This window comes from Arminella tubonensis, from assembly GCF_003240585.1.
GTDB lineage: Bacteria > Pseudomonadota > Alphaproteobacteria > Rhizobiales > Rhizobiaceae > Rhizobium > Rhizobium tubonense.
The window spans coordinates 1-56,536 of sequence record NZ_PCDP01000019.1; the positions used below are offsets into that span (position 1 = coordinate 1).

The following is a 56,536-nucleotide window of genomic DNA, read 5'->3' on the forward strand; positions in this document are numbered from 1 at the left end:
GCCTTTAATAGATCCTCTCCCATGTGGAAACGCTCGGCCAATCCTTCGGTGACTGTCGCATATCCGAGGTATTTCATCTCCGCCATCCGAGCATAATCCTTGGGGATCGGGCCGACGACCACCGCGATGTCCTGCGCTTCAATCACGTAACTGCCAATGACCTGATTGACGCCGTCAATCGCGGCGATGACCTGGGGCCCAATCTTGGCGTCTTCCGGCAGCCGCTTCATCGCTTCGAACGCTGAGACGGCGTTGCGAAAATTGGCGCCGTCCAAACCGTCGATGACGCCCGGAGATGCTCCGGCCCGGTCGAGAAGAACCTGAAGCTTCGCGACCGCTGCCGATGGTACCTCTGCTTCGGACTTCCGTACGAGCGTTGCGACCTGCGCGGACGTCGCTGATGCGCCGATGCTACCTGTTGCGATTGGATCTACGTTATTGGGCGCAGGCTCATAAGAGGCGGGGATGGCGTCAAGCCGGGCTGCATTGATCGACGTCGCGGAGATTGGTTCTGCCCCCGAGGCAGCCGAAGCGGCGAGCGGGAAACACACCATGGTCGTTGTAAAAGCCAGAAGGCATACGGTGCGGGACATTGGTGCATTCCTTCGAGAGCGGACGAATCGCCGAGTGATCACACTTGGCGGAAATGGTTAACGGATCGATAAGACGCAACCGCGCCTCACAGGCCCGCCCGCTAAATCTCCGTGGCTGCCCCGCGACGGAACCAAACGGAGACTTGGCGATTGAGGGGCAGGCCGTATCCCATCATGCGGGCCTAAGACAGCCAGGCGTCGCGCTCCGCACAGATGCGACGCCTGGTTGCCTCTTGCCCTCTGCGAATACGCAGTTGCTGCTTCACCAGCTCGTCCTTTGGATTCGCAGTTCCAGCACGCCGGCCGATCGCCCCACGTTTCTGGAGCCGACGGCGCGTTCAAGGCGTTTGAGCTGAATGCGCGCTACCCGCAATAGAGCCCTGCGTCCGGGTGCCAGTGACTAACCCAGACGGCAGCCGCTTTATCCGGAACGATGTGCCTCCCCCCTAGTTAGACAAGGAGCCATAGGAGATGCGTTGATGACCGAAGAGAAGACCGATCCCGCTAGTGATGCCGCCCGAACCGATCCGAAGACGGCGGACGAATCTCGTGACAAGCTGAAGGAACAGGCCGAGAAGGGCCTGCGTAGCGCTAGGGACGAACCACCCAAAGATCGGGTATAGGAGGCATTCATGGCAAGAGTTCAGGATGCCTCATCGCGCCACGTTCCCGCCGAGAGCCGGTCGTCCTGGCCACAGATGGACGCTCGGGTTGCAGCAGTCTTGTGGAGCATCTGCGTGGCAATGGCAGGGCTGATCGTCATCGGGGCGGTGGTCTCAAATGTCTGAAGTCGGCTACTCAGATCCTGTACGAGCGCTGGTCAGAGCAAGCGCTACATCGTGGTTGAAGAGCAGGCTGGGCCTGGCAGATTATAGACACCTCTACCAGTCTTCCGGCTGCTAGCGACGGCAGGGAGTTCGTTCAGCTCGGTGCTCGGGATGCAAACGACCTTTGCTGAGGAATTGAACCGATGCGACGCCGAGGGAAGCAAGAGCCCTCTCCTATAGCACCCAACATAGCCGTTCAGAGACACTTTCGATGCGGTTGGAACAAAGGCGTAGCGGCGAGGTTAGCCATCATACCTTCCTCCATGATCTGCGTACGCCGACGTCGTGGTGACCGCGGTCCGAAAGACAATTTCATGAACCGATACGTTACGCAGTCCCTGTCGATTGCGACCACTGCGCTCGCGCTCCTGTCGGGCATCGCCCATGCCGACGAGGCCCCATTCCTTAAATCACTTGCAGGAAGCTGGAGCGGACAAGGCACCGTCAAGGTTCGCGTCAACGCCCCGACTATTAATGTCACCTGCCGCTTCACGTCGGATACGACAGCCGCCTCGCTGTCCCTCGGCGGCAAATGCACGAGCCTCGCCATCTTCTCCCGCGCGATCTCCGCAGACCTCGAGGCGAACGGCCCCACCTATTCCGGATCCTATGTCGGCGCCGGGACTGGCACTGCCGGCCTCAGCGGGAAGCGTGCCGGTGACACGATCAACCTAGGCATCACGTGGGCGAAAGACGTGAACGGGGATCGGAAAGCGCAGATGACAATAGAAAAAATTGGAGCGTCCGGCATGCGTCTCACCACGATCGATACGGACCCGAAGACCGGCAAGCCGGTGGTCACAAGCCGCATCGATCTCCGCCGAAGCTGATGCGAGCGGAAACGACCCAAGTGTCGTTCGTATCTAAAGCGTCAGATTTTTCAAAAGGAGCCGCATTTGGCCGAGATGGAACAAGTTCAGATCGGCGACATCGAAAAGGAGATCGGATCGCGTTGCCGATCTGGGGGACGGAGGCGAACGATCTCGTCGAACTTGCCAACAACGCGGAAAGAGCCGGGATGCAGATGGACGAGCGGACCCTGCAGCGGATGCGGGGCCTGCTCCAAACGGCTGCAGGTTGGCACGACACGCTTTTGTACTGGGAGGAGCACGATGCCGCACCCGCTTTCAGTGCCGACATTCGGGTTCTCCGGAGTTCGCTGGAGGCGATGCGCACCGAGGTTGCTGCAGCCTCAGCGTTGTTCCCACAATAGGCGTGATGCCATTGGGTCGCACCGGGCGCCACAAGAGGCCTTCAATCGCTATACAGCGATCCAATGAAATCCAAATTCGGGCTCGTGCCTCGTCAAAAGGCCAAGTTCCAACTCTGCGTCCGGTGCTGCTTGACAGGGGGCGCCGCTGTCAATCGGAGTTTCTTCCAATGGTATCGGCAACATGCGCGCCTCGTTCGCCCATCGGTCGCGGCGGGCCGACCGTCGAATCCTTTGCGGTCTGATGCTCGAGCTCCGCATTCAGCTCCGCTCCGACGATGAGGATAATGATCAATATCCAGACCCATACCATGAATGCGATGAGCGCGCCCAACGTTCCATAGGTGGCGTTGTAATTGGCAAAGTGATCGAGGTAGAAGGAAAATGCGATCGATGCGAGCAACCAGAGCAGCGTTGTCAACGCTGCTCCCCAGCTCAACCAGCGCAGCTTTGCCTGTTCGCGGCTTGGCCCATAGCGGTAGAGCAGGACGATCCCCGACAGGGTCAATCCCAGGATGGCAGGCCAACGAGCGAGGCGTATTAGGATTTCGGCCCAGCGATCAAGCCAGAGGTAGCTGAGCACCGCGGGCACGACGCCGATGGCAGCGATCAATGCGGCGGCGATGACAACAGCACCAAACGTAAAGACGAGTGAAATCAAGTTGTATCGAATGAAGCCTCTCGATTCCGCTTCTTTGTAAGCAACGTTCATCGCGTCGCAGAGAGCCTTGATGCCGTTGTTTGCGCTCCACAATGCGATAACCAGCCCGGTCACAAAGCCGATGCTGAGGGTCTGGGGCTTCTGCTCTGTCAGCGCCGTCAACTGGTTGTTGATGAGATCAAAGGACCCACGCGGGAAAAGCTGTGAAAGGAAGCCGATGTGAGTGGCGATGGTCGTTGTATCTGCGACGAAGCCATAGAGCGAGACCAGTGCGCCGAGCGCCGGGAACAATGCGAGAAGCAGATAGTAGGTTACGCCGGCAGCAATCAACGTTACGCGGTCCTCTAGGACACCCGACGTCACCCTATAGAGCACGTCCTTCAATCCCTTTGCGGGTATCTCGTTCGGCGTTTCGGCAGCGCGTCCCCGCCCCTGCTCATTCACCGCATCAACCGGCGCCCCTGTCTCAATGTGCTTGCTCACCGAATACTCCGGAGCGCGATTGGCGCAATTCCCACAAACACCTGGGAGGCGGGTAAGTTCCCTATATTGGTCAGTAAAGCGCATGTCGGCCTTTGACTCCGAGGCTTAGATCCCCTGCAGACCATTGATAGGTCCATCACCCGGGAGACGTCCGGCGGTGCTGGACGATGACATGCATCCTTCGAGCGGCTGCGGCCGGGATCGTTGCAGCTAGTTAATTTTCCGTAAAGGGCCCACTGAGAGGCTTCCCCATCGAGGGAGGATTCAATCGTACTGTTCGCCACGGCCGATCTGTTCCCGAATAGGGTCGCGGCCTAAAGGATCATCAGCCGGATCCGGATCGGCCTGGTTGGCATCCGTTAGCGATCGAACCACCTCAATTAAAGCGTCGGTGATTTCCCGTGTCGCCCAGCCGGCCTCGTTTGCCGAGGCCACGATTTCCTCCAGCACGTTGCGGACGGCGGCCCTCGCTTCCTCTGAGCGATCCTCAGCATCTTCACCTATGGGCGCCGGAAACCGGATCCTGACTGGCGCTATCCAAGCCTCCGTCAGAGTTCGAAGCTCGTCCCGACCCATCAATTCGTCGTTTGTTCCGGTCTCGCGATCGGGGTGGGAAACGGTAACTTCCATCTCCTCGGGAAGAGATAGGGCCTGCTTCGCATTCATGATGCCGACGGGAACCTGTTCTCCGACATCGTTCGTCACCGTCACTTCGACGATCTTCCTGTCCTCGGCCATGACTGTTCTCCAATGAAAGAACACAAGGGGTAAAACACCAGCATTTGCGGGCTTTTCCTTGGGTTCTGTTGTTATTTGACCGGCATTTTCGCCGATCGACTAAAGTCTCTCGTCCGCTGGACAAACATGTCCTTCGGTTCTTGAACCATGCTCCAATTCGTGACCCTGATGCCTCTCGGCTTCGGTCACAGAGTGGCGTTCGGCTCCCGGTTTCCCATTCTCCTAAATGAGCGCAGCCCAGTCCTGCCGGGCTCGCTAGCACATCATCAGGACAACCGGGATATCGTCGACGCGCCTTCCGTTGCGGTGCTGCGCGGCTCGTAAGCGCGCTGGTCACGCAGAATCTGGAAGGCGATCGTCAAAAGCTTGCGCGCGACGGCAACCCGCGCCTTGTTTGTTCCTCTAATCTTCAATTGTTCATATTGGGCACGAAGTTGCGCATCGCTGGCGATGGCGGGAGAAACCGCTTCCACGAAGGCCCAGCGCAGCCACTTGTTGCCCTGCCTGATGATCTTGCGATGATAGGTCTTGCCGCCGCTCGAATAGGTCGACGGCACAAGCCCGGCATAGGCGGCAAGCTTCTTGGCATTGCGGAAGCGGCGGACGTCGTCGATCTCCGCATCGATCAGCCGGGCGAAGAACTCGCCAATGCCGGGGATCGTCTTCAACAGCTTCACATTGGCATTGGCCTTGGTCATCGCCCGGATCGTCGTCTCCGACTGTTTGATCCGTTCATTGATGTCGCCGATGAACTCGAGGCCGCGGTCGATCTGAATGCGGTCGATTTCCGAGACGTTGACCTGTGCCAGTTGGACACGGCCCGCTTTGCCAAACAGGTCGCCGAGCTTCTTGAGCTGGGCTGTCTGCTCCGGATACCGGTCAAACACGGTAACAACCCGGTTCTTGGTCATTGTGCGCAGCCGCACGTAAAACATCCGCTCGCGCAGGGCGACGCGCAGCTCCCGTGACTTCTCGCTTGGCGCCCAGGCTTCGGGTACCAGGTCGGCGCGCAGCAGATGCGCCAAGACCGTGGCGTTGATCTTGTCGGTCTTGATCTTGGCGTCGGCGATAGCCTTCACCTTCAATGGATGGGCGAGAACGACATCATCACAAATGTCGTCGAGCCAATCGTACATCACCATCCAGTTGCGGGTCGCCGCGACAACGGCATGCGAGTTCTCACGGTACCGCTCAAGGAACCCAACAAGCGACGGGCGGTCATTCTTCACACGACCAGAGCGCAGCGTTATACCCGCCGAATCCTGCACCACCAGATGGCTGTAGGATTTGTGGTCCTCGACGCCGATATGGAAATCATAAGAGGCAGTCATGCTTCCAACTCCCTTGTTGAGATCTGCGAAACCCCAATAAGGTAAGCCGAAAGGCTGGAAGTGTGACTGTCCCTCGATCATCACCTGCATCTCAGTGATCCGTTCTCTCAGCGGGCGCGGCCTCTTTCATGCCACCTCCTTCCAAGGGGAAACTATCCGGTTCCGTTCAGTTCCGGACGGCGCCTTCGAGATCCCGCGACCGCGCTCCGGCGAAGTCGTCGAATGTTTCCGATCACCCGGTATGGGGTATGCATGCTCCTGGTAGCGAGCTGATAACCAGAGACAGCGAGAGACAGCGAGCGTCCTCGCCCTATTTGTAATCCAGGTGAGCCTCAGAGGCCGCAATCAGGAGTGCCGACCGAACCTCCTCCGGCGACTTTGCTTCATTCATGGCATCGAGAACGGTCATCTGGGCTCTGTGGCGTGCGGGACCGGTTTCATTCGGCCATTCATCCAAAAGCATCTTGCCGGCGCCCAAGACGGTGTGAACTGTCTTGTACTTGCCGGCGACAAGTATCCGAACGGGCTTGAAGGTTCGACGGTCTTTTTCCATGGATCAATCAATCATCAACGCAAATTCAGCCAGGCGGCTAACGACAACGCTGCACCAGACGACGGTCATTCCGGCCATCAGAATCCGACACATATAGCTATCTGAGTTTTCTTCACCGGTTCGCCCTCTTCCTCGGGTCGTCCTCGATATGAAACGAATGCGACTCAATGGAGCACGAAGTGATTCGTTCCGGGGTCACTCGAAAGGACTACCCCCCGCATAACGGGTAGAGCGCCCGACCAAAAGCGGTAGAAGTCCGCCCGGGTCTTGCCCTTCCCATGTTTCGGATATCCCGTAACTTGGACCGGTCCCGATTTTGGCGGGACCGAGACCGCAATCCTCCAACTCGCAGATGGAGGATTGCGGTCTGCTTCCTCCGGGGGAAAGCCGCTAGGAAATGTAATATGCAATCTCGGCCGAAAGGTTTGGTCCACCGACAGGTCCGACGGATGAGACCATGGCTCCAGCGGCTACGAGAGTACGGCGCATGCCAGGGCGGGCAGTCGACGATCGGATACCAGCACACCCCGACCACGACGACCCCATGGAATCTCGCAACATCGACCTGGTCGATGACATGCTGGAGCCAGCCTCCCTTATGTAAGCTGGGATGTCGCCGGTGATGGATTGGGTGGCCATCGTGCCAGCTCGTCTCGGACACCATGATGGGCTTACGATACCGCCGCCAAGTCGCGAGCAGGACCTTGGCGAGCGAAGTCCTCGCCGTATGCGGATCGTAGTTTACCCCGATGACGTCTTGACCGCCGAGACGATCGCATCGGTCGCCTCGAACTGACGCTCGCCAGCTCCGGCGATGGGATCATTAGTAAGAATGCCGACGTCGGGATGATGGTTGCGGGCGACGCGGCGCGGCATTCCAGCAATCGTTTGATAGAGAGACGGCTCGTTTACTGGACAAAGCCAGAGCTTCTCGTGGCCGTTCACCGAGAGCGCGGCCTCGGCGTCGCCGGCGCCTATGCTGTTCGTCCATTCCGGTGCCTAGCCTCGTAGGAAGCAGGAATGGCGTCGAGCTGCGCCAAATTGATCGAGGTCGCGGAAATGGAGTCCGCCGCAGACCCATAATTTGCGAACGCCAGGAAGCTGATCGTGCAGGACATTGGTTCGTTCCTTTGAGGGCCGCAAATCGCCGAACCACCGCCTTCGCTGAATTGGTTGACCAATCTATGAAGCACGACGTTCTCTCAATCAGGACCGTGACCCGTCAATAATAAAAGAACAACAGGAGGGCTCTTTATGGAGTGTGGGGAGACCTCGATTTGTTCGCTATCCCTAAAGGTTGATCCATTCGAAGCAACTACTTGTAATGATTGAGGCGCATGTTGAGACGCTCGGAGGTGGCGTCATGCACGACCTGTCATTCAATTGTTACGAAGACGACGCTGAAGTCATCATTGCCGCGCTGTCCGAATGGTGTCGCTCGACATCCAGCGAGCCCGATGCGCTATTAATGTCGCGGGCGATATTCTTGTTCAATCGCGGCAACGACAGCGTCGTCCGCTTAGTCGACGCTCTGAGGACCGACCTGCTGCATTAGCTCTTCAATCCATGAGATCCGGCTGCAGCGTGTGACTCCTGGCGGACCTTTTCAGGCGGTCACGCCCCTATCAAAAGGCTCCCCCACAGACGGAGGGCGGCGCCCTTCTCCTGTATACTCGCAAATCCACGGTTGTTTAACTCGACAAGGCACCCTCTACGCGTTACTCCTAGGACTTCCAGGATGTAAGAGGAACAGCCATGCTCACAACACGTAAGCACCTCCTCCCACCCCCCTCCGATCTGGTCTTCCCAGTCGCCCGGTACTACTGGAGCGGCATGGCCATCGCCGACGCTGAGGAGCTCAGGCGGCTCCGCATGCTCTGCCGCGGCTTTTACGAGCAGCTTCTCATGTTCAGGAAGCTGCAGCGCATCAGAGCGCTGACCCACGACGAGCAACGGACCAGAACCTCGGTCTTCGAACTGTTGATGATCGCATCTGGAGAGATTGTCGACCTTGAGACCGGCCCCTCGCCGGAACGGTCCTGAACGTCACGCGGTTCGCGGCCGCTCAAGAGTTATGAAAGTACCGCGAGATGGGTGACGGCGGGGACCTGTCCCTCGCACCCGTATAAGGCAGCGAAGGCATTGGTTGCAAACTTCCTCCAATCCTCAGCGCCCCTCAGCGCTCGCAGCCAACGACCGCATGTCGATGCACGCGAGGAGTTGCGTTAACCTGTCAGGCCTACAGGGTCTGTCCTGCTCTCTGACGGCGCCACCTTTCTCGAAGCGCCAGCCGACGGACTTCGTCCTGGCCGCTCGCAAGGAGAATGAAAATTCGCTCCTTCCCGTCAGGAGCTTGGACTTCGGCAACGGCGTTTCTGCCGATCAACTCCTCCATGGTTATGTCCGACACGCCTGGGATCACGGAGGTGGGCTGCGGTTCAGGATGGTAGCGGTCGAGAAATATGATCGCTGTGTTCTGCCTGTTCGTAAGCCAAAGCTGGGGAACGGCGTCGGGATGATCTTCAGGCTCGCGCTGAACTCGACTGTTCACGACTGGACGACGCATGTCTTTCCTCCAGCGTTTTGCGTTATCCTGGACGTCGGCGAGCTGCAGACCAGGAGGTCGAAAACTCGTCTGCCCATTCATCGATCATAGGAAGAAAACGGGAAAATCCCTATGCTCTTCGCGCCAGACCCGCTCAACTTTCGGAGGCGTGCGGCTAATGCACGGACAACGTTCCGTTGCAGAAGTCGTTCCACTTTTATTTGAATTTTAGGCAAGGACGAGCGGTTCGATATCCTCCACGAGACGCCGGATGGCGTGGTCAACGCTCTCAGTCGAGTCCACCGCTTTTACGATACGCTCTTGCAAGAGCCTTGGGAGGCGATATGGGAGGGGTCTGATAGGATGAGATCGCGGCGGACGGATAAGATGCTCGTCTGGCGTTTCGTTGCCCGCAGCGAGAAATCGGAAAAACCGATGCGTTCACCCTCTCGGGTGGTGAACCGCCAGCCGCAGTGAAGGTTCCAGGCTGAAGGACGGCGGATGACAAGCAGGAAATCGGCCATGCCCTGGGGGCTCGTCAACTTAGAGTTCTGATGAGGAAGCCTTCGCTATCCCTGCGCCTTCGGAGGATGCGAGCGGCAGCATGCTCGCCCCGGCTTCGCCGATGCCATGCAAGAAGACGATGAGCCGCTGATTGAGGGTGTTACGATGTTCATTCAATGTCCGCTATGAACGGCGTTCGAGAGGCTTCGATACTTGAGATACGGCCGAGCCGCGGTATTGATCGCCAGGCTGTCGTCAGGGCAGAGCGCCTGGCCATTCGTTGGAGGGTTGGATAATAAGCGACCCAAAGGTTTTGCGGAGAATTTGCGGCATTGGAGCTTTTTGCCTCGTTGGAAACATAACGTCGATGAAATACCCCTCATCATCGATCGAGGCGTGCGGGCAGATAGAGCGCTTGTCGAGCCATGTCTCTAACACTCTAAAAGTCACCTTAGCGTCTTTGATGGAAAAACGCCCCAGAGTATGCTACTGGTGGGGATGCGATGGTTTCTGATGTTATTGGTGGCTGGGTCTGCTGTGGGGAGCATGGCTGCGTCTGGGCAGTCGCTGTTCGATGCGATAGCGACTGGCGATACACAGGCCGTTGAGCGGGCGCTGGGTAGTGGTGCCAATGTCGACAGCCGAGGTCCTGATCAGGCGACGCCGCTCATCAATGCAACATTGAGCAACCAACCTTCCACAGTCGAATTGCTTCTGAGCAAGGGGGCAGACGTGACTGCGCGCAACTCTGGCGGCTTCACGCCGTTGCACGCGGCTGCCTACGTCGGCAGCGCGACGATAGCGCGACAACTGCTCGCGAAAGGCGCTCCCCTTGAAGATGCAGCCAACAAGGCTGGCGTCACGCCGCTGATGGTGGCCGGGGAGACAAATCATGCCGATGTTGCCGAGTTGCTGATCGCGCGGGGCGCCGACCCCGGCCACCCGGAAATCCATGGTTACCTTCCGATTACCCGCGCTCTTTGGAAAGGCAACAAGGATATCGTTCACCTTTACAAACAGCATGGGGTCACGTGCCCGCCGGTAAATATTCTCGGCAGCGAAGAGTGGTACCAAAAGTGCGTGAGCGACTGATTGGAGGAAGGATCATGGTCAAAACGATTTCGAGCCGCAAACTCGCAAAGTCAATGCATTTAATCACGGGAACGGCCTTCTTGGCTCTCGTGCTGGCTTATTCTGGACCGGTGCTGGCGGACGGCAGGGTCAATACGGGTTATTTCGGTGGTGTTGCCATCGATGGCTACGACCCGGTCGCCTATTTCCTGGATAATCGGGCGGTCAAAGGGTCGGAGAAAATTTCCTACGATTGGCTGGGGACACCCTGGTATTTTGCCAGCGACGAGCACCGCGAGCTGTTCAAGAAAAATCCCGTGAAATATGCGCCGCAGTATGGGGGCTACTGTGCTGCAGAGGTTGCCGGTTCAGGATCGGTCACCGTCAACATTAACCCGGAGGCTTTCGCAATCATCGACGGTAAGCTCTATTTTACATATGGTAAAGAGGCTACCCAGGCTTTTGCGATGCATGCCAGCGAAGCCGTGCCGAAGGCCGATGCGAATTGGCCGAAAAAGCAGGATGAACTGGCTAAGAATGATTATCACTGAGGTTACGGCGGTCTAGTTGACCGCGGCGAAGTGGAACACCGTGCCCGAGTTGACATAGGTATAGTCTTCGCCAGTTTCTCCATTGCGTTTGTAAACGGGACCGCAATCAGGCCGCCCAAACATGTTCTCGCTCTGCTCGCACAACAGGTCGCGATCGACATAGAGTTTTGCGGTATACATTCGGGTCATGGAGCGAAATCCGGCATTGCCATCCTGTCCGATCTGTAGGATGGCCGGTTGACCGCCCGGTTCGAGTTTGCCCTGCAACGTGTGGCCGAGAACGAGGGGCGCCAGGACCGCGCCCCTCACCCGGTCCTTTTCGTCAGCGGTGAACCCGAACGGCCACTCGGGCAAGCCAGCCTGGTGCAGCGCGTCTATGATCAGTGCCAAATCCTCAGCATTGCGAAAATGCGCATAGCCGATCCGCCATGCAGCCAAAGACCGCTCATTGAACGATTCGGATCCGGATAGCAGTTGTAACCCCCCGGCAAGTGCCGTCCGCGCATCCGGCAGGCGATTGGCGCGGGCGTAGGCCGCGGCGAGCACTATCCTAAATTCGCTAACCGCCGGTGCGTCGTCGCGAGTGCGTTCGAGCGTTTCGATGGCGTTGGAGGTGTCTCCTTTCAGGAGAAAGACGAGGCCGGCGATTTCCCGGTCGATAGCAGATAGATTGGGGTCGAGCCTCAGTGCCGTTTCGACGGCCGCACCCGCCTCGGCGTGATTACCTGCAAACAACTGGACGTAGCCTAGTGCGATCTGTGCTGCTGCGTCGCCCGGACTGAGCGCGACGGCGCGCTCCGCAGATGCGATCGCTTCCTCGTAGCGACGATCCACGACCTGCATGATGCCGAGAATGGCGTAGGGCGACGAGAGGTCCGGATCGAGCTTCAAGGCGAGGCTCGCCTTCTCATACGCCCTCTTCCGCGCAGGGGCGCTCTGAATTATGTCGTTGAAGTTAGCGCGCCAGACATTGACGGTTGTGCGCGCGTCCAAAGCAAAGGCCTCGGCGAAAGAAGGATCAAGCTCCTCTGCCTTGTCATAAAACGCCAGCGCCTGTTGCAGCGCGTTGCGTTCGCCGTTGCGTGCTGCCTGCTCGCCACGCAGAAAGTAGTCGTAGGCTTCAAGATTTGCCGTCGGCGCGCGCGACAGGCGCTTAGCTTCAGTAGCCGAAGGCTCTATGCCGAGCGCGCTGACCAGCTCTCGCCGCAAGTCGTCCTGAATGGCGAATACATCCGCTGCGCGGCGGTCGAAGCGGTCAGCCCAGACATTCTTGCCGCTCGTCATGTCGACGAGATGCGCGTTGATGCGGAGCTGTTCGCCGGCCCGCCGAACGCTGCCTTCGACCAAATAGCGCACCCCCAGCTCGCGCGCCGCGTCTGCAAGGACGACAGGCTTGCCCTTATAGGGGAAGACGGAATCGCGGGCGATGACATCTACGCCGGCAAGTTTGGCGAGGTCGGTGATCAGATCTTCAGTGATGCCGTCTGAGACATAGTCCTCCTTCGGATCGCCGCTCAGGTTGGCAAATGGCAGGATAGCGACCGAAGTCCGCTGCGGAGCTAAAGGCTTGCGCCAATCGAACTGGAACGCAACAGTTGCGACGGCAATCAGCAGCGCCGCAATTCCGATCGCCGGCAGGATCACCGTGCGAGCGCTCGGCCGATGGGACGTCCCGGTGACCTCTCCCGCCGCGCTGGAATCGAGCAGAACGCGGTAAACGCGAACCGGGTCAACAATGTTCTTGAGCCTCTTCTCGCCAAGGCTAGTGAATTCAACATCGGCCTTGTGAACGACATGATCGAAGGCTGTGCCCGAGATGCAAATGCCGCCGGGCTCAGCCAAACCCTCGAGCCGCGCGGCGACGTTGACGCCGTCACCGTAAAGATCGTCGTCCTCGACGATAACATCGCCTAGATTTACGCCAATGCGGAAGCGAATTTTCCGCGCCTCCGGGACGGCCGGATCGTGCTCGGCCATCTTTCGTTGGATCGCTACGGCGCACTGCACTGCATCGACCACGCTGGCAAACTCGACCAGCGCACCATCGCCCATGAGTTTGATGAGGCGGCCTCGAAACTCTGCGACGGCGGGGTCGAACAACTCGCGGCGGCAGATCTTTAGCCGCTCCAGTGTTCCGACCTCTTCCTTCCCCATAAGGCTGCTGTAGCCGACTACGTCAGCGGCCAGGATCGCGGTAAGCCGTCGCTCCATTTATGTGCCTCGCGCGTTCGACGCTGGCTCAGGCAGTTTGCCAAAAGGCGTATTCGACTCGTATTCCGGAAACCGGAATGTGTCCAGCCGGCACACCGTCCGGCCGTCTGACCGTTCGCAGTTCTTCAATTAGGGGACCGTCTCGGCCCATTTTCGCTTCAATTCGTCCCTTACGGCGAAATGGAAACCCTTCCGGATATCAAACAGAACTGCGACGAGGGCGTCATCTGGGGTCGTTAATTCCGACAGTAGGACGTCTCTCGTTTTGATCACTTCTGCATGCCATGCGGGGCGAAGCTCTCCAGCGGGATGTCGGTAAGAATTTATTTGTTCAAGTCCTTCGTCGCCATTTAACGTGCGCATACCTGTTTTTGATCGCGCATAGTACCTCACCTCAAACTCAGTCGAGGCGTTATCAAATTTCTTGGGAATTCTTATCCCAATGCCAGTCATTACTCCTGCCCCTTGAATTTTCTAGGCTCGTGAGAGCCGCGGCGGGTATAACAATCGTCCGTAATTCAAGATTTGCGAGATCGATCGCTTTCTGAGTAATCGTCGATTGGTTTGGCAAATGTCGTTGCCAAGTCAGCAAGCTGGCGAGGGCAGTGCACTGGGAAGTAGGCTGGGACACAAGAGTGGATATTTGGTCCCCCGGCACCCTGATCTGGCACCTTGGCAATGCCGGCCTGGGTCCAGTTATCCACCGCGACAGTTGCCTGAAGTTCATACGGGCCGCGCGATGGCGATCTCCTGACAAACATGCAGTCTCTGAACTCAGGCCTTACTCGTCAGCCTTTCTACCGAGTAACGCCGAGGCCGCTCCCTTAAAATGTTTCAAATCAGTGGCTTAAGAGATGGGTTCGGTCGAGTGCTCAAAGGTTAGGGCTATCGTCAAAGGTACTTCGAGGCCATTCCGGAGGTCCAAAAGGACATTGCGAGCGACCCGGACCAGCCGCTCGCCGATCCGCACTTGACATTAGCAAGACGGCACATAATGCTAGGATGTCAGACCAATTTTGTGATCGGCCTGTATCAAAAGAATATCGGGGAACGATGAAGGCGAACCACCTAGACAGGCCGGCGATAGCGCCGCTTCCAGCGATCGATCGTGCCCGCCAGGTCACCGAGGCGCTGGCAAGCTATGTGCAGCGGGCGAGCCTCAAGGCCGGCGACCGCTTACCTGCCGAGCGCGAGCTGATGACCGCACTGGCTGTCGGACGCTCGACGATCCGCGAGGCGATCAGCCATTTCCAGGCATTGGGCGTCATCGAAACCCGAAAGGGAAGCGGAACCTATCTGCTGAAGCCCGTTTCCTCGGCAACAATCCACATGCCCTTGTCGTTCGACCCCGTGCATCTGCGCGACGCCTTGCTGCAGACACTCGAAGTTCGCCGCGGCATCGAAGTCGAGGCGGGCATGGTCGCCGCTCGAAAGCGAACCGCCGAAGACCTTGTCATCATCGAGGCGAAGCTGGTTGAAATGGAGCGGGTTCAGATATTGAAGGGCGCCGCCGGTCCGGAAGACCTCGCATTTCACCTTGCCGTCTACGACGCCACCCACAACCCGCTGTTCAAGCAATTGCTCGAGCAGATGCGCGAGGCCTTCGAGCGCTTCTGGACCCATCCTTTCGACCGGCTGGACTTTGCCCGCCGGTCCTTTCCCTTTCACCGCACCCTTTTCAACGCCATCGTCGCCGGGCATCCCGAGGCCGCCCGTCTGGAAACGTTGAAGATTCTCGAAATTGTCGAAGAAGACATCAAGGACATGTCCCAATGAGCAACGGCTCCGATCCGTTCGATCTTGCTTCCCTCATCGTCGCGCATGACGAAGGCAACGCCTTCGAAGCAGTGGTGCCGCCGATCGTGCAGACCTCACTTTTCACTTTCACCGACTACGATGACATGATCGCCTCCTATCGCGGCGAAAAGGTTCGGCCGATCTATACGCGGGGCCTCAACCCCACCGTCCGCATGTTCGAGGAAATGCTCGCAAAGCTCGAGGGCGGCGAAGACGCGCTCGGTTTCGCAAGCGGCATGGCCGCCATATCGTCGACGGTTTTGAGTTTCGTCGAGCCGGGAGATCGCATTGTCGCGGTCAAGCATGTCTATCCTGACGCGTTCCGGCTTTTCGGCACCATCCTTCAACGCATGAGGGTCGAGGTTACCTATGTCGACGGCCGCGACGAAGAGGCCGTCGCCCGGGCTCTTCCCGGCGCCAAGCTGTTTTACATGGAAAGCCCAACCAGCTGGGTGATGGAGGCACATGACGTCGGGGCGCTTGCAGCGCTTGCCAAGGCCCATGGCGTCCTGACCGTCATCGACAACAGCTGGGCAAGCCCTATCTTCCAGCAGCCCCTGGCGCTCGGCGTCGATCTTGTCATTCATTCCGCTTCAAAATATCTCGGCGGCCATAGCGACGTCGTCGCCGGCATTGTCGTCGGGTCGAAGGCGCTGATTGGTCGGGTCCGCGCCGAAGCCTACCCATATCTTGGCGGCAAGCTGTCGCCCTTCGACGCCTGGCTGCTGATCCGTGGCCTCAGGACCCTGCCCATCCGCATGAAGGCGCACGAAGCATCGGCGATGACCATCGCCAAACGTCTCCAGGATCTCGATATCGTCGAAACCGTCTGCCATCCGGGTCTCGCCAACCGACTGCCGAACGGCTTGACCGGCACATCAGGCCTGTTCTCGTTTATCTTCCGCGAAGGCATCGATATCCGCGCCTTCGCCGATCGTCTGAAGCTCTTCAAACTCGGCGTCAGCTGGGGCGGCCATGAAAGCCTGATCGTGCCGGGCCAAGTCGTCCTTCAGCAAAAGGCCCAGCCGAATTCCGCGCATGCCTTCGGCATTCATCCGCGGTCCGTGCGTCTCCATGTCGGCCTTGAAGGAACCGAGGCGCTGTGGAGCGATCTTGAAGCTGCGATGGCTGCTTCTTCTGGTTCCAACTGAAAAATCAGGAACTTAAACCTAGCTCATAAAAGGGGGAACTACCATGAAAAGACTTTTGACTGCCGCATTGTTCGCCGCCCTGATGTCCGGCACTGCATTTGCCGACACAACGATCAAGCTGGTGGAAGTGATCACCAGCCCGGAGCGAACCGAGACCCTGAAATCGATCGTCGGCAAATTCGAAGCCGCCAATCCCGGCACGAAGGTGGAAATCACCTCCCTGCCCTGGAACGAAGCCTTCCAGAAATTCGCAACCATGGTGTCTGCGGGTGAAATTCCCGACGTCGTCGAGATGCCCGATACATGGCTTTCGCTCTATGCCAATAACGGAATGCTTGAAAGCCTCGAGCCCTATATCGCCAAGTGGCAATACACGTCAGGCCTGACCGACCGTGCCCTCGAGCTCGGCCGCTATGTCAACAACACCGCCTACATGCTGCCCTACGGGTTCTATCTCCGCGCGCTGTTCTACAACAAGAAGCTCCTCGCCGAAGCAGGCGTCACCGAGCCTCCAAAGACGATGGACGAGTTCGTTTCTGACTCGGAGAAGGTATCGAAGATCCAGGGCAAATACGGCTACTGCATGCGTGGCGGACCGGGCGGCCTCAACGGCTGGATGATCTTCGCTGCCTCGATGGCCGGCTCGAACACGTATTTCAACGACGACGGCACGTCGACGATGAACAGCCCGGGCTGGGGCAAGGGCATCTCCTGGATGGTCGACCTCTATAAGAAGGGCCTGGCGCCGAAGGATAGCGTCAACTGGGGTTTCAACGAAGTTGTCGCCGGCTTCTACAGCGGCACCTGCGCCTTCCTCGACCAGGATCCGGATGCGCTTATCGCCATCGCCGACCGCATGAAGCCGGAAGACTTCGGCGTCACACCTCTCCCGAAGGGCCCGGATGGCAAATCTTTCCCGACCATCGGTTACGCCGGTTGGTCGATGATGACGGCCAGCCAGAACAAGGACCTGTCCTGGAAGCTGATCGCGACGCTTGAGGGCCCGGAGGGCAATGTCGAGTGGAACAAGAAGATCGGCGCATTGCCGATCCATAAGGCGGCTGAAAAGGACCCGTTCTATGCGGGCGACCAGTTCAAAGGTTGGTTCGAAGAGCTTGCCGACAAGAACGTCGTCCCGACTGTCATGCCGACCTATCTCGAGGAGTTCGCCTACTTCAAGGATTCGCTTGCTATCAAGACCAGCGAGCAGGCGCTGCTTGGCGACATTTCGCCGGAGGACCTGTCCAACCAGTGGGCGGATTACCTGACAAAGGCCCAGCAGAAATTTCTCGCGACCAAAAAATAATCTGGGCCTGACAAACATGCCGGAGCGAAGAAATTCGCTTCGGCACCGGCGGCAACAACGCCAGCAAGACCTCCATTCCATGAATTGGCCGGCATGCTCCAGGGCAGATGCCGGCAAACGGGAAACACCTGCCTGATGACGATTTCCGCCGTCCCGATCGATCCGCGACCCGTCAGGAGACCCCTGAGGAAGCGGATCGCCATTGCGACCGAGGCCTATCTGTATAGCGCCCCAACCTTGATCCTGATCGTGGCCGTCATGCTTGTGCCACTCGTCCTTGGCATCTCTTATGCCTTCCGCGACATTCAGCTTCTGAAGCCGTTCTCCGGCGGTTATGTCGGCCTTGAACACTTTCGGGAGCTTGCCAAGGACAAGGCATTTTACGGAGCGCTTAAAAACACACTGTGGTGGACCGGCGCGTCTGTCTTCCTGCAATTTATCTTCGGACTGATTCTGGCTCTGCTGCTCGACAAGCCTTTTTGGGGGCGAGGCGTCGTCCAGGCATTGGTCTTCCTGCCCTGGGCGGTACCGACATTCCTGACCGGCCTCAACTGGGCGTGGCTTTTCAACCCCGTCATCGGACCCATTCCCCATTGGCTTTATGCTCTCGGTTTAATGGACCAGCCGGACAATATCCTGTCCAGTCCCTACTATGCGATGTGGGGTCCGATCATCGCCAATGTCTGGTGGGGCATCCCGTTTTTCGCGATCACCCTGCTCGCCGCATTGCAGGCCATTCCGCGCGACCTCTACGAGGCCGCAGCGATCGATGGCGCCGGCGGTTTTCAGCGCTTTCGCTCCATCACCCTGCCCTTCCTGGCCCCCACAATCGCCATCACAGTCCTGTTGCGGACGGTCTGGATTGCCAATTTTGCCGATTTGATCGTCGTCATGACCAATGGCGGTCCCGCCGACCGGACGCAGATCGTCGCAAGCTATATCTTCACCCAGGCTTTCAAGCGGCTGGACTTCGGCTACGCGTCCGCAATCGCCCTCGTGCTGCTCGTCTTGCTGATGATTTATTCAATGCTTGTCGTGTTGTTGCGCCAGACGCTGCTGAACAAGGATTGACGCAATGAGAGCCAAACCCGTCCTCCTCACAGTTGCCCATCGGCTTGCAATCCTCGCCTATGTCGTCTTCGCCCTTTTTCCGCTGTTCTGGCTGCTGAAGGTCTCGCTGACACCAAATGACCTCCTTTATACCGAAGGCGTGCGGATGTGGCCGTCGCGGATCACCTTCGATCATTTCGCTTTCGTACTGAAGCACAGCGACTTTCCGATCTTCTTCCGCAACAGCCTGATCGTTGCCGGCTCCACGTCGGTCGTGGTGACGATCCTGGCATCGCTGTCGGGCTATGCTCTTTCGCGCTTCACGTTCAAGGGGAAATACTGGATCGTCGGGCTGATGCTGCTGACGCAGATGTTTCCGCTTGTCATGCTGGTTGCGCCGATTTTCAAGATCCTGTCGCCGCTCGGCTTGACCAACAGCCTTACGGGGCTGGTCATCGTCTACACGGCCTTCAACCTGCCTTTCGCGACATTCCTGATGCAATCCTTCTTCGACGGCATTCCCAAGGACCTGGAAGAGGCCGCCATGATCGACGGCGCAACCCAGTTCATCGCCTTCCGCCAGATCATCCTGCCGTTGACCTTGCCCGGCATCGCAGCAACGCTCGGCTTCGTCTTTACCGCCGCCTGGAGCGAACTGCTCTTTGCGTTGATGCTGATTTCCAGCAATTCGGCATCGACCTTCCCGGTCGGCCTTTTGACCTTCGTATCGAAATTCTCCGTCGACTTCGGACAGATGATGGCCGCGGGCGTCCTAGCGCTGATCCCGGCCTGCATCTTCTTCCTGCTCATCCAACGCTATCTCGTTCAGGGCCTGACGGCCGGCGCGGTCAAAGGTTAGAAAAATGGCATCCATCGATATCCGCAACATCCAGAAATCCTACGGCAAGGTCCCCGTGCTGCACGGCGTCGACCTCGAGATCAAAGACGGCGAGTTCGTCGTGCTGGTCGGGCCGTCGGGATGCGGAAAATCGACGCTGCTGCGGATGATCGCCGGGCTCGAGGACGTCACCTCGGGCGAAATCCGGATCGCCGGAAATCGCGTCAACGACCTCGCCCCCAAGGATCGCGACATCGCCATGGTGTTCCAGTCCTATGCGCTCTATCCGCATATGAGCGTTGCCGACAATATGAGCTACAGCCTCCGCCTGAAGAAGACGCCGCGCGAGCGCATTGCCTCCGTCATCGCCGGCGCCGCCGCCAAACTTGGTCTCGGTCCATTGATGGAGAGGCGCCCCAAGGCATTGTCCGGCGGACAGCGCCAGCGCGTCGCCATGGGCCGCGCCATCGTGCGTGAACCAAAGGCCTTTCTCTTCGACGAGCCGCTCTCCAACCTCGATGCCCGACTTCGCGAGCAAATGCGCGCCGAGATCAAGAAGCTGCACGCGGATCTGAAGGCCACGTCCATCTATGTCACCCACGACCAGATCGAGGCAATGACGCTGGCCGACAGGATCGTTGCCATGCATGCGGGCATCGTCCAGCAGGTCGGCAGCCCGCTCGAGCTATACGACCGCCCTGCCAATCTCTTCGTGGCGGGCTTCATCGGTTCTCCAGGCATGAATTTTCTGGAGGCTACCTACGAGCTGTCGGGCGACAACGCCGGCATCAGGCTGAAAGATGGAACGCTCGTCGCGCTCGCAGAGCCGGCGCCACTGGCGAACGGGTCGGCCGTGACGCTTGGCATCAGGCCAGAGCATGTCGTGATGACCGAGGATGGAAGCGGCATGGCCGCCAATCTCGAATTGATCGAGCCGACCGGTTTTGGCATCATCCTGCATTTGAGCCTTCATGGCCTGCCGTTCAAGATATTCACGCTCGATCGGGAGGCGCTCAAAGTCGCGTCATCCGTCCTGGTTTCCTTTCCGCAGCAATACCTGCATATCTTCGACGAGAGCGGCAACCGGGCCGGTTAGGCATCGGAACGTCGATCAGCGGACGATGCGCACGCACATCGGGGTGCCGATCTCTATTGTGACTTCGGTGTCCATCAGCGCCCCGGTCTGGGCATCTCGTTCGAAAATCGAAATGCGGTCGCTGTTCTGATTGGCGCAGAAGAGGTGCCGGCCCGAGGGCGTGAGCGCCAGATTGCGCGGCGTGGCGCCGCCGCAGGGAAAGAAGCCGACTTGCGACAGCTTGCCGCTGGCGGGGTCCGTCTCAAAGACAACGATGCTGTCATGACCGCGATTGGAGCCATAGAGGAAGCGGCCATCCGGCGAGATCTGGATGTCGGCGCAATGGTTTTCCTCAAGGTTCTCCTCAGGCACGGCCGGCTGTGCGTCGATGGCCGTCAGCTTGCCCGTATGACTATCGATGGCGAAGCTTGAGATCGTCGAATTCAGCTCGTTCATGACGAAGAGGAATTCTCCGTTCGGATGGACCGCGATATGGCGAGGTCCGGCGCCCGGCGCGGTCTTCGTCAAGGCCAGCGCCTGCAGCGCGCCACCTTCGCTCAGCCGATAGGACACCAGGCTATCGGTGCCAAGGTCCGCGACGACAACGATCCCGCCGGCCAGTTCGGCGACGCTGTGGGCGTGGCTGCGCTCCTGCCGGCTTTCATTCGGGCCGGTGCCTTCATGGGCAACACTGGTGATCGGCGGCGCCAACCCGCCGTCGTCGCGGATGCTATAGACCACGACTGCCTGGTCCGGGCCGCCGCTGCCCATGCCGTAGTTGGCGACTATAAGCTTGCGGTTGTCACGCGTCACGGCGTTGTGCGCAGTTATGCTGCCGAGCGTCGGCTGCATGTTGAGATAGGTCAATGTCCCCGCCTCGCGATCGAAGCGGAACGCGCTGACGAGACCTTCCTTCCAACCATAAATCTCCGAATTGGCGTAGATATGTGTGCCGCCCGCGTCGACGGACAGGAAGGTCGGGTTTTCAATTTCCGGCGCCACGTCCAGCTTTTGGACCTCGAGCGTTTCCTCGTCGAAGCTATAGGCGGCAAGGCCATTGCCACGCGCGCCCTGGAAGTAGGGTGCTTCGCGATTGAGCGTTCCGACGAAGGCGATATATTGAGAACCCATGCTTTCCTCCAATAGATGCAGTCGAATTCCAAGAGCAATCTTAAATTGCGTAAGCGTCTTCCACGGTTGCGGTATAGACTTCGGTAAACGAAGAGGCTAGCGCCTTCTGTCAGGACTTGCAAAAGCGATCCATATGTGAAAATATTCTTCACATAAGAAGAGTTGAGCGAGGCGTGGTGCCTCCGGAAGTCCACCTTTTGCCCCGGCTTGGCAAGACGACGGGAGGTGCGTGTCGATGAGTGTGGGTCGTGATTTGCCGCTGGCCGGCCTCGTTGTTGTTGACATGAGCCAGTTCCTTTCCGGTCCCTATTGCACCCTGCGCCTGATGGACCTCGGCGCGCGGGTCATCAAGATCGAACGACCGGATGGTGGCGATCTCTCACGCGGGCTTTATCTCAGCGATGGCGAAAGCGGCGATTCGACCATCTTTCACGCCATCAACCGATCGAAGGAGAGCCTGGCGATCGATTTGAAGAGCGAACGCGACATGCGGGCGCTGAAGACCTTGATCGCCAAGGCCGACGTGCTCGTCCAGAACTTTCGCCCCGGCGTGATCGAGCGGCTGGGCCTCGACTACCAAGCCGTGCAGGCGGTCAACCCGCGCCTCGTCTATTGCTCGATCAGCGGCTATGGCGCCGAAGGCCCATGGGTCAAGCGTCCGGGCCAGGATCTCCTGGCCCAGGCGCGCTCCGGCGTCATGTGGCTGAACGGCGACGAGGGCCAGGGGCCGGTGCCGTTCGGGCTGGCGATCGGCGACATGCTTGCCGGCGCCGATGCGGCACAGGGCATCCTGGCCGCATTGGTGCGCAGAGGCATGACCGGCAAGGGCAGCCTGGTGGAAACCAGCTTGTTCGAGGCGCTGATCGATTTCCAGGTCGAAGTTCTGACGGTCCATATGAACAGCGGCCACAAGCTGCCGAAGCGCTCCTCGGTTCAGGGCGCGCACGCTTACCTCTCGGCACCCTATGGGGTCTATCAGGCGACCGATGGCTTCATCGCAATCGCAATGACGCCAATTCCCAAACTCGCGGAGCTTCTGGACATGCCAGAGCTTGCGCCCTATCGCGACGATCCGACAACATGGCTCACGGCGCGCGACGAGATCAAGGCGTTGATCGCCGGTCGCATCGCGGCCGGGACTGTCGATCGATGGCTGGCCATTCTCGAGCCTGCTGACATCTGGTGCGCTCGCGTCCTGAACTGGAATGAGCTATTGGCCAGCGAAGCGTTCCAGGTCCTCGACATGCTGCAAACGGTAAAGCGCGAAGACGGCGTCTCGATCACCACGACGCGTTCGCCCGTCCGCATCAACGGGGCACGCGCAAAATTCGATCGGGCAGCGCCGCGCGTCGGCGAACACAATGACGCGATCTGGAAAGAGTTCGGACTGGACTAGCGTGCCGGCCCGGGAGAGGGGCTGGATCAACAAGGTGGAGGAGAACCAACATGAGGAAAACAATGGGTGGCCTTGTGGCCGCGGCGGCAATGCTGTCGGTGACGACGCATGTCTATGCGCAGGATGTGACAGCCGTCGTCAAAGGCCTGCCGGACCTGCTGAAAGCGCAATATGACGGCGCGCCGCAGAAGGTGCTGCCATCGGCATGGGACAACTGGACGCCGCCGCCAAAGCCCTGGAAATGGTGCCACTCGGAATCCTACCAGGGCAATCCGTGGCGCGTCACCGTCACCAAGGAACTGAAGCGCCTCGTCGACGGCCTGATCGCCGACGGTACGGTTTCAAGCTTCGAAGTCTCCGATTCCAACAACGATGTCAGCCAGCAGATCAATCAGATCCGCGCCTTCATCGACAAGAAATGCTCGATCATCACCTCGATCCCCGGCTCGGCGACCGCGCTGGACGATGCGATCGCGGCTGCGGCCAAGGCGGGTATTCCGTTCATCACCGCCGCCGGCTCGGTCACCAGCCCGAACGCGATCAATGTCGATTCCAACTATGCCCGCTGGGGCTACGACATGATGACCGCGATCAACAAGTCGCTGCCGAGCGGCGGCAGCGTGTTGATGGTCGAAGGCATCGCCGGCCACCCGATCGTCGCGCAGGAACGCAAGGGCGGCGACAAGGCGCTGGCCGAAGACAAGGGCCTCAAGGTGTCGCGCAGCGTCAACGGCAACTGGACGGCCAACGTTACCAAGACGGTCGTGCTGCAGGCGATCGCCACCAATCCGGCGAAGATTGATGCTGTATGGTCGACGGGAAGCGAGAGCCGCGTCATCGCCGAGGCTTTTGCCCAGGCCGGCCGCCCGGCCCCGCTGATCACCGGCTCGCTCACCGGCGACGCGCTCGGCTACTGGAAGGCCAATCCGGACAAGTACCGCTTCGAGGGCCATGCTCTCCTGCCGCACTGGACGGCCCAGACCTTGTTCCGGGTCGGAGCCCGCATGCTCGACGGCCAGAAGCCGAAGCTCAACACGCTGATGATCGCGATCCCGGCCGTGCATGAAGCCGACCTCGGAAAATGGTACAAGGACTGCATGACGCCGGACGCGGTTTCCATCTTCCCGGTTCCGCCGACCGATCCGATGCCTGAAGACCTGCTGGACGCCTATTTCGCGGGCGCCAAGCCGACCATCGGCTGGGATTATTCGAAGACGCCGGACGCTTGCGCCAAGTGACCGAACCAGGATCGCAGCTCCCGTTCGGGCTGCGATCCGTTCTTTTCAAGAGTGATCAATGCTTGAAGTAGAAGATGTTTCCAAGCGATACGGAGAGACGGTTGCTCTGTCAGGCGCCACCATCTCCTTTCGCGCCGGCACGGTGCATACAATCCTTGGCGAAAACGGTTCGGGAAAAAGCACGCTGGTGAAACTGCTGTCAGGCATCGTCCAGCCGGACGGCGGCCTGATCAAGCTGGATGGCAAGCCGTTCTCCGGCCGCAGCCCGGCCGATTTTCAGGCGGCAGGCTTTGCCACGGTGTTCCAGGAGGTGCTGATTGCACCTGACCGATCGGTGACTGACAATATCCTCCTTGGGCTCGACGGCTTGATCAAGCGCCGGATCGCGCGCGACCGGCGTCGCGAGACGGCCGCCGCAGCACTCGGTCGTTTTGCCATCACCGACGTGCCGCTGGATGCGCCGGCCGGCTCTCTGCCGCTCGCAGCTCAGCAACTGATCGTGCTGGCCCGCGCCGTGGTACGCCGCCCGCGCATCCTCGTCCTCGACGAGGTCACCGCGGCGCTCGACTATGCCGACCGCGAGTCCGTCTTCACATTGATGCGGCAGCTCGCCGGCGAAGGATCGCTTCTGCTGTTCATCACACACCGCATGGACGAGGTCATGGCACTGTCCGACCGCATTTCGGTCCTGCGCGCCGGCCAGGTCGTCAGAACCGAGGACTGTGGTGGCTCGACTGCGACGGAGCTTTTGAAGGCGATGGCGCCGCAGACCGCCGCGGAGCTGCTTCATGTCTGATCCCATCTCGATCGCGACGACAGAGCTGGTCATAGGCATTGCCGCTGCGCCGATCTCGCAGGCGATCCGCCCGGGAGAAATTGTCGGCCTTGCCGGCCTCGATGGCCACGGGCAGGAGCGCTTTCTGGAAATACTCGCAGGGCTGAAGGCCCCTCTCTCGGGAAGGGTCGTGCTCGATGGGCCAACCGGCCGGACAGAGGTGACGGGCTTTCGCAAGGCGGTTGCAAACGGTGTCGCCTATCTGCCGCGCGATAGACGCGCAACCGGAATTTTCCCGACCCAATCGGTGCTCGACAATTTTGCGATCTCGACGGTTGGACGAGACACCATGCTTGGCCTCATCAGAACGCAACACCGTCGCCGGCGCTACGAGACATATCGCGACAAGCTGTCGATTTCCGCGCCGCGGCCGGACGCGGCGATTACCACGCTTTCCGGCGGCAACCAGCAAAAGGTGCTGCTGGCCCGCGCGCTGGCGCTGGAGCCGGGCGTCCTGTTGCTCAACGATCCGACGCGGGGCGTCGATGTCGCAACCCGACACGTTCTCTATGACGTCTTTCGAAATCTGGCGCGCGAGGGGATGACATTGGTGATCCTGTCAAGCGAGATCGAGGAGATCCTGCTTCTCTGCAGCCGGGTCCTTGTGTTCCGCGAGAACGAGGTGACCGCCGAAATGACGGGAGACAGCATGACCGCAGACAACGTCATCGCCGCAATGTTCGGGCGGGCGAAATGAGCCCGGTGGTTTCGTCTTCAAGGTCATCGACCATCCTGCGCAGCGCCGGCTTTGCCGTTGTGCTTCTGGTCGTGCTCCTGGTCACCAACCTGCTTTTCAATCCGGCCCGCTTTCAGCCCTCCGCCTGGGGCACGCTGATCGGGCTCGCGGCGCCGTTGGTTGGCGCAGCACTCGCCTCTGCCCCCGTCATCCTCGGTGGCCGTGGCGGTATCGATATTTCCATCGGTCCGCAAATGGGCTTTGTCAACGCCGTCGTCATCCAGGGAATTTTCCTTTCGGCCGGCATTTCGTCGCCATTGGTGATCGTTCCGGCAGCACTGCTGATCGGCGCCGGCATCGGTGCCGTCAACGGGTTCATGGCGACGATCATCCGCATCCAGCCTATCGTCGCGACGCTCGGAACATATCTTGTCCTGACCGGCGTGACGCTGACGATCCTGCCGGCTCCGATCGGTCCGGCGCCGGAGTGGCTGAAGGCGATGTCGGGGACCTATTCGATCTTGCCGCTGGCGGTGATGGCGATTGCCTGGTGGTTGATCCGGCGCCTGCCATATTACGATCAGTTGATGGCGATTGGCAGCGACGACCGCGCCGCCTACACGGCCGGTGTAGATGTCACCAAGGTCCGCTTCATCGCCTATGTTGTCACCGGTCTGTTTGCAGGTATCGCCGGGCTGATGCTGACGGCGCTGATCGGCTCGGCCGATCCGAATATCGGCCAGAACTACACGCTGATTGCCATCGCCGCGGTGGCGCTTGGCGGTGTCAGCCTGGCCGGTGGACGGGGAGGACTGATCGGAGCAGCGATCGGCGCCATCGACATCTTCCTGCTGCAGAGCGTGCTGACATCTTTCAACGTGTCCACCTATGTGCTGCAGATCGCCTACGGCGCCATCCTGGTCGCTGCAGTGGTCCTGACTGCAGTCCAGGAGCGTGCGGTAAGGAGAGCGCTATGATCCGGCTCAAGACATTCCTCACAAGCACCAACGGACGCGTCTTCGGCGCCTTTGTCATTGCCGCGGCTCTGCATCTGATCGGCTCCATCCTCATCCCTGGCTATTCGTCTCCTTTCGCCATTCGGGCGATGCTCGTTATAGCGTCGCTGCTGGCAGTTGCCTCTATCGGCCAGACGCTGGTGGTCATCCTGGGTGGCATCGATCTTTCCATCCCCTTCCTCATCGGTTTCGCCAATGTCGTTGCTGCCCAGCTCTATGGCGACGGCTGGAATTTTGGGCTTGTCTGCATTTTCGTGGCGGTGCTCGCCATGTTGATCGGGGCCTTCAACGGCTATGTGGCACGCAAGCTCGATATCCATCCGCTGATCGTGACGCTTGGCACCGGCATGGTGGTCCAGGGTAGCGTTCTGCTGTGGACCGCAGGCTTCCCTTCGGGCTCTGCGCCGCAATCGGTTTCCGACTTCGTCTCCATCGGCGGCTCTGTTGGTCCGTTGCCGGTTCCGTGGCTGGTGCCGAGCCTCGTCGTTGTCGCAGCCTTCATCATCCTCGTGCTTTCCCGCTCACCCTACGGCCGCAGGCTCTACGCACTCGGCAGCAATCCGGGTGCCGCTCCCTTGGCACTGATCGACCCGGTAGCGATGTGGGCCACCACCTTTGCCATCAGCGCGCTCTTTGCCGCCGTTGCCGGTGTGCTGCTGCTCGGCTTTACCGGCTCGGCCTATGGCGACGTCGGACAGCCATATCTGTTCCAGACCATCGCAGCCGTCGTCGTCGGCGGCGCGGCGCTGGTCGGTGGTCGCGGCAGCTTTCTCGGCACGATCGCTGGTGTACTGGTGCTGACGGAGATCAACACGCTTTTGATCGGGATGGGATTTCAACCGGCAGCCGTGCAGGCGGCGCTCGGCCTGATCATCGTTCTTCTTGTGTCGCTCTATGGACGCGAACAGCATGTCAGCACGACGATCTGACATCCATGAAAAAGCGCCCGCCTGGGCGGACGCTTCGGGTCGGTTGCCGCAGAAGATCAGGACTTGAAGAAAGCCAGCAGGTCGGCGTTGATGACGTCTGCGTGGGTCGTGGCCATGCCGTGTGGAAAGCCTTTGTAGACCTTCAGCGTGCCCTTTTTGAGCAGCTTGGACGACAACAGTGCCGCGTCGGCGATCGGCACGATCTGGTCGTCATCCCCATGCATGACGAGCACAGGCACATCGATCTTCTTGAGATCTTCGGTAAAGTCGGTCTCCGAAAATGCCTTGATGCAATCGTAGTGAGCCTTGGTCCCGCCCATCATGCCCTGGCGCCACCAATTGTCGATCACGCCCTGCGAGATTTTAGCGTCCGGGCGGTTGAAGCCGTAGAACGGTCCGGTCGGAATATCGAGGTAGAGCTGGGCGCGGTTGGCGGCAAGCGCGGCGCGGAAGCCGTCGAACACCTCGATGGGAGTACCACCCGGATTCTTGTCGGATTTGACCATGATCGGAGGCACGGCGCCGATGAGGACGGCCTTCGCCACCCGGCCGTTGCCGCCATGCTGGGCTACGTAGCGGGCGACTTCGCCGCCGCCTGTCGAATGGCCAACGTGGATGGCGCCCTTCAGTTCGAGGTGGGCCGCAAGTGCAGCCATGTCGGCGGAATAGGTGTCCATGTCGTTGCCGGTCGCCGTCTGGCTTGAACGGCCGTGTCCGCGGCGATCATGCGCGATGACACGATAGCCCTTGTCCAGGAAGAACAGCATCTGGTTGTCCCAGTCATCCGCGCTCAATGGCCAGCCATGGTGGAAGACGATCGGCTGACCTGTCCCCCAGTCCTTAAAATAGATCTGCGTGCCGTCCTTGGTGGTGATGGTGCTGCTGCTCATGATGTCCTTGCCTTTCGAATTTGATTGCGTGGAAGCTTGGGCGGGCTTGACGAAGGGCAAGGCCGCCGCCGTGACGGCGAGGCCAAGCCCGGCAGTCATTACGCCGCGGCGAGTGGCTTGATTGTTCGACTGACTCATTGCGACCTCCTGTTGATTGATATCGCGATATTAATTATCGCGGTATCAATATGCTAGAGCTGTTTTAGAATTTTGTCCATCGAAAACTCTTATCGCGATATTCTTTTTCGTGATATGAAACTGGCAGTGAACATTGTCAGGAGAAATTTGATGTCCGGCGTCGCACCCGTCCCGTTGGATAACCAACTATGCTTTTCGCTTTACGCGGCAAGCATGGCGATCAACCGCACCTACAAGCCGATGCTGGATGCGATGGGGATCACCTATCCGCAATATCTGGTGCTGAATGTCTTGGGAGAGCAGGACGGAGTGACGATCGGTGCCATTGCCGATCGGCTTGCCTTGGAGTCGAGCACGGTTACACCGCCGGTAAAGCGACTGGAACAGGCAGGCTTCGTCGAACGCCGGCGCAGCAAGGTCGATGAGCGACAGGTCCACGTTTGGCTCACCGACGTCGGGCGGACCTTGCTCGTACAGAGCAGTTGTCTCGGCGAAACACTGATGGAGCGCTCCGGCATGACGCCGGAACAATTCGACGCGCTGAACCAACAGGTCCGGGCGCTGCGCGGCGCGCTGGGCCGAGATAGTTAGAGTAACGACGAGCCGCTGGAAGAACCGCTCGTCGCAACACTAGTCATAGTTCGGTCATTCGGCCGCAATACGCTCCTTAAAGGCCGCGAAGTCCGTATAGCCCCGGTGATCGCCGCCCCAGAAGGTATCGCGGTCATAGGGCGTCAGCGGAAGATTTTCGCGCAGCCGGCGCGGCAGGTCGGGATTGGACGAAAAGTGTCGGCCAAAGGCGACCAGGTCCGCATCACCGTGGTCGACGATCTCCTCCGCACCGCGGCGATCAAAGCCGCCGGCAGCAATGATCGTGCCCTTGTAGACCTTGCGAATATTGGCGGCGGCCACCGGCGGCTTGCCCTCGATCGGCGCTTCGGCGCCGACGATCCGCGGCTCGATGATGTGCAGATAGGCCAGATCGAAGCGGCTCAACTGCTCGGCCGCATAGCCGAAAATCCGTTCCGGATTGCTGTCGGACATGGACGCCCAGGTCCCGCTCGGGCCAAGGCGAACGCCGACGCGATGCGGCCCCCAGACGGAGACGACGGCCTCCACAACTTCCAGCAGGAAGCGCGCCCGATTTTCAACGGAACCGCCATACCGGTCCGTGCGCTTGTTGGTGCCGTCTTGGAGGAACTGATCGATCAGGTAGCCATTGGCGCCGTGAATTTCGACGCCGTCGAAGCCGGCTGCCTTTGCACGCACGGCGCCGCGACGGAATTCTTCGACGATGCCAGGGATCTCATCCGTCTCAAGCGCCCTGTTCGGCGAGACCGGAACCCAGCCATCCTTGGTCATGACGACCTGTTCATACTGCACGGCGGACGGTGCCACCGGCGCAACGCCGCCGGTCATGTCGACATGGCTCTGGCGGCCGACATGCCAGATCTGCAGGAAGATACGGCCACCCTTGGCGTGAACGGCATCCGTCACCCTTTTCCAGCCGGCGACCTGTTCGTCGGAATAGATGCCGGGAGCGCCGAGATATCCCCGCCCGACGATTGAGACCGGCGTTGCCTCGGCAACCTGCAAGCCTCCTTCAGAGGCGCGCTGGCCATAGAAGTCGACCATGATATCGCCGGGGACGTCACCCAGCTGCTCGGAGCGAAGGCGCGTCATTGGCGCCTGCACGACGCGGTGTGACAAGGTGAAGGCGCCGAGATCGATTGGCTGATAAAGCTTGGTCATAATAGTCTCCATCGGTTGATGATGGAGCGTAGATATGCCCTCTCCGTTCGCGGAAAATCAGGCTACAGTTCGAAACACAACGGACATTTCTGTCGCTAATTCTGAGAGGTCGCATGGATAGCCTTGGATCCCTTGGTGTCTTCGTCCAAGCAGCGGAGACGCGCAGTTTTACGGCGGCGGCGCAGCAGCTCGGTGTTTCACCATCAGCTGTCGGCAAGGCCATAGCGCGGCTGGAAAGCCGGCTCGGGGTGCGCCTGTTTCACCGCAGCACACGGAGCATCACACTCACCGCAGAAGGCGCCATCTTTCTCAGCAGGTGCAAGCGGATCTTCGACGAGGTCGAGGCAGCGGAGACGGAGATCGCCCGAACGATGTCCGCTCCACGCGGCAGACTGCGCGTCAGCCTGCCCCAGCTCAACATGCTGCTGATGCCGGTCATCGGCGAATTCGTGCGCGCTTACCCCGAGATTGAACTCGAACTCGATTATAGCGATCGGATGGTCGATGTCATCGAAGAAGGTTTCGACGCGGTCCTGCGGACAGGCGACGCCACTGACTCGCGGCTGAAGACGCGAACGCTTGGCAATTTTTCGCACAAGATCGTCGGTTCGCCGGCCTATTTTCAAAGGGCAGGATTTCCGGCCGAACCCGTCGCGTTGACCAAGCACGCCTGTCTCCACCACCGCTTCCCGTCGACCGGAAAACTGGAGCCGTGGCCGCTCAATCAAAATGGCGTTGCCATCGACATCGAGCTGCCGAAGACCGTCCTTGCAAGCACGCTTGAACCGTTGATATCGCTCGTAGAACAAGGGCTTGGTCTTACCTGCGTTCCACTCTTCACCGTCCGCCGGCAGCTCGAAGGCGGCCAGCTGGTAGCAGTCCTTGACGAATATCTGCGCAACAGCCGCCCGTTTCGCATCATGTGGCCGGCCAATCGCCATGCGTCCCCGAAGGTCGAGGCTTTCGTCAATTTCATGGCCAAGAATCTGTTCCGCGACGGAGCCTAGTACGCACAGACGATTGCGATCGCTGGCCGTGATGTCGTCGATGCCGGATTTATTTTTCCGGCATCATCGAAGAGTGGTGCGACGTGATCAGCCACTGACCGTTTTCGAACTCATAGGTATAGGTGTAACGAGCCGGGACCTTCGAACCGTCCTTAAGGGTAAAAGTGTAGGTCCCCACGTCCACCGCCCAATTGCATCCAATCTTGATGTCGCGGCTGTCGATATGCCCCCTCGGCTTCTTCTCAAGGAAATGCTCGAAGTATTCGAGCCGTTCGGCATGCGTGAGACGCGGTTTGTTCGCCAGGGTCGCGAGAAGAACAGAGTTTTCGCTGTAATTCTTGACAACCGCCTCCGGTTTGAGCGTCGCAAGCGATGTATTCCACCGGTCGAAAAGCTTTGCTATTTCCTTTTCGCTCACGGGCGCGCACTTGGCGGTCTCAGCCGCCGCGACCGGCTGGATCTGTGCAAGACCGAGAATGAGAGTGGCTGCGATCATAATGCGCATGTTCAATTCCTCTCAGCCGATCCGCTGAATGGCATAGACGACACTCAGGCCAGACCGCATATGGTACCAAAGGCAACATCAATTTCAGGAGCATGGCTGCTTAGGCAAGGAGCAAGTATCGATATAGCACATCTTGCGACGCTGCGGGAGCTGGGTACAGACGCCTGTCGCTTTGCGACGGCGGGTCGAATCGACGCTAAGCCGGCTGTCTGGAACGGTTCAATGTCTGGCGGGGTATCTCGCCAAATGCATTGACGTACATGGCGGAAAACCGTCCCATGTGTGAAAACCCCCACCGCTTTGCGATGTCGGAAATAAGCACATCCTGCTGCGTGCTTGACTTGAGATCTCGCCTGGCGCCATCAAGGCGCAGCTGGCGCAGATAGGTCATGGGGGTCATATCCTTGAACTGCTGGAACGCCATCTGCAGCCCCCGAACACTGACGCCAGCTTCGCGGGCGATTTCCTCGATCGTTAGGGGCGACGCCACCTGGGCGACCATGTAGTCGATCGCGCGCTTGACGTGCCTCGGCACTGCAGGCGACTGGCGTCGATCCAGCAGCGAGGAATATTTGTGGGGCAAGGTCTCAAGCAGCGTCACCATAATTGCCCGGATCAGCATCTTGTTCGAGTGCGAACCAGCGGCGTCCTCCACGTTGGTGACGAGGTCGGTCCAAAGCAGCTTGCACATGGTAGCGAGTTTCCTACCGGGACCGCTGGCGGCATCGATTGTCGCAAGCAGCTCGATGTCCTGGATGACTGGCGCGTCAATCATCTCGCTCAGTTGTTGCGTCAGTGCCTTCCGGCTGAATCCCATGCCGATATGACTACGGTTGGGATGAAAACGCAGCGAGCTCGACTGGGCAAGATCGCACGCCGTGAGTGTTTCCGGTGTCGACAAATATTTTCGTCCACCCAACTCGAATTCCAACCCTCCAGCTAGCGGAAAATACATCGCGTACACATCGGGAGCCTCGGAGAAACAAACTTCCATGCCGGACTGGCAGTTCCCCGCCCAGATGTCGAACTCGCCAATGGTAAAGTGCAGATCCTCGACGGAGATTGTCTTGCTGCCCGCGAGCGGATTAACATGCGCTGATGCTATAGTTCTTGTGTAGTGCTGACGGAGTTGGTCGACATCGGCTTCGATTACCTTGAAACGGGAAACGTGCTCGCCTGCGCCCACTCTTTCAGTTCTCCTGCGTAGCCAACCGCTTTTTCGTTCGCATCGCCGCGCACCCATTGGAGAGCGGCTCCACGCATGAGCCCAAATGGCGCTCCATTCCAGCGTCGCTCGCTGCGCTTCAGCTATTTGATGCCAGTGTGTAACGTTTACATAAATTAGCGCTTGAAAATTTCCCTGTCAAACCTCTATTCACAGCTATTGCCCATCGAATGTGCATGAAAAATAAGAGCGGTTGATGGTTGGAATTCGGGATATCGCGGCTCATTTGAACGTCTCGGTCGCAAGCGTGTCGCGGGCGCTCAACAATCATCCCTATGTCAACGAGGAACTGCGACGACGTGTCGTCGAAAGCGCGAAGTTGCTTGGATATCAACCAAAGCAGTCGGGCCGCAGCCTTCGGCAGGGTGTCTCAAAAACCGTCGGTTTCATGATCGAGACCCACCCCAAGCTCACTAGCAATATCGATCTCTTCCTGATGTCGATCTTCGACGGCGTTCAAACGGTCATGCGGCGCCACGCGCTTAGTCTCGTCGTCCTTCCCTGTAGTGGTGACGAAGACCCGGTGGAGTACCTGAGAGGCGTTGTGGAGCGGCGGTTTGTGGATGCCCTCATTCTTTCAGCCACGCGCCCAAATGACAAGCGCGTCGCTCTGCTGACGAAAGAGGGGATGCCCTTCATTACCCTTGGCCGAACGGGATTTCGCGACAAGCAGCCATGGATCGATCTCGATTTTGAAAGTTTCGCAGAGCAATCGGTTGACCGGCTTTACCGGAGCGGAAATCGGAGAATTGCGATCATGGTGCCAGCCGGCCCATTGAATTTCGGGCAGATAACACTGGTTGGATACCAACGCGCCCTGGAAAAACGTGGCATTGCCTTCGATCCTGCACTTGTCGCCCATGTTGTGCTTGACGAGGCAAGCGCTGCATCCGCCTGCAACACACTATTGATGAATGCCGACCCGCCGACCGGTATCATCCTTATCAACGAAGCTTTGGCGTCCGGTGTCTATACGTGCCTGCGCCAATCCAATCTGGAGCCGGGTCGCGATGTCGAAATAGTCAGTCTCGAGGATGGTCGGTTGCGGAGCCTGCCCTCGCCCCTTACGAGGTTTCGATTTGCGACCCACGACATCGGTATCGCGCTTGGGGAGTCCCTTCTTTCCCTCGTGCCTGCCTTTGCGCACTATTACGCAGGCACAGAATTTCAGCGACTTTGGCAATTTGAGGTCGTCGAGCCGACCGATCTGAACACCTGACGCTGGATCTTCGCGCGAGTGCGCGAGGCAGCCCTACAGTTTGGACCTGACTGCCAAAGCAAAGCCGCCCATCGGCTTTGGGGGTGATCGATGGGCGGCTTATTGCTGCGGCGCGTACGGCCATCATGGCCATCGCATTGCCTCCCAATGGGTGCCGAGAGGATGGCAAGAATTCAAGGCCATGAAGGCCTTGCTCCGGTGATAGCTGTGCACAGCTTCTATTTTGCTTCGTTTTTTGTACAGACTTGCGCGATGCGCACATAGTTGCAGCCGGACGCTGTCATGGCTGCCGCGGCGAGCGACATTTCTGCCGCTCACCGACGTGGTAGTTCGGCTTGGCTCCTTCGTAGATTTTCCAGGAGACGTTTATTCGATCCGGCGAAAAAACGCACTGCTTTGCGGATTGCGGTGCAATGTGGATAGGGCCTGCGCAATGGGAATTCTGTAACCGATCCCTGTTTACTTCAGGATAAACTTTTGCCGCCTGCATTGAAGTCAATCCAAAAGTACGGGACCGGTGGTGTTGTGAATCCCGATTTACTGCTGTCGCAACTGCCCGCGTCCCTACCACCTTCATGGAAATTGCCGACATCCATTCGGTGAATGTCTCCGCCACATCGTCGGTCGCGGGTCCGGCGACATCCTATATGAATGTCTATCTGGTGCTGGATAGGTCCGCATCGATGTTGCTTGCCGCCACTGCCGCCGGCCAATCCTCATTGAGGAACACGGCAAGCTGCAAATTTGCTTGTCACACCGTGGACAGTTCGGCCTAGAAATATAATGGCAAGAGCTATGGTACCGTCTACCAGGTGGCCGAGGCGATGGGGATAACCCTGCGCGCGGACGTGACCGTTGAGGCGGTCGACGAAGTCCCGGACATGATTGACGATGCAAACATATCGAGCAGTCACATCAAACGGCGCTCTATACGATTGGTGCGAGCGCCGCTCGAGTTCTTGCCCCAACCTATTCCACGTCAACGACGCGGTCATATTCCAAGGATGATTCCGAAGGAGTCAACAGCGCCACGTCGGAAACAGGAAATGGAAAATTCGGATTCGTGGTCATCGGAACTCCGATGCACAACTTGACAGTGCCAGCGGTGCTGAAAGCTGACAGACTAGGCCTTGCAAGAGCATTTTTCGTCGTTTTGTCCTTCACCGCGTGTTCTTCTGCCCGTCAGAGGCTGACGTCAGCATTTGAGCTGCTACGGGGGATCGTGCTAGACAGGTATCAGACCAGCGCCCAAAGCAAGATCCCGTATTGTCGAGGAAACTGCCATGCCCAGGATTGACGTTGCCGCTATCCCGGAAGGAAAAGACAGCCCTTCTCCCTCTCAACTGATAGATGCGAGAATCGAGGAGCTGAGTGATTGGCGGGGCGAGACGCTCGCGCGGATCCGAAGTCTCATCAGGGAGGCCGACCCGGAAGTGGTCGAGGAGTGGAAGTGGAGAGGAGTTCCCGTGTGGTCGCACGCCGGAATCATCTGCACCGGTGAGACTTACAAAAATGCCGTGAAGATGACCTTCGCCAAGGGCGCTTCTTTGGAGGACCCTTCGGGCCTCTTCAACTCAAGCCTCGAAGGCAACACCAGGCGTGCCATCGATTTTCATGAGGGCGACAAGATCGACGAAAGGGCGTTGAAGGCGCTCATTCGCGCCGCCGTGGCATTGAACCCGTTGGCGCGTGCCGCTGGCCCCGTCCGCTCTCAGAAGAGACCAGGGACCGCTTGAGGCGCGTTGAAAGAACGGCTGCAACAGGCCAATGCCGGCTGCGTGGCCCATTGTGTGAAGACTATGGTCACAAGGCGAGGCAGGGTGCCTATAGCCTATCGCCGCCGAAATGGCGTTCGAGGAAGGGCAGATTGTCCTGACCCCAATAGATCTCGCCGTCGTAGACGAATGTCGGAAACCCAAAGACACCTCTTTTGATCGCATGGTCGCGATCGCCCGCCCATTTGGCCTTTACGTCTTCCTCGGCCTCCCGCCTGAGGAGCCCTGCGCCATCGAAGCCGGCGGCATCGGCAATCGCCTTGCGCACCTCCGGCTTGCCGATGTCTTCACCACGCACCCAGAAAGCCGCCTGCAGGGCGCGGGTGAGCGCAACCCAGTCATGGCCGTCTAAATAGGCGGCGATCACAGAGAGCGAGGCCGGGGCCGGATCGCCGAGCGCCGGGCGACTTTCAAGAAGAAGCTCCTTGCCTCGGACCTTGGCCCAGCGCTTCAGATCCCGCGTCCAATAGGCGCGGCGGGCCTCCGGGCGGTTGCGCGAGAAGATGCCGCCGTTCTCCTCGACGACGGTGGTGAGGAACGGCTTGATCTCGACGTCGTTCTTTCGGGCCAGATCGAGGAAGGCGTCGAGGCCGATGAAGGACCACGGAGAGCCGATTGAAAAGAAGTATTCAACGATTTTCGTCACTGATTGCAGTTCCTATAGGCGATGACTGAAGAATGAAATTTCCTAGCGGAGGTAACCTAACGGCAGCTCAGGCACGGCGTTTTTCGTTCGCCGACACCGTGGGAGACGTCGCTTTCCAACCGAGCTCCGGTGCGATCAGCGTAACGAAGTCATGCAGTATCTGGCAATATTCCTCGTGTTCGAATTCATAGGGAAGTTCGAGGCGCAATTCGCCGACATGTGGCAAGATCGGATCCGCCAACAGTCGTCCGAGGATTTCATCCGATGTGCCGACGAGATCGCCGGCAAAAAGCGTACGGCGCTCACCCTGCGGCGTCAACGTCCGTTCGTGGCGCCCGCCGGCATAGTCGCGGTAGCGGCGGCGCGTGGTGGCGTCGGCGCTGTCGAGGGGAACGATAACCCGGCCAAGCGCGACGCGCCTTCCGGCTCCCCCAGCTGTCCGGTAGGTTTCAAGCTGACGCGACTGGGCGAGAAAGAAATCATCGGTCTCCTCGCCGGTGGTGACATTGCCGATCAGGAGATTGAAGCCGTTGCCACCTGCGAAGCGCGCCGAGCGCAACGACCCGCCACCATACCAGATCCGATTGACCAAACCCTTGGCATGCGGCTGCAGGCGCGGCCTTTGCGGACCGAAGGGCGTCTTGATGAACGTATTTTCGTCGCCGAGATACGTGCCGCGTAGATTGTCGGCGAACCGCAGGACGCGGTCATGGGAGAAATCATAAGTCGCCCAGTCGCCGTCAAAGGCAAGCGGCCCGATCAGATCGGCATGCAGCGGACGGCCGGCGCTGAGCCCGAGGTTCAATCGCCCACGCGAAAGCACATCGACGGTCGAAAGGTCTTCGGCCAGCCGATAGGGGCTTTCGTAACCCATTGGGATCACCGCGGTTCCAAGCTGGATGCGGCTCGTCCTCTGCGTCGCCGCCGCCAGGAAAGCGGTTGCTGACGATATGCCGGGCTCCAGATGGCGCTGGCGAACCCAGGCGCTCTGAAAGCCGAGACCCTCGCCATATGCGAGAAGCTGCAGCGTCTTTTCAAGGCCGGAAAGCGGGTCCTCGTCTGGATAGTTGCCGGGCGTAAGGAAGCCGATATGGCCGATCGACGGGGCGCTGACGTTCATTTTCGTATTTCTCTCAATATTTCGGCAGGCCAGGCGGATTGGTTTCCGACTTTGGTAGCGCTTCCTCCGCCAGATGCCAGTGGGCAAGAATCCTGGCATAGGTGCCGTTGGCGATCAGGCCATTGGTGGCGAGCGTCAGGCCATTGGCCAATCCGCTTGCCTTGCGCGTCGTGATCGCAACATCGGAACGATCGGGCCACCCCGCGCTCAACGTGCCGACACTTCTAATGTTCTTGTCACGCGCGGCGATGTAGACCAACTGCGCGTGCGGCTGGACGATCACATCGGCGCGGCCCGATGCCAACGCCAGCAGACTTGCCGCATCGTCGTCGTAATATTGCAGCGTCAGCGGCTTCAGCCCGGCGGCGACATTCTCCTTGTTCCATTCGACCAGGATACGCTCCTGATTGGTCCCAGCGCCAACGATGATTGTCAGGCCGGCCGCGTCCTTCGGTTGCTTGATCGAGGTAACCCTGCTGTCAGACCTGACATAGATACCGTGCAAGCCCCGGCGATAGGTTGAGAAATCGAACTTTTCCTTACGCTGCTCCGTGACGCCGACATTGGAGATCACCGCGTCGTATTTGCCGGATGCGAGACCCAGCGGCCAGTCGATCCAGGCCACCGGTACGAGCTCCAGTTGAAGTCCGAGACTATCGGCGATGGCGGAGGCATAGTCTGGATCGGCACCAACGACCGTTGCAGCGTCGGTGGCGTAGGTTGCAAGCGGCGGGCCACCCGGACTGACGGCGACTGTGAATTTGCCTTTTGTGACGAACTTGAAATCCTTCGCAACAGCAGCGATGGCCGCATCATCCCGTTGGGCGTGGACACGGCCCGATTGCTCCGGACTCAGGTCGAAACCGACATCATCGGCGCGGGCCGCACCATAGTCCATCAGCGCTAACATCATTAATGCGAGAGTGCATGCCCAAACTGCCGGTATGCTTGCCATTGGATCATCTCCGTATCAAAGTCTTCGTCATCAAATCAGGGGTTGCGGGCCGGTCGACAATTGCCGGGACCGGCCCGCGCTGGGCCCCACACCCAGGGACAGGTCAGGACTTTGGCAGGCCAGGCGGGTTGCTCAACGACTTGTCGATGGCTTCGGCCGCAAGGCTCCAGTGCTTCAGCACCTCGGCATACTTGCCGTCTTTGATCAGGCCATTGAGTGCGATGGTGACCGGATCGGCAAGGCCGCTGCCTTTGCGCGTCGTCACCGCAATTTCCGCCGTCAGCGGCCAGCCACCGCTGACTGTGCCGACCAGCTTGGTCTTGCCGGTGATCCCGGCGCTATAGGCGAGCGTCGCATTCGGATTGAACTCGACATCGGCGCGGCCCGATTGGATTGCCAGCTGGCTGGCGGCGGCATCGTCGTAATATTGCACCTCGATCGGCTTCAGGCCCTTGGCAATATTTTCCTTGTCCCAAGCCAGAATGATTTTTTCCTGGTTGGTGCCAGCGCCGGTAATCACCTTTAGTCCGGCAACATCCTTCGGCTCCTTGATCGCCCCGATCGGGCTGTCGGACTTGACATAAAAGCCGAGCACGTCCTTGCGGTAGGTCGAAAAGTCGAACTTCTCCTTGCGCTCCTCGGTGACGGTGACGTTGCTGATCACGGCATCATATTTGCCAGAGGCAACACCGAGCGGCCAGTCGGCCCAGGCGACCGACACCAGCTCCAACTCTAGGCCGAGACTGTCGGCGATGAGTGAGGCGATGTCAGGATCGGCGCCGACAACAGTTTTCGCGTCGGAGGCATAGGTGGCGATCGGCGGGTCCCAGGCGTTGATCGCTACAGTGAATTTGCCCGGCGTTACGAATTTGAAGCTTGAGGGAATGGCCTTGACTGCCGCCTCGTTCTTTTCAGCGCGGACCCGGTTCGAAGTATCAGGGCTGAGATCGAACTTTTCCGCCGCCTGCGCGGCACCGAGCCCAAGTGCAGCGAGAACAACGACCCCTGCCACGAGTGATTTCGTCGTGTTGAAAATTTTCATGTATCCCGTCTCCATTTCATCTTATGGTTGAGTATACGCTTGGACCCGTCGTCCCCGCTGCGCATCGCGGCATTCACTAGAGAACTTTTGCGAGGAATTCCCGGGTCCTGGGATGCTCGGCTTGCCCAAAGATCCGGGCGGGCGGTCCCGCTTCGAGGACGCGCCCGCCTTCCATGAAGATCACCGTATCGGCAACCTCCCGGGCAAAGCCGATCTCGTGCGTGACGATCACCAGCGTCGTCCCAGTGCGGGCGAGTTCCTTGATGACGTCCAGCACTTCGCCGACCAATTCAGGATCGAGCGCTGAGGTCGGCTCGTCGAAAAGCAGCACCGTCGGCCGCAGCGCCAGCGCGCGGGCAATCGCGACGCGCTGCTGCTGACCGCCGGAGAGCTGACGAGGATAAGCATCGATCTTGTCGCCGAGGCCAACGCGGGCTAGGAGCTCCTTCGCCAGAAGCACCGCCTCCTCGCGCCTAACGCCGCGCACATAGACGGGAGCCTCGACCAGATTCTCAAGGACAGTCAGATGCGGGAAGAGATTGAAGCTCTGGAAAACCATGCCGATGTCAGCTCGCCGCTTGAGAACATCCCTCTCCTTCAATTCGTAAAGCGTATCGCCCTTCTGGCTATAGCCCACGAGTTCGCCGTCAACCGAGATGAAGCCGTCATCGACGGGTTCAAGATGATTGATACTGCGCAGCAGTGTCGACTTGCCGGAGCCGGAGGGGCCGAGGATGGCGGTAACACTGCCGGAAAGCAGCGTCAGGTCAATGTTGTCGAGGACCTGCAGCGAGCCGAACCGTTTGGAAATCCCATGAATTCGTACGGTTCCGCCCTTGCGGAAAACACCGGCCTCGCGCAGAGAACCGGAAGCCCGGGCCGGTGCTCCGGTGCTGGCGCTGATGGCCGCGGTCAAGAGAAGTGGACGCCGGAAGCGCCGCAGGAATGCTTGAAATGGCGCTGGCGCCGGATTGCGCACCGCGCCCTTGGAAAAGTGGCGTTCGATGTAATACTGGATCACTGACAGCACCGTCATGATCACCAGGTACCAGGCAGTCGCGACCATCAGCAGCGGAATGACTTCCAGATTGCGGCGGTAGATGACCTGGACGGTATAAAACAGCTCCGGCAACGCCAGGACGTAGACGACCGACGTGCTTTTCGCAAGGCCGATGACTTCGTTGAAGCCCGTCGGCAAGATCGACCGCATCGCCTGCGGCAGCACGATCTTGAAGACCTGACGATACCTGGGCAGACCGAGCGCGGCGGCGGCCTCCAGTTGCCCCTGATCGACGGACAAAATGCCGCCGCGCACGACTTCGGCCGAAAAAGCCGATTGATTGAGCGTCAACCCGAGAAAGGCTGCGGCAAACGGTGTCAGCAGCTGAACCGTGGGATAGTCGATGAGCACCACATTGGTGAAGGGCACGCCGACATGGATCGTCTGGTAGAGATAACCGAGATTATTGAGCACCAAGAGCAGCACGATCATCGGAATTGAGCGCAATAGCCAGATATAGCCCCAGGATAGACCCGACAGCAGCGGCGATTTTGATACGCGGGCAAGCGCCAGCGCCGTTCCAAGGATCGACCCGGACACGGTCGCAAGCACCGTCAGCAGCAGTGTCCGCCCCAGCCCTGCCAGGACGGGGGCCGCAAAAAACCATTCGGCAAAGATGTTCCAACCCCATTGCGGATTGGTGAATGTCGAATAGAGGATCGAACCGATGACCGCGACCGCAAATACCGAGCCCACCTGCCGGCTCGGATACCGGGCCGGGACGATCTTGTAGTGCGAATAGTCTGACCTCTGTTCGGCAGGCCTCTGCAAATTGGGTTGTCCGCTCGGCTCGATGCCGGCAAAATCCGTCGTAAGTGCCATGATGCTTATCCCCGCAGGTACTGTCGGCTATCTTCAGGCGTTTCCCGCCGCACGCCGCAATCGCGGTCCAGCCGCATCTTCTAGAGCGACGTCCGCGAGATGGCCGACATCCTTTTCGAAGGGCAGCGTCCTGTGGATTTCGGGATCGATCGCCTGGTCGAACAGCGCCGTGTAGCCGTAGCCGAGATAAAGGCCCACTGCCTCGGGCTGCCTGAACCCTGTTGTCAGATAGATGCGGGAATAGCCTTGCCGCGCCGCCTGGGTTTCCAGCTCGACCAGAATCCTTTTCGCCAGGCCCTGACGGCGTAAATCGTGGCGGGTCCAGATGCGCTTGAACTCGGCCGTGCGCTCATCATAGCGCCTGAAGGCGCCGCCACCGATTGTCTCGCCATCACGGATCAACAATAGGAAATTGCCGTCCGGCGGCGCAAAAGCTTCGGGCGGATAGCGATTTAGCTCCGCGGCAGCCCCTTCGGCATTGAAGAAAGTGCCGTAGCGGCTGTCATATTCGACGATTAGCTCGTCGATCAGCGGCTTGGCGCGTGGATCAATTGGGCTCGTATAGAGAAAAGTATCGGTCATGTTGGTTGCCAATCCCTTTGCCGTCTTCATTTGAGGAAGGTCTCAACAAGCCGCACCCAGTAGTGGGCGGCGGGCGCGATGATCGCGTCGTTGAAATCATAGTAGGCGCTGTGGAGCGGCGCGCTGTCGCCATTGCCGACGAAGAGGTAGCTGCCCGGCTGCGCCTGCAGCATGAAGGCGAAGTCCTCGCTCGCCGTGCGCGGCCTGAAACCCTGTTCGATCCGACTGTCGCCGAACGTTTCAAGCGCCACTAGGCGGGCAAAGGCGGTCTCGTCGCGATGATTGAGGAGGGCCGGAAAACCAAGCCGGTAGTCGACTTCGGCATGGGCGCCAAAACTTTCGGCCTGCGCTCGGGCAAGCGCCGGAATGCGCTCCTTGAGCTGTTCCCGGATGCTTTCCTTGAAGGCCCGCATGGTCAGCTTCAACTCGACATTCTCGGGGATGACGTTCGAGGCTGAGCCACCATGGATGGAGCCGACGGTGACGACCGCCATGTCCTGCGGATCGACATTGCGCGACACCACGCTTTGCAACGCCGTGATGAAGGAAGCGGACGCAAGCACCGGGTCGACCGCCTTCTGCGGTTCGGCTCCATGACCGCCCTTGCCGACAATGCGGATTTTCGCCTGATCGACGGAAGCCATGGCAGGACCCTCGACGAAGCCGAACTGGCCAAGGGATACGCCCGGCCAATTGTGCAGCCCGAACACAGCATCAACAGGAAACCGCACGAACAGCCCTTCGGAAATCATCGTGCGGGCGCCGGCGCCGATCTCCTCGGCTGGCTGGAAGATCAGGCGAAGCGTGCCATTAAAATTTCCGCTGTCTGTAAGGTAGCGAGCCGCTGCCAGCAGGATCGACGTGTGGCCGTCGTGGCCGCAGGCATGCATGACGCCAGGATTGTTGCTGGCATAGGCGAGCCCCGTTGCCTCCTCGATCGGCAAAGCGTCCATATCGGCGCGGATACCGATCCGCTTTTCACCGTCTCCGCGCCTGAGGGTGGCAACAATGCCGGTGCCGGCAATGCCCGTGGCCACTTCGTAGCCCCAGGAGGAAAGATGGGACGCGATGATCTTGCTCGTCCGACGCTCCTGGAAGGCGAGCTCGGGATATTGATGGAAGTCGCGGCGCAGTGCGATGATCTCGTCGAGATAGCTGGCAATTTTCCTCTCGACCGGGTCGCTTGCAGCGTGGCTCGGGGCGATGACGTCCATGGCAATCTCCCCGGCGCTCACGCGCCGACGACCTTTCCATGTTCAACGTCTTCCCGAGCGGCATAGCGGCTTTCGCGGTAGGGCAAGCCCAGATGGTCGCGCAGCGTCTCGCCCTTTAGCACCGGGTCGAAATAGCCGCGTTTTGCAAGGATCGGAAGAACGTATTTGGCGAAGTCGTCGAAACCTTCCGCGATCACGGGAAAGCCGAGGATGAAGCCATCGGCGGCGTCTCCGTCCACCCAGCGGACGATCTCATCGGCGATATGGTCCGCCGTGCCGATGAAACTCGTCCGCGGGGTAGCGACATCGAGAGCAATCTCGCGCAGCGTGAGCCCCTTCTCGCGTGCCGTCTTCTTGATGCGATCGGTGGTGGCGCGGAAATTGTTGCGGCCAATATCGCCCAGATCAGGAAACGGCTCGTCCAGCGGATAGACACTGAAATCGTGATGGTCGAAGAAGCGACCGAGGTAGAGCAGCGCCTCCTCGATAGTGACAAGGTTGCGGATCGCCTGATACTTCGCTTCCGCCTCTTCAGCCGTCGCCCCGACGATCGGGCCGATGCCCGGATAAATGCCGACCTCCGCGGCCGGCCGGCCGTGCGCGATCACGCTGTCCTTGAGCTGTCGATAGAACGCCCTCGCTTCCTCGATCGGGCCGCCGTTCGTGAAGACGGCATCGGCATGCTTGCCTGCAATCCGGATACCCGAGTCTGAGGCGCCTGCCTGGAAGACGACCGGCTGGCCTTGCTTGGATCGGCCGATATTCAGCGGCCCTTCGATCCGGAAGAAGCGGCCCCTGTGGTTGAGGCGGTGCAACTTCGCCTTGTCGACATAGACGCCTGTTTCGCGGTTGCGGATGAAAGCATCGTCATCCCATGAATCCCAGAGCCCCTTGATGGCATCGAGATATTCATCGGCGATCTCGTAACGCAGCTCGTGCTCGGGATGTTCGCGGCTGTAGTTGCGGCCCGAACCTTCGAGAGGCGAGGTGACGGCATTCCAGCCCGCCCTGCCCCCGCTTATCAGATCGATCGTCGCGAACTGCCGGGCAATCGTGAAAGGGTCGCTATAGGAGGTCGAGACCGTACCCACCAGGCCGATCTTCGAGGTCGAGGCGGCCAGCGCCGAAAGGATGGAAATCGGTTCGAAGCGATTGAGGAAATGCGGGATCGACTGCTCGTTGATGTAAAGACCGTCGGCGACGAAAGCAAAAGCGATACCCGCCGCTTCGGCCTTGCGGGCGGTGTTGACGAAGAACTCGAAATTGACGCTTGCATCCGGCGGCCCGCTCGGATGCTTCCATGCGTTCATGTGGCCACCAGGCCCCTGCAGCATGATGCCGAACGTGATGCGTTTCTTTGCCATGGGATCAGTCCTTTCGAAGAATATCATGCGGCCAGCAAATGCCGTTCCTTGGCGAGCAATTCGATGGAGGAGAAGCGTTCGGCAGCAGTCAACGCCGGCGTATCGAGAATGAATTCCTTGACGCCGTAGCGCTGATGCAATTGGTCGAGTTCCTTACGGATCTGCGGCGCCGTGCCGTGCAACACGCTCGGGATCTTCTCCTCGACGCGATAATCGCTGATGCCGGATTGGCGAGCGAATTCGGCCGCCTGCTCCTCGGTGCCGACATTGACGCTCTGGCCGTTGGATAGAAAAACCTTGAAGATGCGGAGATCGCCCACGCGTTGGCGCGCCTGCTCCTCGCTCTCGGCGGCAAAGGCCGCCAGTGCCAGGATCGGGCTCTTGCCGCCGCTCGCCACCTCGTAGGCCTCGAAGGTCTTCTTCAGGTTTTCCGGATCCCCGTTCAAATGGCCAGCAAAAACCAGCTCCCAACCCTTTTCCGCGGCAAGCTTCGCGCTCTCGACGGAAGCACCCAGCAGGAAGCGTTCGGCGGCGACCGAGGGAAGCGGCGTAGCGACGATGCCCTCCGAACCGAAATCGGCCGCGAGATAGCTATTGATGTCAGACAGTTGGTCGGCAAAGCTCGGCTTGCGTGCCGGATCGACCGCAGCCTGCAGCGCATTCGTCGACAGCGGGAAGCCGCCTGGCGCCTTGCCGACCCCGAGATCCACGCGGCCGGGTGCAAGCGATGCCAGAAGATTGAAGGTCTCAGCCACCTTGTACGCGCTATAGTGCTGCAACATGACCCCACCGGAGCCGATACGGATGCGTGATGTCTTGGCGAGCAGATAGGCGATCAGCGTCTCGGGCGCCGAGCTTGCGAGAGTGGCCGTGTTGTGGTGCTCGGCCACCCAAAACCTGTGATAGCCGAGCTGCTCGGCCTTCATGGCTAGCCGCACCGTCGACTGCAGGGCGTCGCTGGCATCTTTTCCAGGCTCGGTGGGGCTCTTGTCGAGAAGACTAAGGAGGTAGGTCATTTCATCGAAACCATCTGTAATTGCTATAGTCTATAAAATCAGTAGATATTATCAATTATAAGAAAAGACGTTCTATTTCCGGCCGCAGCCGGAGAATAAAGTCGCTGTCAACCGCGATGGAAGGATCGACAGCCGGCGCATCCGATGTCGTGCGGGATCCATGAGCGCGCAGCGACGTCAGCGGCGCGACAGTTTATCGCGTCGCGCGTGGACGACATCGACGGCCCTGAACCGTTGGGCAAAAACAGCTTGGTTCGCCATCTCAATATATGAGGAATGTCGGATGCTCGATCTGCCGGACATAAAAAAGTGCTCCGCCAGCTAACGATCTTTGAACTTTACACTAGGTAGTGAATGTAACATGTCCTACCACCTGCGAGAGCTCTACATGCGCCACCGTGTCAGCATCAACGATCTGGGCATCATCGTCGCGTCCCTACTGGTATTGATATTCGTGGCATACGAAGTCGACATATTCGCGAACGAAGCCTCCGTCACGTTTCGACAAGAGACAATTGAACTTGATGAGGTTTTGTTGCTCGGCGGCTGCCTCGCGGTTGGCCTGCTCGGGTTTTCGGTGCGTCGCTATATCGAGCAGAAGCGGGAGATGAACCGCCGCGTCGAAGCTGAACGTTATGCCCGACAATTGGCGTTCCAGGATCCATTGACCGGTCTTGCCAATCGCAGGCAGTTTGACGACGCACTGAGAGTTGCGATCGCGTCGCCGCCGGCTGCCGGGGCAGCGCATGCTCTGTTGATGCTCGATCTGAACGGGTTCAAAAAAATCAATGATAGCTTTGGCCACGGCACAGGCGACGAGCTTCTTGTCATAGTGGCGCAACGGCTCTCCGCGGCCATGAGGCCGGGCGATCTCATCGCCAGACTGGGTGGCGACGAGTTTGCGGTCCTGGCGCTGCACGTGTCTGGACCAGAGGCAGCAAGCAACATCGCTCACCGGATTGTCCAGGCTTTATCTGAACCGGTGACCATTGCACAAAGCCAACACCATATCGGGACAGGAATTGGAATAGCACTCCTTCCGAGCGATGCTCAAACCGCTCAGGAGGGGATTCGAAAAGCCGATGTCGCACTTTATCGCGCCAAGACCGAACACCGCTCTGCAACTCGGTTTTTCGAGGAGCAGATGGATGTGGTCTTGCGGGAGCGCGCGGAGATGGAGCTGCATCTCAGGGCCGCGATAGCGTCAGATCTGATCTATCCACGCTTTCGACCATCGTTCGATCTGTTGGGTGGAAGCGTTGCGGCCTTCGAAGCGATACCCTCCTGGCTGCTGCCTGGCGCCGCGGAAGTTCCGGTTGAGCGGCTAGTCGCAATTGCCGAGGAAAGTGGCCTGATCCATGCGATCGGCGAAACTGTCCTGCGCAAGGCTTGCCTGGCCGCCAGATCCTGGCCGACGCATACCAAGCTGTCGATCGATATCTATCCCGGGCAGCTGAGCGATCCGTCTTTCGGTGCGACGACGCTTAGAGTATTGCATGAGACAGGGTTCGATCCTGCCCGACTTGAGGTAGAAATCGCCGAAAGCATGCTCGTTCGCGAACTTGATGCTGCGAAGGTGGCGCTTGCGCCGCTGCGACAGGCTGGAGTGACCATCACGCTTGACCACTTCGGGACCGGCTATTCAAGCCTTTACCACATGAACGAGTTCAAGATCGACAAGGTGAAGATCGACCGTCGCTTTGCCGAACACCTGGATGGGCAGGGCGCCGATCGGATGGTCCGAGCTTTGGCAGGATTTGGCCATGGCCTCGGCCTGCTCGTCAGCGCAGAGGGCTCATCGGATCTGATGGGCCAGGTCTCGCTCCTAAGCTCCGGCGTCCAGCAAAACCAACCCGTGTCTGAGCCGATCTCCTCCGAAGATGCGCTGGCGATGAGTTTTGCGGATTTGCATGTGTCTCCGCGTTCAGGATCGTGACGGAAATATCCCACTGTCATCGCCGGAGGACGGTTTTTGCGCAGGATAAAATCATCTCCACTCGGCTTCCTACCGAAAGATATCCTGGATGAACATGGAGGTTTCCGGCACCAGCGTCACGATCATGAGCGTCACCCAAAGTGCCAGCATGAACGGCCATATCGACCGCACGACCTTGCTCACGGGCACTTCGCCGATGGCACAGCCGAGATAGAAGGCAGCGCCGACCGGTGGGGTGTTCAACCCGATGGTGGAATTGAGCAGGACGATGATCCCGAACTGCACGGGATCCATGCCGTAGTGGGTAACGATGGGCAGGAAAATGGGCGTGCAAACCAGGATGTGTGCCGCCATGTCGAGAAAAATGCCGAATATAAAGAGCGCCAGGTTTACAAGTATGAAGATCACCCAGGGCTGGGTGCTGACGTGGCTGAGCGCTTCGCCTGCCATGTCGGCAACACCATATATGCTCATCAGATAGCCGAACATCGTCGATATCCCGATCAGCAACAGCACGACGCCGGTGGTTTTCGTCGCCTTCGCCACGGCTTTTAGAAAACTTTCAAATGTCAGGCTTCGATAGACCAGAACAGTCAGAAATAGCGCATACAGCACGGCAACCGCACCGGCTTCCGCTGCCGTGAAGACGCCCGACAGGATGCCGCCCACGATGATGACGATGATGAAGAGACCGGGAACCGCAGCAGCAAGGCTTCGCCACACTTCGTTCCATCCCGGAAACACGCCTTTGCTGTAGCCCCGCGACCGAGCGACGAAATAGGCGGTCAAAAGATTGGCGACGGTGAGTATCAATGCGGGAATTGCCCCGGCCATGATCAGGGCATTCATTGATACAAGGCCGCCAGCGGCCAAGGAATAGATGATCATGTTGTGGCTTGTCGGCATCAGGGCGCCGACAAGCGAGGAATAGGTCGTGACGTTGACCGCGTAATCCGCATCGATCCCTTCCCTTTTCATCAGGGGGATGAGCGCTGAACCCATCGCAGAGACATCCGCCACCGGCGACCCTGAGACACCACCGAACATCGTGCAGGCCACGACATTGGTCATGCCGAGACCCCCGCGGACATGACCGACCATCGCCTTCGAACAACGGATAAGACGGTCGGCAATGCCGCCATACATCATCAATTCGCCCGTAAAGATGAAAAACGGGATGGTCAGGAAGGAGAAGGTACCCATGCCCGAGGCCATGCGCTGGAAGACAACGGCCAGGGGCAATCCCTCGTAGAGAACCGTCGCGATCGACGAAAGACCAATGGCGAAAACCACCGGCATGCCGAGCGCCAGCCCGACCACGAATGTGCCGCAGAGTATAATCAATGCCATGAGGGTATTACCTTGATTTTCAAAATGGCAGCGACGATCCGTTCGATCGCGAAGAGCGCGATCAAGACCCCACCCACCGCCAGCGGCACATAGCTCCAGGCCTGCGAAATTGGCAGGCCCGCGTTGATATACGGCGCCATCTCGACAGCCAGTTCGGCGCCACTCCACGCCATCGACAGCCCGAAGACCACCATCCCGAGATAAACGATGATTTCGGCTGCCAAGCGAAACGGCTCTGGCGCTAGATTCAGCAATGAATCCATGCCGATATGACGACCATCCCGCACACCGACAGCAGCCGCGAGACACGTGACGTAAAGAATGACGACGAGAGCGAATATCTCCGTCCACGCCGGTGAATCGTTCAGCACATAGCGCCCGAAGATCTGATAGAGCACGGCGGCAACGATCAGGAGTGTTCCAGCGACTGCAGTTTTGAGGCATATCCGCGAGAGCCAAGCATGAAACGCGAAGTAGGCCCCAAGCTTCCCCCTGGTGTTGGTCGTGGTCCTGGCATTGTCGAGATTTGCCGGCGGCGCGTCAAATGGCGTGGCCATGACCTGTCTCTTTCGATGGAAGGGTTAAGCGAAACTCGCGCATTCCCGGCGACCGTCTCAGCCGCCGGAACTGGTGATCGAACGCAGTACGAGGCACCCGAGCGGCACCAGCCGAAACGGCTATTTCATCGCCTTGATCTGGGTGATCATGTCTTTCAGCGCCGGATCGCTGACGAACTGGTCGTAGATCGGCTTCATCGCTGTTTCGAAAGGCGCCTTGTCGATCGTGATGGCTTCCACACCTGCCTGCTTCACTTTTTCCTGCGACGTGGTTTCCATCGCATCCCAAAGCTGACGCATATAGGTGACCGACTGCTTGGCCAGTTTGCGCACCAGCACCTGCTCCTCAGGCGTGAAACCGTCATAGACGGTCTTCGACATCAGAAGCACGTCGGGCGACATAGAGTGCTCGGTCAGGGTGTAGAATTTGGCCAGCTCATAGTGATGAAAATTATAGTAGCTCGGCCAGTTGTTCTCCGCGCCGTCGATCAGCCCGGTCTTGAGACCGGTGTAAACCTCACCGGTCGGCATTGGGGTGGCATTTGCGCCGAGCGCCTTCATCATGGCCACCCAGACGTCCGACTGCTGGACGCGGATTTTCATGCCCTTCAGGTCTTCCATCTTCCGCACCGGTTTTGTGGTGTAGAAAGAACGGGAGCCGGAATCGTAGAAGGCAAGTCCAACAAGGCCATGCGCGTCGCAATCAGCCAGGATCTTGTCGCCGATCGGCCCATCGAGCACTTCGCGCATCTGCGCTTTGTCATGAAACATAAAGGGCAGCACCGGAACCATCATCGCCGGGCAGATGGTGTTCAACGTCCCGGCATTGACCCGAATAAAATCGAGCGCACCCAGTTTGACTTGCTCGATGGTGTCTTTTTCGCTGCCGAGCTGCGAATTTGGAAAGACCTTGATCGTATATTTGCCTTCGGTCGCCTTGCTGAGCTCGTCGCTCATATATTGCACGGCCTTGACGGTTGGATAGTCCGGTGGCTGGACGTCTGCCGAGCGGAACTGCCGAGCCTCAGCCGCGGTAAGCGAACCCAGTGCCATAAACGCGGAAAATGCAGCCACGATGATCTTGTTGTGATGTTCCATTGTCTCTCTCTCCCAAATTACAAAATAGTTCTGTCGGACCGAAACCTCCTCGTTCCGGTAAGATGTCAGCCAGGCGCCCGCACCTTCGAAAACCCATAGAGCCCCTCCGGATTGTCAACCAGCGCCCGCTTTCGCGCGCTTGCATCCGGAAACCAGCCCAGCACGGTGTCCGTCAATGCGGCGTCGTCGGGGTATTGCGACTGTTCCTTGGCAAGGTTGTGGGGCCAGTTGGTTCCCCAGACGATCCGTTCAGGCGCATGGGCCGATATGGATCGCGCTACCGCTGCAACGTCTTCATAGAATGGCGCGCCACTCTTCGACGATTCATAGCAGCCCGCGAACTTGAACCAGCATTTCCCTTTGTCAATAAGACGTTTCAAAGCGCCGATCTGAGGGCTCTCGGGATCATTTCCTGAAAAGAACTTGCCGTGGTGATCGAGCACCCAGCGCGATTTCAGCCGCGAAAGCCGCAGTTCATGGGTGAGGATATCGCCACCATCAAACTGCACGGCCAGCATCCAGCCCCGCTCACTTGCCTGGGCGTCGACGACTTCAAGCTGGTCGAGGCCGACCGCACCGCCGGGAAGATCCATGATGCGTGCGCCCACCACACCGGCCTTGGAAAGCCGGTCGAGTTCCACCTCAGAAGTCTTCCCGCTGATTACCCCTACGCCACGGGCGAGGTCACCCATTTCGGCCAGGCAGGCGAGAAGATTTCCATTGTCGCCTTGGTGGGAATTGCCCTGAGTGATGACTACGCGCCCGATGCCCAGCCACTTCATCATAAGGCGATATTGATCGGGCGTGGGCAGGCTGCCAGACGGAAGGTCCGGTCCGGGGGGCAGCGACGGAAATCCATGCAGATACATGTGTGTCTGAGCATCGATCGCGCCTTCTGGAAGAGCGGTGCGCGGTGGATCTCCAGAAAGAGTGCGCACCAGATTGGCTTCAATTCCTAGCGGCGTCATTAAGCCTCCCCACTCTCCTCCATCAAGGTTGTCGTATATCTACTGCCGCCTTCTGTCAATGTCATCATACATGTTTTCGCTGCTCTCGCAGCAGCGCGCGGTAGCGTTCCTGGCTTCCCTTCAAGTGCCTCCGCATTGCCGCGCGGGCTCCCTCTTCGTCGCCGGTGGATATCGCCTGAACAATCTGCCGATGCTCGTCATCGATAAGCATGATGTAGGCTGACTGATCTGCGTCCAGCTCACCACCGCCCATGGCTGCGCGCGGGATGAGGCTCGGCCCCAGTGCGGAGAGGAATTCTCTGAAACGAACATTGTTCGTCGCCTCGGCTATGGAAAGATGCAGGGCGAAGTCGGCCCCACTCGTCGGCGTCCCCGCGTCAAGACATTCCCGAACCGCATGATGTTTTTCGAAGATCGCTTCCTCCTGGGCGGGAGACCTGCGCAGGGCCGCAAGGCCGGCTGCCTCGACCTCTACGGCGGTTCTTAGCTCCAGAAGCTCGATCACTGAAGATACCTGCGCAGGATCGAGTTTCCCGAAAGACGGTATCGACGGCGATGCCGGTGGACTGAGAACGAAGACCCCCGCCCCTTGGCGAGCCTCCACCAGGCGATCTGCCCTGAGAGCCGAGATCGCCTCCCGCACAACCGTGCGGCTGACGCCATGGATTTCCGCCAAGCGCAACTCGCTTGGGATTTTGCTTCCAGGCGGAAACTGGCCGGCTGCGATTGCCTCGCGCAAGCTCGCGCTAAGGCGGCCCACCAGCGTTTGAGATTTCGTCTCCCATTGCGGCTTTTGCTGTACAGCCAATTCGGTGTCTCCTTCGCGCGGCACGGATGCATCGAGGCGCTACGGAAGTCGTACATCAAGTTGCCGGGCGAGGCCACGCCTTCATGTGACACAGTGAAAAAAATCCAAACTTGTATGATGCCTTGCCGGCTCAGTGCTGGGATGCGCAGCGCGTTTCAATTGATCGCGAGGATGACCGGGCATGTAGAACAGTGCGTTGATCGCAGAGACGGTCATACCCTCGGGCCCGGATGCGATCTGAGTGACCTCATCGCGCCTCCACTTCCCCTTCCTCGAGCACGCGGAGATAGAATCCAGGCCGACCGTGTGACCAGCAGGGCGGCCATTTCCGGCTCGTTCATGGGTATCCCCAGCCGGTAGCAGGTGACGCGCGGCTGCGTCACCTCGAACAGAGCGCCGCCGATCCGGTAGCGGTCTCCGATGCAGACATCTGTGTCCAACGACCCATCGACGGGAATTCTCTCCGAAATGCCCGTAAACGAAGTCGTTTCCGTTCAATTGGTTCTGCCAATATCGATAGGAAGCAATCTGATAGACAAATACGGCACGACATTCACCGCCGTGGCCAGCCAAGTCGGCTTGTCCGTCACCGTCTATGTTCAATCGCCGCCCAGGCGCGGGCCATCAACCGGCGTTTTCCAAATGGCGGTGTTGACGGCCTTGCCTTGCCACATTGCGTCGCGCGGCAGGCCGACATTGACCGAAAGCAGGCGTATCACGACATCTCTCCCCGATGGTGTCACCGAGACTGCAGAGTTCGAGACTTCTACGGCAGAGCCTGATGCAGGTGAATTTACGTCAAGAAACAACGTGTGAAGTCTTGCGATAGATACGTCCGATTGTTGACCACGTGTTTGCGCACAATGTTCATTTTAGGATTGTCACAGTCATTTCCGTCCAGTCGGCACCCGGTAATCCGACCCTGCGGTTTCCCTGTTGATCCGCGATAGGCACTGAGCTACGCCTGTTAAATGACAACAAAGCCGAAGCCCCTCCCAGCCAAAAAGCGAACGTCCATTGGATCTCGCCGCAACCCGGAAGCCGAGGCCGCGGTCCTTGCGGCGGCCAGGGAACTGATAAACGAAAGAGGCTATGCCGGCTTTTCAGTCGATGAAGTCGCGCGCCGAGCCGGGGCGGGAAAGACAACAATCTATCGCTGGTACCCGACGAAAGCAGACTTGTTCATCGCGATTTACACTGCTGAAAGAACGACCTTCGTGGCGATTCCCGATACAGGATCCTTGGTCGAGGATCTTGTGGGATATACAACAAGCCTATGGCGATTTTGGCGGTCGAATTCTGCAGGAGCCGCCTTGCGAGGCCTCATCGCTGAAGCACAGGGCACGAAAGAAGCCCTGGCAGCTTTGCGCGAGAGGTTTCTTCCGGAACGCACCGCTGACGTCAGACAAATGCTCTCAACTGCTGCAAGCCGTGACGAGATCGGCGTTGAGGAAATCAACGGCAAGCTTTCACTTTGGGTTGGTTATAGCTGGTTTCGCCTTCTGACAGATGAACTTCATGACGAGAGCCCGCTCGTGTCAATCATGGCTCAGATCGCGGGGACACCCAGCGATCGCGCCTCCTGATCGAACAAGCTGCAGCGTCTTTCTATGGCCGATGAAGGTCTGTGACGAGCCGGCGCCAGCTGACGGCGCAGCTTTATCACGTAGTACATCAGCCCGGTATAAATCCTAGCCCAACTGCCACGCGTCATCCTACGTCCCTGTTTCGCAGGATTGAGCGATAGGGTCTCGTTGTTCCGCTTGCTTCAAGATAAACGGGACTCTCCTTCCGTGCCCGCTCGCGCACAAGTCAAAAACTTCAGTTCTCTATTGTCCAATTATCCGGCTCCATACCAGCCCTCTTTTTTGGGCATCCATTGACGAAACGATACGGATCGTTTATATAGAGCATACTTCCTTGTGCCGGTGGTTTGAGGCGACGCATTTGTCCCGCTTGAAAGACGGCTGTCCAAGAACGGGTCCTGAAAGGATCCATGCGGCGGCGACCGACACGGGAAGCTGTCCCACGATGAGGAAGGACGCTCATCAATGAGTGGAACGACCCCGAAACGATTTCCAAAGCATGGACCCCTGGTCCTCTGAACGGATGAAGAAAATGGCCTGGTTGAAAAATAGAAAACCGTCGACTGAGCGGCCCTCCGATCTGGCGAATGTGACGCCGTTGGCACTAGCGAACCGTGAAAGCGTCGTGAACCCTGCTCACGCCAAACCTTTGCTCATTCCCGCGTCTGCGATCCTGATTGCAATTCTGGCTGTCGTTGGCGCGGCGTCGAACTGGGATTGGTGGATCGCAGGTCGGTCTGTCCAATCAACCGACGATGCTGCCGTCTATGCCGACGTCTCGACCATAAGTGCCCGCGTCAATGGTACGGTCGAGGCTGTTTCCGTCGACGATTATACCAAGGTCAAAGCGGGAGACCTGCTGTTTTCGATCGATCGCGCTCCCTATGAAGTGGCGATGCGCTCCTCGAAAGCGAAACTCGAAGCAGTTCGGGCCCAATTGGAAAACAATGCAAGCCAGCGCGCATTTCAACTTGCGCAGATCGAGGTGGCAGTGGCGCAGGAGCAAGCCTCTAATGCCGACGAGATTCAGACAAATAAAGAGCTGGAACGGCAGATCAGACTGGCGAGCGACAGCGGTGCAAGCTCAATTCAAAATCTTGAAAAGGCAACGGCAGCTCACGAGCGAGCGCTGGCCAACTCTAAAATGAATGAAGCAACCGTCGCTGCCCAGCGAGCACAGCTCGACGTCCTTGCAAAACAGCGAGACGCGTTGAGTGCGAACGTCGATACGGCTGTTGCAGACCTGGCCGCCACGGAGCTCGAGCTCAGCTATACCAACGTCCGGGCGCCGTTTGACGGGGTCGTCGCAAGACGAAATGTCCAACTTGGCACCTACGTCAACGCAGGAACGAGCATGATCTCGATCGTTCCGCTGCCTCACGTTTTCGTACTGGCGAATTATAAGGAGAACCAGCTCGCCAACGTTAGAGAGGGCCAAGCTGTCGAAGTCTCGGTCGATACTTTTCCGGGACAAACTCTCCGAGGGACTGTCTCGAGGATCGCGCCAGCAAGTGGATCGACATTCGCGCTCCTTCCCTCCGATAACGCGTCCGGCAACTTCACAAAGGTCGCGCAACGGCTCAGCGTCCGTGTCGAACTCGACCCGGCCCAGCCGAATTTCGAACGCCTTCGTCCCGGCATGTCGGTCGTGACACGTATCGTCACCCGGAAGTGACGGTTAAGGAAAACATCATGTCTAACAATCAGTCGTTTCAAATCGATCGTTCACGGCCGGCATTGGTTGCCATCGCAGTGCTAATGGCGGCGATCCTGACCGCACTCGATCTGCGCACGGCCAGTGTCGGGTTGCCTGATCTGCGCGGAGCTTTCGGCTTGAGCTTCGACGAAGGTTCGTGGCTTGCCACGTTCGCCACCGCACCCCAGGTTCTCGTCGCTCCATGCGTTGCCTGGATGGTTGCCGTCTTCGGCGTCAAGAGAGTGCTGATCGGGCCGACAATCGTCTATTCGGTCATATCCATCGTCATCCCGTTTTTCCATGACTTCGGGGTTCTGCTCTCCCTGCATGCCGTTAGGGCGGCGCTGCTCGGTATTTTCGTCGGAGCCACGCTTATGACGGCTTTTCGGAATCTCGACCGCAAATACTGGATCATAGCGCTTGCATTCTACGTGGTTAGAATCCCTTTCGCGCAAAACCTCGGCCTCTACACTGCCGGAAGCTATTCCC

The 56,536-nt window shown here is 59.0% G+C and carries 55 protein-coding genes and 2 pseudogenes (1 of these 57 cut by a window edge); 29 read left to right on the forward strand and 28 right to left on the reverse strand.

Annotated elements, in window-relative coordinates:
- A partial coding sequence (locus CPY51_RS06335; protein ID WP_195909439.1) for a peptidoglycan-binding domain-containing protein occupies positions 1-593 on the reverse strand: 593 nt, incomplete at its 3' end.
- 479 nt (positions 594-1,072) lie between these two features.
- Between CPY51_RS06335 and CPY51_RS32455 the strand changes: the two genes are divergently transcribed.
- The 4 genes from CPY51_RS32455 (at position 1,073) to CPY51_RS06345 (ending at position 2,633) form a co-directional block, all read left to right on the forward strand.
- Positions 1,073-1,216 (forward strand): hypothetical protein, encoded by a 144-nt coding sequence (locus CPY51_RS32455; RefSeq protein WP_154677716.1) that lies wholly within the window; start codon positions 1,073-1,075, stop codon positions 1,214-1,216.
- Between the two features lie 9 nt (positions 1,217-1,225).
- A complete protein-coding gene (locus CPY51_RS32460; protein WP_154677717.1) occupies positions 1,226-1,381 on the forward strand; it encodes a hypothetical protein in 156 nt (51 codons plus the stop codon).
- Between the two features lie 353 nt (positions 1,382-1,734).
- Positions 1,735-2,250: a hypothetical protein gene (locus CPY51_RS06340; protein WP_111159449.1), complete on the forward strand. Its 516-nt coding sequence runs from the start codon at positions 1,735-1,737 to the stop codon at positions 2,248-2,250.
- 122 nt (positions 2,251-2,372) lie between these two features.
- On the forward strand, positions 2,373-2,633 hold the full coding sequence (locus tag CPY51_RS06345; RefSeq protein ID WP_111159450.1) for a hypothetical protein: 261 nt from the start codon (positions 2,373-2,375) through the stop codon (positions 2,631-2,633).
- A gap of 148 nt (positions 2,634-2,781) precedes the next feature.
- Here the strand turns inward: CPY51_RS06345 and CPY51_RS06350 are convergent, their stop codons facing one another.
- The 5 genes from CPY51_RS06350 to CPY51_RS33725 all read right to left on the reverse strand — a co-directional run bounded on the left by CPY51_RS06350 (position 2,782) and on the right by CPY51_RS33725 (position 7,272).
- Entirely contained in the window at positions 2,782-3,774 is a 993-nt protein-coding gene (locus tag CPY51_RS06350; protein ID WP_244598493.1) for a YihY/virulence factor BrkB family protein, read from the reverse strand.
- 264 nt (positions 3,775-4,038) lie between these two features.
- Complete coding sequence (locus CPY51_RS06355) at positions 4,039-4,512, reverse strand: hypothetical protein (RefSeq protein ID WP_420820673.1); 474 nt, start codon at positions 4,510-4,512, stop codon at positions 4,039-4,041.
- Positions 4,513-4,778: 266 nt separating this feature from the next.
- On the reverse strand, positions 4,779-5,843 hold the full coding sequence (locus CPY51_RS06365) for an IS110 family RNA-guided transposase (protein WP_111159594.1): 1,065 nt from the start codon (positions 5,841-5,843) through the stop codon (positions 4,779-4,781).
- A 310-nt stretch (positions 5,844-6,153) separates the two neighbouring features.
- Positions 6,154-6,396 carry a DUF982 domain-containing protein gene (locus CPY51_RS06370; protein ID WP_111159452.1) on the reverse strand — a complete coding sequence of 81 codons (243 nt, stop codon included), beginning with the start codon at positions 6,394-6,396 and terminating at the stop codon, positions 6,154-6,156.
- Positions 6,397-7,137: 741 nt separating this feature from the next.
- Positions 7,138-7,272: a hypothetical protein gene (locus tag CPY51_RS33725; RefSeq protein WP_275540453.1), complete on the reverse strand. Its 135-nt coding sequence runs from the start codon at positions 7,270-7,272 to the stop codon at positions 7,138-7,140.
- Positions 7,273-7,759: 487 nt separating this feature from the next.
- Between CPY51_RS33725 and CPY51_RS06375 the strand changes: the two genes are divergently transcribed.
- A complete protein-coding gene (locus CPY51_RS06375) occupies positions 7,760-7,951 on the forward strand; it encodes a hypothetical protein (protein WP_146260084.1) in 192 nt (63 codons plus the stop codon).
- A gap of 200 nt (positions 7,952-8,151) precedes the next feature.
- Positions 8,152-8,439, forward strand: coding sequence for a hypothetical protein (locus tag CPY51_RS06380; protein WP_111159454.1), 288 nt, complete (start codon positions 8,152-8,154; stop codon positions 8,437-8,439).
- A gap of 196 nt (positions 8,440-8,635) precedes the next feature.
- Here CPY51_RS06380 and CPY51_RS06385 read toward each other — a convergent pair whose 3' ends face one another.
- A complete protein-coding gene (locus CPY51_RS06385; protein WP_146260085.1) occupies positions 8,636-8,962 on the reverse strand; it encodes a hypothetical protein in 327 nt (108 codons plus the stop codon).
- A gap of 996 nt (positions 8,963-9,958) precedes the next feature.
- Here CPY51_RS06385 and CPY51_RS06395 point away from each other — a divergent pair.
- Together CPY51_RS06395 and CPY51_RS06400 are read left to right on the forward strand one after the other, a co-directional pair.
- Positions 9,959-10,537, forward strand: coding sequence for an ankyrin repeat domain-containing protein (locus tag CPY51_RS06395; RefSeq protein WP_244598495.1), 579 nt, complete (start codon positions 9,959-9,961; stop codon positions 10,535-10,537).
- Positions 10,538-10,551: 14 nt separating this feature from the next.
- Positions 10,552-11,067, forward strand: a complete 516-nt coding sequence (locus CPY51_RS06400; RefSeq protein ID WP_111159457.1) for a YHS domain-containing (seleno)protein — start codon at positions 10,552-10,554, stop codon at positions 11,065-11,067.
- Positions 11,068-11,079: 12 nt separating this feature from the next.
- Here CPY51_RS06400 and CPY51_RS06405 read toward each other — a convergent pair whose 3' ends face one another.
- Complete coding sequence (locus tag CPY51_RS06405) at positions 11,080-13,278, reverse strand: adenylate/guanylate cyclase domain-containing protein (RefSeq protein ID WP_111159458.1); 2,199 nt, start codon at positions 13,276-13,278, stop codon at positions 11,080-11,082.
- Positions 13,279-14,331: 1,053 nt separating this feature from the next.
- On the opposite strand from CPY51_RS06405, the gene CPY51_RS06415 reads away from it, so the two are divergent.
- The 6 genes from CPY51_RS06415 (at position 14,332) to CPY51_RS06440 (ending at position 20,516) form a co-directional block, all read left to right on the forward strand.
- Complete coding sequence (locus CPY51_RS06415) at positions 14,332-15,054, forward strand: FadR/GntR family transcriptional regulator (protein WP_111159460.1); 723 nt, start codon at positions 14,332-14,334, stop codon at positions 15,052-15,054.
- Positions 15,051-16,226, forward strand: a complete 1,176-nt coding sequence (locus tag CPY51_RS06420) for a PLP-dependent transferase (RefSeq protein WP_111159461.1) — start codon at positions 15,051-15,053, stop codon at positions 16,224-16,226. The genes CPY51_RS06415 and CPY51_RS06420 overlap by 4 nt, the downstream gene beginning before the upstream one ends.
- A 43-nt stretch (positions 16,227-16,269) precedes the next feature.
- Positions 16,270-17,532, forward strand: coding sequence for an ABC transporter substrate-binding protein (locus tag CPY51_RS06425; RefSeq protein ID WP_111159462.1), 1,263 nt, complete (start codon positions 16,270-16,272; stop codon positions 17,530-17,532).
- 135 nt (positions 17,533-17,667) lie between these two features.
- Complete coding sequence (locus CPY51_RS06430) at positions 17,668-18,603, forward strand: carbohydrate ABC transporter permease (RefSeq protein ID WP_111159463.1); 936 nt, start codon at positions 17,668-17,670, stop codon at positions 18,601-18,603.
- A gap of 4 nt (positions 18,604-18,607) precedes the next feature.
- Positions 18,608-19,441 carry a carbohydrate ABC transporter permease gene (locus CPY51_RS06435; protein WP_111159464.1) on the forward strand — a complete coding sequence of 278 codons (834 nt, stop codon included), beginning with the start codon at positions 18,608-18,610 and terminating at the stop codon, positions 19,439-19,441.
- A gap of 4 nt (positions 19,442-19,445) precedes the next feature.
- Entirely contained in the window at positions 19,446-20,516 is a 1,071-nt protein-coding gene (locus tag CPY51_RS06440; RefSeq protein WP_111159465.1) for an ABC transporter ATP-binding protein, read from the forward strand.
- 15 nt (positions 20,517-20,531) lie between these two features.
- On the opposite strand, the gene CPY51_RS06445 is transcribed toward CPY51_RS06440, so the two are convergent.
- On the reverse strand, positions 20,532-21,626 hold the full coding sequence (locus CPY51_RS06445; protein WP_111159466.1) for a lactonase family protein: 1,095 nt from the start codon (positions 21,624-21,626) through the stop codon (positions 20,532-20,534).
- A gap of 235 nt (positions 21,627-21,861) precedes the next feature.
- On the opposite strand from CPY51_RS06445, the gene CPY51_RS06450 reads away from it, so the two are divergent.
- From CPY51_RS06450 to CPY51_RS06475, 6 genes are read left to right on the forward strand one after another with little or no spacing between them, the layout of a single operon-like run.
- Positions 21,862-23,022: a CaiB/BaiF CoA transferase family protein gene (locus CPY51_RS06450; RefSeq protein WP_111159467.1), complete on the forward strand. Its 1,161-nt coding sequence runs from the start codon at positions 21,862-21,864 to the stop codon at positions 23,020-23,022.
- A 50-nt stretch (positions 23,023-23,072) separates the two neighbouring features.
- Positions 23,073-24,260, forward strand: a complete 1,188-nt coding sequence (locus CPY51_RS06455) for a substrate-binding domain-containing protein (protein WP_111159468.1) — start codon at positions 23,073-23,075, stop codon at positions 24,258-24,260.
- 58 nt (positions 24,261-24,318) lie between these two features.
- Entirely contained in the window at positions 24,319-25,056 is a 738-nt protein-coding gene (locus tag CPY51_RS06460) for an ATP-binding cassette domain-containing protein (protein ID WP_111159469.1), read from the forward strand.
- Complete coding sequence (locus CPY51_RS06465; protein ID WP_111159470.1) at positions 25,049-25,792, forward strand: ATP-binding cassette domain-containing protein; 744 nt, start codon at positions 25,049-25,051, stop codon at positions 25,790-25,792. The genes CPY51_RS06460 and CPY51_RS06465 overlap by 8 nt, the downstream gene beginning before the upstream one ends.
- A complete protein-coding gene (locus CPY51_RS06470) occupies positions 25,789-26,748 on the forward strand; it encodes an ABC transporter permease (protein WP_111159471.1) in 960 nt (319 codons plus the stop codon). The genes CPY51_RS06465 and CPY51_RS06470 overlap by 4 nt, the downstream gene beginning before the upstream one ends.
- The gene (locus CPY51_RS06475) at positions 26,745-27,716 is read left to right on the forward strand and encodes an ABC transporter permease (RefSeq protein ID WP_111159472.1); all 972 of its coding nucleotides are present in this window, start codon (positions 26,745-26,747) and stop codon (positions 27,714-27,716) included. Before CPY51_RS06470 ends, CPY51_RS06475 begins: the two co-directional genes overlap by 4 nt.
- A 56-nt stretch (positions 27,717-27,772) precedes the next feature.
- Here CPY51_RS06475 and CPY51_RS06480 read toward each other — a convergent pair whose 3' ends face one another.
- On the reverse strand, positions 27,773-28,606 hold the full coding sequence (locus tag CPY51_RS06480) for an alpha/beta fold hydrolase (protein WP_244598505.1): 834 nt from the start codon (positions 28,604-28,606) through the stop codon (positions 27,773-27,775).
- Between the two features lie 288 nt (positions 28,607-28,894).
- Here CPY51_RS06480 and CPY51_RS06485 point away from each other — a divergent pair, with 288 nt between their 5' ends.
- Positions 28,895-29,335, forward strand: a complete 441-nt coding sequence (locus CPY51_RS06485) for a MarR family winged helix-turn-helix transcriptional regulator (RefSeq protein ID WP_111159474.1) — start codon at positions 28,895-28,897, stop codon at positions 29,333-29,335.
- Positions 29,336-29,389: 54 nt separating this feature from the next.
- On the opposite strand, the gene CPY51_RS06490 is transcribed toward CPY51_RS06485, so the two are convergent.
- A complete protein-coding gene (locus CPY51_RS06490; RefSeq protein WP_111159475.1) occupies positions 29,390-30,496 on the reverse strand; it encodes an alkene reductase in 1,107 nt (368 codons plus the stop codon).
- 113 nt (positions 30,497-30,609) lie between these two features.
- Here CPY51_RS06490 and CPY51_RS06495 point away from each other — a divergent pair, with 113 nt between their 5' ends.
- A complete protein-coding gene (locus tag CPY51_RS06495) occupies positions 30,610-31,503 on the forward strand; it encodes a LysR family transcriptional regulator (protein ID WP_111159476.1) in 894 nt (297 codons plus the stop codon).
- A gap of 49 nt (positions 31,504-31,552) precedes the next feature.
- Here CPY51_RS06495 and CPY51_RS06500 read toward each other — a convergent pair whose 3' ends face one another.
- Positions 31,553-32,008 (reverse strand): DUF4440 domain-containing protein, encoded by a 456-nt coding sequence (locus CPY51_RS06500; RefSeq protein WP_111159477.1) that lies wholly within the window; start codon positions 32,006-32,008, stop codon positions 31,553-31,555.
- Positions 32,009-32,204: 196 nt separating this feature from the next.
- Entirely contained in the window at positions 32,205-33,194 is a 990-nt protein-coding gene (locus tag CPY51_RS06505; RefSeq protein ID WP_195909440.1) for an AraC family transcriptional regulator, read from the reverse strand.
- Positions 33,195-33,429: 235 nt separating this feature from the next.
- On the opposite strand from CPY51_RS06505, the gene CPY51_RS06510 reads away from it, so the two are divergent.
- Positions 33,430-34,452 carry a LacI family DNA-binding transcriptional regulator gene (locus tag CPY51_RS06510; RefSeq protein WP_111159479.1) on the forward strand — a complete coding sequence of 341 codons (1,023 nt, stop codon included), beginning with the start codon at positions 33,430-33,432 and terminating at the stop codon, positions 34,450-34,452.
- 1,283 nt (positions 34,453-35,735) lie between these two features.
- The gene (locus CPY51_RS06520) at positions 35,736-36,188 is read left to right on the forward strand and encodes a DUF1801 domain-containing protein (protein ID WP_111159481.1); all 453 of its coding nucleotides are present in this window, start codon (positions 35,736-35,738) and stop codon (positions 36,186-36,188) included.
- Between the two features lie 88 nt (positions 36,189-36,276).
- Here CPY51_RS06520 and CPY51_RS06525 read toward each other — a convergent pair whose 3' ends face one another.
- From CPY51_RS06525 to CPY51_RS06565, 9 genes are all read right to left on the reverse strand, one after another.
- Positions 36,277-36,873 (reverse strand): 2-hydroxychromene-2-carboxylate isomerase, encoded by a 597-nt coding sequence (locus tag CPY51_RS06525; RefSeq protein ID WP_111159482.1) that lies wholly within the window; start codon positions 36,871-36,873, stop codon positions 36,277-36,279.
- Positions 36,874-36,940: 67 nt separating this feature from the next.
- The gene (locus CPY51_RS06530) at positions 36,941-37,993 is read right to left on the reverse strand and encodes an LLM class flavin-dependent oxidoreductase (protein WP_111159483.1); all 1,053 of its coding nucleotides are present in this window, start codon (positions 37,991-37,993) and stop codon (positions 36,941-36,943) included.
- Positions 37,994-38,006: 13 nt separating this feature from the next.
- Positions 38,007-38,948, reverse strand: coding sequence for an ABC transporter substrate-binding protein (locus tag CPY51_RS06535; RefSeq protein WP_111159484.1), 942 nt, complete (start codon positions 38,946-38,948; stop codon positions 38,007-38,009).
- A 103-nt stretch (positions 38,949-39,051) separates the two neighbouring features.
- Complete coding sequence (locus tag CPY51_RS06540; protein WP_111159485.1) at positions 39,052-39,990, reverse strand: ABC transporter substrate-binding protein; 939 nt, start codon at positions 39,988-39,990, stop codon at positions 39,052-39,054.
- A gap of 76 nt (positions 39,991-40,066) precedes the next feature.
- A complete protein-coding gene (locus tag CPY51_RS33730) occupies positions 40,067-41,872 on the reverse strand; it encodes an amino acid ABC transporter permease/ATP-binding protein (protein ID WP_111159486.1) in 1,806 nt (601 codons plus the stop codon).
- A gap of 33 nt (positions 41,873-41,905) precedes the next feature.
- The gene (locus CPY51_RS06550; RefSeq protein ID WP_111159596.1) at positions 41,906-42,454 is read right to left on the reverse strand and encodes a GNAT family N-acetyltransferase; all 549 of its coding nucleotides are present in this window, start codon (positions 42,452-42,454) and stop codon (positions 41,906-41,908) included.
- Between the two features lie 26 nt (positions 42,455-42,480).
- Entirely contained in the window at positions 42,481-43,668 is a 1,188-nt protein-coding gene (locus tag CPY51_RS06555; RefSeq protein ID WP_111159487.1) for a M20 aminoacylase family protein, read from the reverse strand.
- A gap of 17 nt (positions 43,669-43,685) precedes the next feature.
- A complete protein-coding gene (locus CPY51_RS06560) occupies positions 43,686-45,032 on the reverse strand; it encodes an LLM class flavin-dependent oxidoreductase (protein ID WP_111159597.1) in 1,347 nt (448 codons plus the stop codon).
- A gap of 23 nt (positions 45,033-45,055) precedes the next feature.
- Positions 45,056-46,048 carry an LLM class flavin-dependent oxidoreductase gene (locus CPY51_RS06565; RefSeq protein WP_111159488.1) on the reverse strand — a complete coding sequence of 331 codons (993 nt, stop codon included), beginning with the start codon at positions 46,046-46,048 and terminating at the stop codon, positions 45,056-45,058.
- Positions 46,049-46,409: 361 nt separating this feature from the next.
- On the opposite strand from CPY51_RS06565, the gene CPY51_RS06570 reads away from it, so the two are divergent.
- On the forward strand, positions 46,410-47,984 hold the full coding sequence (locus CPY51_RS06570; RefSeq protein WP_111159489.1) for a putative bifunctional diguanylate cyclase/phosphodiesterase: 1,575 nt from the start codon (positions 46,410-46,412) through the stop codon (positions 47,982-47,984).
- 69 nt (positions 47,985-48,053) lie between these two features.
- Here the strand turns inward: CPY51_RS06570 and CPY51_RS06575 are convergent, their stop codons facing one another.
- The 6 genes and pseudogenes from CPY51_RS06575 to CPY51_RS06600 form a co-directional block, all read right to left on the reverse strand.
- Entirely contained in the window at positions 48,054-49,334 is a 1,281-nt protein-coding gene (locus CPY51_RS06575) for a TRAP transporter large permease (protein ID WP_111159490.1), read from the reverse strand.
- Positions 49,325-49,891, reverse strand: coding sequence for a TRAP transporter small permease (locus CPY51_RS06580; protein WP_111159491.1), 567 nt, complete (start codon positions 49,889-49,891; stop codon positions 49,325-49,327). The genes CPY51_RS06575 and CPY51_RS06580 overlap by 10 nt, the downstream gene beginning before the upstream one ends.
- Positions 49,892-50,011: 120 nt before the next feature.
- Complete coding sequence (locus CPY51_RS06585) at positions 50,012-50,989, reverse strand: TRAP transporter substrate-binding protein (protein ID WP_111159492.1); 978 nt, start codon at positions 50,987-50,989, stop codon at positions 50,012-50,014.
- Positions 50,990-51,054: 65 nt separating this feature from the next.
- Positions 51,055-51,957 (reverse strand): amidohydrolase family protein, encoded by a 903-nt coding sequence (locus tag CPY51_RS06590; protein ID WP_111159493.1) that lies wholly within the window; start codon positions 51,955-51,957, stop codon positions 51,055-51,057.
- 64 nt (positions 51,958-52,021) lie between these two features.
- On the reverse strand, positions 52,022-52,765 hold the full coding sequence (locus tag CPY51_RS06595; RefSeq protein ID WP_111159494.1) for a FadR/GntR family transcriptional regulator: 744 nt from the start codon (positions 52,763-52,765) through the stop codon (positions 52,022-52,024).
- Between the two features lie 128 nt (positions 52,766-52,893).
- Positions 52,894-53,484 (reverse strand): annotated as a pseudogene (locus tag CPY51_RS06600) (MOSC domain-containing protein); the annotation flags it as partial.
- 252 nt (positions 53,485-53,736) lie between these two features.
- Here CPY51_RS06600 and CPY51_RS33215 point away from each other — a divergent pair.
- The 4 genes and pseudogenes from CPY51_RS33215 to CPY51_RS06615 form a co-directional block, all read left to right on the forward strand.
- Positions 53,737-53,898 (forward strand): annotated as a pseudogene (locus CPY51_RS33215) (TetR family transcriptional regulator); the annotation flags it as partial.
- A gap of 45 nt (positions 53,899-53,943) precedes the next feature.
- Positions 53,944-54,351: a TetR-like C-terminal domain-containing protein gene (locus CPY51_RS06605; protein WP_244598507.1), complete on the forward strand. Its 408-nt coding sequence runs from the start codon at positions 53,944-53,946 to the stop codon at positions 54,349-54,351.
- A gap of 532 nt (positions 54,352-54,883) precedes the next feature.
- A complete protein-coding gene (locus tag CPY51_RS06610) occupies positions 54,884-56,026 on the forward strand; it encodes an HlyD family secretion protein (protein ID WP_244598496.1) in 1,143 nt (380 codons plus the stop codon).
- Between the two features lie 17 nt (positions 56,027-56,043).
- On the forward strand, positions 56,044-56,536 hold the beginning of the coding sequence (locus tag CPY51_RS06615) for an MFS transporter (RefSeq protein ID WP_111159497.1). Its footprint extends 1,016 nt past the window's final position; only the first 493 of its 1,509 coding nucleotides appear in the window; the start codon lies at positions 56,044-56,046; its stop codon lies off the right edge, out of view.

Bases quoted from the DNA above. Each gene is read 5' to 3' on its own strand.
- CPY51_RS06430 (WP_111159463.1), top strand. From the start codon at position 17,668: ATGACGATTTCCGCCGTCCCGATCGATCCGCGACCCGTCAGGAGACCC.
- CPY51_RS06585 (WP_111159492.1), bottom strand. From the start codon at position 50,989: ATGGAACATCACAACAAGATCATCGTGGCTGCATTTTCCGCGTTTATG.
- CPY51_RS06370 (WP_111159452.1), bottom strand. From the start codon at position 6,396: ATGGAAAAAGACCGTCGAACCTTCAAGCCCGTTCGGATACTTGTCGCC.
- CPY51_RS06340 (WP_111159449.1), top strand. From the start codon at position 1,735: ATGAACCGATACGTTACGCAGTCCCTGTCGATTGCGACCACTGCGCTC.
- CPY51_RS06510 (WP_111159479.1), top strand. From the start codon at position 33,430: ATGGTTGGAATTCGGGATATCGCGGCTCATTTGAACGTCTCGGTCGCA.
- CPY51_RS06485 (WP_111159474.1), top strand. From the start codon at position 28,895: ATGTCCGGCGTCGCACCCGTCCCGTTGGATAACCAACTATGCTTTTCG.
- CPY51_RS06385 (WP_146260085.1), bottom strand. From the start codon at position 8,962: ATGCGTCGTCCAGTCGTGAACAGTCGAGTTCAGCGCGAGCCTGAAGAT.
- CPY51_RS06530 (WP_111159483.1), bottom strand. From the start codon at position 37,993: ATGAACGTCAGCGCCCCGTCGATCGGCCATATCGGCTTCCTTACGCCC.
- CPY51_RS06590 (WP_111159493.1), bottom strand. From the start codon at position 51,957: ATGACGCCGCTAGGAATTGAAGCCAATCTGGTGCGCACTCTTTCTGGA.
- CPY51_RS06415 (WP_111159460.1), top strand. From the start codon at position 14,332: ATGAAGGCGAACCACCTAGACAGGCCGGCGATAGCGCCGCTTCCAGCG.
- CPY51_RS32455 (WP_154677716.1), top strand. From the start codon at position 1,073: ATGACCGAAGAGAAGACCGATCCCGCTAGTGATGCCGCCCGAACCGAT.
- CPY51_RS06455 (WP_111159468.1), top strand. From the start codon at position 23,073: ATGAGGAAAACAATGGGTGGCCTTGTGGCCGCGGCGGCAATGCTGTCG.
- CPY51_RS06555 (WP_111159487.1), bottom strand. From the start codon at position 43,668: ATGGACGTCATCGCCCCGAGCCACGCTGCAAGCGACCCGGTCGAGAGG.
- CPY51_RS06475 (WP_111159472.1), top strand. From the start codon at position 26,745: ATGATCCGGCTCAAGACATTCCTCACAAGCACCAACGGACGCGTCTTC.
- CPY51_RS06400 (WP_111159457.1), top strand. From the start codon at position 10,552: ATGGTCAAAACGATTTCGAGCCGCAAACTCGCAAAGTCAATGCATTTA.
- CPY51_RS06570 (WP_111159489.1), top strand. From the start codon at position 46,410: ATGTCCTACCACCTGCGAGAGCTCTACATGCGCCACCGTGTCAGCATC.
- CPY51_RS06405 (WP_111159458.1), bottom strand. From the start codon at position 13,278: ATGGAGCGACGGCTTACCGCGATCCTGGCCGCTGACGTAGTCGGCTAC.
- CPY51_RS06435 (WP_111159464.1), top strand. From the start codon at position 18,608: ATGAGAGCCAAACCCGTCCTCCTCACAGTTGCCCATCGGCTTGCAATC.
- CPY51_RS06560 (WP_111159597.1), bottom strand. From the start codon at position 45,032: ATGGCAAAGAAACGCATCACGTTCGGCATCATGCTGCAGGGGCCTGGT.
- CPY51_RS06565 (WP_111159488.1), bottom strand. From the start codon at position 46,048: ATGACCTACCTCCTTAGTCTTCTCGACAAGAGCCCCACCGAGCCTGGA.
- CPY51_RS06610 (WP_244598496.1), top strand. From the start codon at position 54,884: ATGGCCTGGTTGAAAAATAGAAAACCGTCGACTGAGCGGCCCTCCGAT.
- CPY51_RS06490 (WP_111159475.1), bottom strand. From the start codon at position 30,496: ATGACCAAGCTTTATCAGCCAATCGATCTCGGCGCCTTCACCTTGTCA.
- CPY51_RS33730 (WP_111159486.1), bottom strand. From the start codon at position 41,872: ATGGCACTTACGACGGATTTTGCCGGCATCGAGCCGAGCGGACAACCC.
- CPY51_RS06425 (WP_111159462.1), top strand. From the start codon at position 16,270: ATGAAAAGACTTTTGACTGCCGCATTGTTCGCCGCCCTGATGTCCGGC.
- CPY51_RS06420 (WP_111159461.1), top strand. From the start codon at position 15,051: ATGAGCAACGGCTCCGATCCGTTCGATCTTGCTTCCCTCATCGTCGCG.
- CPY51_RS06520 (WP_111159481.1), top strand. From the start codon at position 35,736: ATGCCCAGGATTGACGTTGCCGCTATCCCGGAAGGAAAAGACAGCCCT.
- CPY51_RS06450 (WP_111159467.1), top strand. From the start codon at position 21,862: ATGAGTGTGGGTCGTGATTTGCCGCTGGCCGGCCTCGTTGTTGTTGAC.
- CPY51_RS06355 (WP_420820673.1), bottom strand. From the start codon at position 4,512: ATGGCCGAGGACAGGAAGATCGTCGAAGTGACGGTGACGAACGATGTC.
- CPY51_RS06540 (WP_111159485.1), bottom strand. From the start codon at position 39,990: ATGAAAATTTTCAACACGACGAAATCACTCGTGGCAGGGGTCGTTGTT.
- CPY51_RS06535 (WP_111159484.1), bottom strand. From the start codon at position 38,948: ATGGCAAGCATACCGGCAGTTTGGGCATGCACTCTCGCATTAATGATG.
- CPY51_RS06470 (WP_111159471.1), top strand. From the start codon at position 25,789: ATGAGCCCGGTGGTTTCGTCTTCAAGGTCATCGACCATCCTGCGCAGC.
- CPY51_RS06580 (WP_111159491.1), bottom strand. From the start codon at position 49,891: ATGGCCACGCCATTTGACGCGCCGCCGGCAAATCTCGACAATGCCAGG.
- CPY51_RS06460 (WP_111159469.1), top strand. From the start codon at position 24,319: ATGCTTGAAGTAGAAGATGTTTCCAAGCGATACGGAGAGACGGTTGCT.
- CPY51_RS06575 (WP_111159490.1), bottom strand. From the start codon at position 49,334: ATGGCATTGATTATACTCTGCGGCACATTCGTGGTCGGGCTGGCGCTC.
- CPY51_RS06380 (WP_111159454.1), top strand. From the start codon at position 8,152: ATGCTCACAACACGTAAGCACCTCCTCCCACCCCCCTCCGATCTGGTC.
- CPY51_RS33725 (WP_275540453.1), bottom strand. From the start codon at position 7,272: ATGCCGCGCCGCGTCGCCCGCAACCATCATCCCGACGTCGGCATTCTT.
- CPY51_RS06500 (WP_111159477.1), bottom strand. From the start codon at position 32,008: ATGCGCATTATGATCGCAGCCACTCTCATTCTCGGTCTTGCACAGATC.
- CPY51_RS06465 (WP_111159470.1), top strand. From the start codon at position 25,049: ATGTCTGATCCCATCTCGATCGCGACGACAGAGCTGGTCATAGGCATT.
- CPY51_RS06550 (WP_111159596.1), bottom strand. From the start codon at position 42,454: ATGACCGATACTTTTCTCTATACGAGCCCAATTGATCCACGCGCCAAG.
- CPY51_RS06365 (WP_111159594.1), bottom strand. From the start codon at position 5,843: ATGACTGCCTCTTATGATTTCCATATCGGCGTCGAGGACCACAAATCC.
- CPY51_RS06375 (WP_146260084.1), top strand. From the start codon at position 7,760: ATGCACGACCTGTCATTCAATTGTTACGAAGACGACGCTGAAGTCATC.
- CPY51_RS06480 (WP_244598505.1), bottom strand. From the start codon at position 28,606: ATGAGCAGCAGCACCATCACCACCAAGGACGGCACGCAGATCTATTTT.
- CPY51_RS06440 (WP_111159465.1), top strand. From the start codon at position 19,446: ATGGCATCCATCGATATCCGCAACATCCAGAAATCCTACGGCAAGGTC.
- CPY51_RS06445 (WP_111159466.1), bottom strand. From the start codon at position 21,626: ATGGGTTCTCAATATATCGCCTTCGTCGGAACGCTCAATCGCGAAGCA.
- CPY51_RS32460 (WP_154677717.1), top strand. From the start codon at position 1,226: ATGGCAAGAGTTCAGGATGCCTCATCGCGCCACGTTCCCGCCGAGAGC.
- CPY51_RS06495 (WP_111159476.1), top strand. From the start codon at position 30,610: ATGGATAGCCTTGGATCCCTTGGTGTCTTCGTCCAAGCAGCGGAGACG.
- CPY51_RS06395 (WP_244598495.1), top strand. From the start codon at position 9,959: ATGTTATTGGTGGCTGGGTCTGCTGTGGGGAGCATGGCTGCGTCTGGG.